Consider the following 55,758-nt stretch of genomic DNA (forward strand, 5'->3'; position numbering starts at 1 on the left):
ACAACTCGCCGATCACCCCGACCGGCACCGGGCGCAACCACCCATCGAGCACCAAAAGCGCCGCCCCGGCCACCGGCACCCCAATCGGCGGTGTCCCCGACCCCGCCTTTAACGGCGCGCTCAAGCTCACCCACATCGTGGTCTCGGTGGGCCCATAAGCGTTGAGCATCACCCGCCCCGGCGCCCACCGATCCACCAGAGTGGCCGGGCAGGCCTCCCCACCCACCACCAGCGTCACCGACTCCAACCCCGCCGCGGGCAGCATCGCCGCCGCCGACGGGGTCTGACACACCACGTCGACCTGTTCAGAGATCAGCAGCTCACGCAGCTCGTGCGGGGAGCGGGTCACCGGTTCGGGCACCACCACCAGCCGCCCACCACCCAGCAGGGCCCCGAAAATCTCCCACACCGCGAAGTCGAAGCTCAACGAGTGGCACTGCGACCACACCCGCCCCGCCGGCAGCTGAGCGGGCAGCGCCCCCAGCAGCGCGGTGATGTTGTGGTGGGTGATGGCCACCCCCTTCGGGGTGCCGGTGGTGCCCGAGGTGTAGATCAGATACGCGATGTCGGCGGGCGCGGGCACCGGCAGCGCGCCGCCCGGCTGGGCACCGACCGTGGGGGTGTGGAGGTCGTCGATGTCGAAGACGGTCAGATCCCGGTGGCCGGCCAGCCGGTCGGTGTGCCTACTGCTGGTGATGACCGCGGCCGGGTTGGCGTCGGTGAGCATGAAGGTGATCCGGCCCTCCGGCAGGGCGGGGTCGATCGGCAGGTAGGCGGCCCCGGTTTTGAGCACCCCGAGCATCGCGGTGATCGCCTGGCCCGAGCGGCCCAGCAGCAGCGCCACACACCCGCCCGGGCCCACCCCCCGCCCGGCCAGCATGCGCGCGATGCCGGTGGCGGCCGCATCCAACTCCGCGTACGTCATCGACTGGTCCAGGTAGGTCAGGGCCGGCGCGGTCGGGGTGGCCGCGACTTGGGCGGCGAATAACACCGGCACCGACACCCCGGCATCCGAAGCCGGCGCGGGTGCGCTGGCCACCGCGGTGTGGTTGCCCCACCCGGCCAGCCGGGTGTGCTCGACGACATCACACACGTCGATCGCCGACACCGGCCGGGCAAGGTCGCCGGCCATCGCCACGAGTACGCGCTGCAACCGCTTGACCAAATCGTGGACGTCAGAATTGGAAAATAATTGCCCGGCACCCGGCGTGCTGAGAAACAGCCGGTCACCGTCCCTAAAGAAAACCAGCCTGAACCGATCCCCGAGGCCATCATGGGTCACGGTCGCCGATACCGCAGAACCACCGAGATCCGCCATGTGTGTGGTCGGGATGAAATTAACGACTACTCGATTCGACGCCTGGTCGAAGCCGCGGAAAGACGCCTCGTTTGCAATGGTGCGCACCGGGAACCGCTGATGCTGCAACGCTTTTCGGATTTGGGCATCGACATGCTCACAAAAACCGGCAACGGTAGCACGCGGCGAAGCTTTCAACACCAGCGGAACCATCCCGGAAATCATTCCGGGCACCAGCTTTGACTCCGGACGCACACGCTTGCTTACCGGGAAATCGAACACGACATCCGAACTCCCGCCGTCACACCCGCGCACCAGCAGCGCACATGCCGCGGTAATCACCGAAGATCGGCGTATCCCCAGCGCTTGCGCCAACTCGTCGATTCCGGAAACCGCCAAAGGGTCCACCTGGACCGGTGCGGACGATTCATCCGGATCACGCCCGCCCGCGTCGTGCGTCAACCGAAAAAACGGTTCACTTTCCGGCGGGAGGTTGCTAGTCCAATAGGCCTTGTCATCGAGATAATCGGCGGACGCTTCGTAGTCCAATTCGCACTCAATAAGATCACGGAGCGACCCGAAAAAATTAGGAGGGAGCGACGCGCCGGAGGCAAGTGCGTTGTAAACAGTTGCGATTCGATGAAGAACAAAGGCGAGGCCGATGCCATCTACCACAATATGATGGCAGCACGCAAACCAATAAAATTCGTCCGCGCGCGTTTGCAACAACGCAAATTTGAACAGCGGGCCACTAAGCGGCATCACCGTGCGTTGGATCGACGACGCCAACCGATAAGCCGCGTCCGCAGGATCCGTCGAACCTCTGAGGTCGTGGCGAGCAAGCTCGACCTCCGGGTTATCGACCAACTGCTGGAAAACTCGGCCGTCCACCTCGAAAAACACAGCTCGCAGCGGTTCGGCTTCGCGCAGCACATGACGGATCGCCGACTCCAGCAGAGCAGGGTCGACCGGGCCCGCGATTCGCATGAGCACGCCGAGCTGCGAACCGGCATCGAAGCGACCCGTTTGCTCCGCAAGCCATATATCCAGCTGTGCGCGCGTAAGCGGAAGCGCCCGTTCGTCGAGTTTCATCCGGCGTCTGCCCCCCACACGCTCAGGCCCTCATGGCCCTGCCCACCGCGGCTCTGCCTCGCGCGCCGCTGATGGAGTTGTGTCGAGCTGGCGCCGCGCCTCCGGGCGCGCTTCTCGAGCGCGTCAGGGCGCTATGCATCGCGACGGTGTTCGGCCGTCGTTGACCAGCGGGAGTTTCCACACCCTGGGCGCAGCCAAGAGTGCAGGTCAAAGCGCAGTGCAGCCGAAACCACACGTCGAGGACACGCCGAGATCCAACCCATATCGATAGATCCGCCCCATGTCGATAGGTCCGCCCCATGCCGATAGATCCACGGTTTATATATCAAAATGCGCAGCCCCGCGGGCCTCTTCGGACCAGACTCTTTGTCCGCAATCTCGATCGCCGGTGGGCCTGCGCCGCGCAAGTCCGTGCTCCAGGGGGTTTCGATGCGGTTTTGCGGCCGCACACCTGGGGCGATGTGCCCTTGGGCGGTCCTTCGTACCATGCGACGACGATCCGACGATGCGTTTGCTGCACGCGGATGGGCTTGGCGAAGGCATCCAGCGGCGAATCGCGGTTCACGATCAGGCTTTGTCACGCGAAGAAGGCCCCTGGACTCCACCGTGTACACGACCTTCGACTTATTGGCCCAGATGTGTCCCGCGTGTGACCGCACCGCGACGATGACGAAGGACGCTCGATCATCGTGACGGTGCTCGCCGGACTCGCCGCTCTCGCCGCGGCAGCATGGGTCGGCTACTACTTCGGCCGGCGTATGGGTTCGACGCCGTCAACCTGGAAGAAGCGAACGAGCCGGATCGCGCTGGGGAGGCTCGCGATCACCCTGCTCGTGTTGATGACGGCACGGCGCATCCGCCGAGGCGTCCGGGTCGCGCCACTTGGATTGGCGCGGGGTTCCGGCGCGCGAATGCGGTGGTATTGAGATGCCCCGGCCGACGACGAGCGCAGCGAATCTTACTTGGCGCCAGGTGATTTCGTCGTCTCCACGTATCCGCGGGGTAACACCGAAAAGTCGACGCACGCAGCGGCCAATACGTCGCCCAACGCTGGAGCGACCGGCGCGTCGAGTTTGAGCCGCGCCCCGGCCGACGGCGCCTTCAAGGCGGCGACGTTGCGGTTGGTCAGCAATTGAATGGCTTCGGCTTCGATATCGCTCCACCCGGTGTGAACCGTCATCAGGGTGAGGACGCCGATGTCGTGACCGGCCGGGGACAGTATCCGATGATGCCAGGCGCTGTCGGCCTTTGATCCGGCGTGCGCCAATACCGTTGCCAGCATGTTGCCGCTGCCGTCTTCGAACCGTGCGGCTCCGTCGGCGGGCAGAATTCTTCCGACGGGCATGTCCCGCCTTGTGATGGTCGTGGTTCCTGCCACCGCGATCCGGAGTTCATCGCCCGAGGCGCCGGACAACGTGTGGTCGCCATTTCCACCGTTCTTCAAACCCAACAACACCGCGGCGCCGCCCTTTTGTCGGGCGTGCGCCAATTCCGCGCCGTCGGGCGTGGCGAGCTGGACCCGCAGGGCATTGGACATCGACCTCGTCACGCGCGCGACAACGACGGTGGCGTCTCCAAGTATCGGCATGCCGAAATCGTAGGCCGGATGGACGGATTCGTCTGGCGATGCCTCTCTGCCTATGCGGTGACGGTCATTTCGTCGTCGCTGCTGGCCCACGATCGGATGAAGATGTCGATCGGCACCCGGGCGTCTCGCCCGTCCTCGCTGCCGCTGTCGTTGAGGTGCACGACGCCGTCCGCGGTGTCGACACCGGTCACCACCACGGCGTGGTTGGCCTCGGGCTTGCCGTCGGGGGTCTTGTCCTCGACGGGTTCGCCCCAGATGAGTTCGGCGTTGACGGCGACGATCACCTTGCGGCCCTGGGCCAGATCCTGCTCGAGGGCCGGCATGCCCGTGGGCACACCGGTTTTGGCCGCGCTTTGCGTGTCGGTTTCGACGGCGTGGACGCCGTAGTGCGCCAGCAGCGCCGGTTCATCCGCAAACGAGGTGCCGCTGCCCGGCTTGCGCTTCTTCGGCGTGGTGTAGATCGGCCCGGGGTGGACGGTGCTGGGCGTCGATTGGGCCACCCTGATGATGGCCTCCTCGGAGGGCTGGCCGCCGGTCAGTTCACCGACCACGTCGGCGACCGCCATGGGCACGCAGTCGTCGTCGTATTGCTGGTAACGCCAGAACGGGGCGGCGGCCGCGGGGTCACCGTAGAGCGTGCCCGGGGCGCCTTGCGCCTCGCCCGTCGCCGATCCCAGCACGGCGACACCGGCCAGCGCGACGGCGCCGGCGATCCGGGCCGCGGTCGCGATGCCGATCATGCGGTGTCCTGTTCGACGTGACAAGGTGGGTGTCCGCAGAAATGCTCTCGCCGGTGCCTCCACGAATTCTTGGAAGATTCTCTGCAGTGACCACCCGGCGCGATCGGGCTGTTAAATAGGCACACCGTTACCCATCGGAGGCACAGTGAGCGAACACGAAGTAAAGATGGTCGTCTTGTCCACCGACGACCTGGACGAATCGATCCGGTTTTACAGCGAGACCCTGGGGATGCCGCTGAAGTTCCGCGACGGAGCTCATTTCGCGGCGCTCGACGGCGGACCGATCACCCTGGCACTGGCGACCGCGGTGGACCATCCGATACCCGGGCAGGTCGTCGTCGGCATCAAGACGGCCGACGTCGATGGCGCGGCGAAGGCCGTCGAGGCCAGCGGAGGCGGCATTGTGAAGGGCCCGTACGACGACGCACACGAACGTCGCGCCGTCGTCTACGACAACAAGGGCAACGGCCTGGTCTTCTACAAGCCACTGGCCCGGTAGCCCACGCCCGGGGCTGACCTCAGTCGCCCCACCGGCCGTGCGACGCGGCGAGCTCGAGCAGGGTGACGCCGTCGGTGTTGCGTTCACGCAGCAGGTAGGCCGGGAATGAATAGGGCGGCGCCGCCCCGGGGCTGCGCTTTGCGTGCGTGGCGATCGCGTCTATCAGCGTGCGCGCCATGGCCAGCCGCGGGTAGCGCGCGTGGATCGCGGCGGCGGTCTGCTCGTCGACGAAGTCGGCGTTGACGCCGAAGTCCACGCCCACCCCGGTGCGGACCAGGTAGCACAGCGTTCCCCGCCGCTCGGCGAGGCCGCCGGAGGTGTGCAGCGCGATGGCCTCCCACACGGCGTCGACGACGCCGCGGTCGCAGCCGTGTTCGGTCAGCAGGTTCGCGGCGAGGTCCGCGCCCTCCACCTCGAACCGCTCCTTGCCCGCGGCGGCCGCGCCGACACCAAGATCGTGGAGCACACAGCCCAGGAACAAGGCCTCGCTGGAGTAGTCGGCGCCCGGGCGCATCCCCTCGGGCGCGGCGAGCAGTTCGGCGAACAAATAGCTGCGCACGCTGTGGTTGAACACCGATGGCGACTCGGTGGATCGCGCCAACTCGATAGCGGCCTGCCCGACGGGGGTGTCGACGAGATCGGGGACTTGCTGCATGAGCAATCACGTTAGGGCCGCCGCGCGGACGGGGGGAGTGGCCACAACGCCATGCCGCCCACGATTTAGGCCACGACGGACACGCCGCGGCCACAGACGGCCGCACTTCCGATCGCGCGACGATAATGACATTCTCTGTTCAGGAGAAGCCATTTCCAGACGGTGAGGAGGTCGAGGATGGGCGCTGGCCGACGGTGCGACGGGATGGTCGCCCTGGTCACCGGGAGCAGCCGGGGGTTGGGCAAGGCGATCGCGGCGCGCCTCGCGGCGGAGGGGGCCACCGTGGCGCTCACCGCGCGCACGATGGACCCCGACCCCAAGTACCAAGGCTCGCTGAGCCAGACCCGCGACGAGATCACGGCCGCGGGCGGCCGGGCCGTCGCGGTGCAGGCGGACCTGTCCCAATCCGACGAGCGGGCAAGGCTTTTCGCCGAGGTGGTGCAGGCCGTCGGCGCGCCCGACATCCTGGTCAACAACGCCGCGGTGACCTTCCTGCGGCCCCTGGACGGCTTTCCCGAGCGGCGCGCCCGGCTGATGATGGAGATGCATGTGCTCGGGCCGCTGCACTTGTGCCAGTTGGCAATCCCCGCAATGCGCGACCGCGGGCGGGGCTGGATCCTGAACCTCACGTCGGTGGGCGGGGACCTGCCGCCCGGGCCGCCGTTCTCCGAGTTCGACCGGACCGCGGGCTTCGGCGTCTACGGTACGGCCAAGGCCGCGCTCAACCGGCTGACCAAAAGCCTTGCCGCCGAGCTCTACGACGACGGGATCGCCGTCAACGCCGCCGCGCCGTCCAATCCCGTCGCGACGCCCGGGGCCGGCACCCTCGATCTGGCCAAGACCGACACCGAGGACATCGAGCTGATCACCGAGACCGCCTTCCGCCTGTGCACGGGCGATCCGAAGACCCTCACCGGTCGCATCGCGCACACCCAGGCCTTCCTCGCCGAGGTCGGCTGGACAAAGCCGGCCCCCCCTGAATGACCGAGCTCGACCTGCAGGACTTGCGACGGCGGCTCGGTGGTGCGGGGGTCACCGGCGTCGAACCGCTGGCCGGGGGAGCGTCCAGCCTCACCTTTCGCGGGGCGCGGGACGGCAGGGCGGTGGTGATCAAGGTCGCGCAGCCCGGCGTCGAGCCCGTCGCGCATCGCGACGTGCTGCGCCAGGCGCGGATCATGAAAGTTCTTGCGGCCACACGGGTTCCGGTCCCCGAGGTGTTGTGGGAGGACGACGGTGACCCGCCGCTCACGCCGCCGCTGTTCGTGATGTCCCATGTCGAAGGCGACTGCGTGGAGCCGCTGTTCGACGGTTGCGCACCGACGGCCGATCTGCCCGACCGCTATCGCAACGCAAGCCGGGTCATGGCCGCCCTGCACGGCCTGTCGCCGCCCGAGCTTGGCCTGGGCGGCGAACCGGTCGTCGATCCGGTCGCGGAGGTCCGGCGGTGGTGCGACACGCTGCAAACCGTCGACGAAGCGTTGGTGTCCGGCTGGCAGGGTGTCCGCGAGGCGTTATTAGCCAGTGCGCCAACGGGTGTCGGGCCGAGCGTGGTGCACGGCGACTTCCGGGTCGGGAATCTCATCGCCGTCGGGGACCGCATCGACGCCGTGGTCGACTGGGAGATCTGGTCGATCGGCGATCCACGCGTCGACGTCGGGTGGTTCTTGATCAACTGCGACCCGGACACCTACCAACGCGTTCCGGCCGCGGCCGGCATGGCACCGCCGATCACCGAACTCGCCGAGATCTATCAACGCGAGCTGGGTCGCGAGGTCACCGACCTGCCCTGGTTCGCCGCGTTGGCCTGCTTCAAGTCGGCCGCGACGTGGTCACTCATCGTCAAGCACAACCGCCGAAGGCGCTCTCCGCGAGCCGATTTGGAAGCGATGGCGACCGGCCTGCCCAGATTGTTGGCGCGCGCCGAGTCGATCGTGAACTGACCCGCCGTTTACCGGCACCGCACGAATAGATTTTCGCAATACATGCCGACGCCACCCCAATTCTGCCCCGGACCGCCTTCGTCTTGCGTATCCACTCGCAGCGCCGGGGCCGCCCCCGAGATCATCTGGTTGATGACGATGTTGGCGCCGCCGGACCCATCGGTTTGTGGGTCCGCGTTGGCCACGCCGGTGGCGCCGAAGAGGTTCGCGACACACACCGCGCCGGCAAATAGTCCGGCAGCGCACGCGTGAAGTTTCATCGCCGCCCTCTCGGATCGTCTGCCCGAACCACTGATTACCAGAGACGCCATTCTACCCCTCGGCGAATGAGGAGGGTACACGTTCTGGCGCGGCAACATCGCATATCGATCACGAGCGTGCAACAACTTTGTCCGGCTAGCCAGCAAATTTCGCAACTCGAATCTCACGCTGCGTACGGTGTCGCCCGTGAGGCCGGTCGCTGTGGTTGTCCGCCGCGTTGCGGTTGTCGCCGTCTGCTTCGTCATGTCGGTGACCATGGCGCCCCCGGGAACCGCGGATCCTGACGTCGAGCCTGCCGCCGCCGAGGCGCAACCGGCCGACGGGCAGGTCCCCTCGGCCGAGCCGGCAACCCTCAACACCCCCGACGGCTGGGTCTTGACCCTCGGGGCGAAGGACGAGTCGCAAGTTCCCGTGGCGCCGTTGACCACCGCGGTCTCGTCACGCGAATACCTCGCCAGCGGGACATTCGTTGCTTCGCTGAGAGGACCGGAACCAGCTCGAGGCGTCCTCGAGGTGGGTTACGAGATCGGCTGCGGAATCGACATGAGCACGTCCAACGGCGTCACGATGGCGGGTAGCCAGGGCCTCAGCCCGGGCCTCGGCTTTACGGGACTGTTCACCGGTGTGCCCGGTGTTGTGCCGCTGGTTACCGCGCCGATGAACGGCGTGCTCAGCGTGGGGCTCAAGCCCGGGCTGATAATCGTGGTGCCGGTGGCCAAGAAGGAGTTCAGGGGTTCCGATCCCTGGGTCATGGTCAGCAACTTCCACGTCAAGATCGACGGGTGCGTGGGCCAGTCGTTCATCCGCTCCTACTCGACCCTGACCCGCGTGACCGATGAATCCGACGTGGTGCTGTCCTACGTCGGCGTCACCAAAGCGGTCTAACCGCGCGGGATACCGGCCAGCTTGTCCGCAAACTTGGCCTCGGCGGCCGCCCGCAACCGCAGCAGGTGCTCGGAGGGGAACAGGTCGGGCGCCGGGCGACGGTCCTTCAGCAACAGGCGCGCCAGCGTCACCTTGTGCACTTCGGTGGGGCCGTCGGCAAGGCCGAGCACGAAAGACTCCACCAGGTAATGCACGAACGGCATCTCATGGGTGGTACCCAACGACCCGTGTAGCTGAAGCGCCCGCGACGACACGTCGTGCAGCACCTTCTGCATCATCGCCTTGACGGCCGAGATGTCGGCGCGCACCGCGTGATAGTCGTTGAATTGGTCGATCTTCCAAGCGGTTTGGAGGGTGAGCAGCCGGAACGCCTCGATCTCCATCCAAGAGTCGGCAACCATCTCCTGGACGAGCTGCTTGTTGGCCAGCACCTCGCCCTGGGTGTAGCGCGACACCGCCCGCTCGCAGATCATGTCGAAGATCCGCCGGACCAGCCCCACCGTGCGCATCGCGTGGTGAATGCGCCCGCCGCCCAACCGGGTTTGCGCGACGACGAAGGCGCCGCCGCGCGGGCCCAGCATGTGATCGGCGGGCACCCGCACGTTTTCGTAGCGCACGTAGCCCTCGCGGCCGCCGCCCGGCGGCTGGTATCCCAGCCCGACGTCGCGCATCACGTTGATGCCCTCGGTGTCGCCGGGGACGACGAACATCGAGTAGCGCTGATACGGCGGCGCATCGGGGTCGGTCATCGCCATCACGATGATGAACGACGCCATCGACGCGAACGACGAAAACCACTTCTCCCCGTTGATGATCCAGTGATCGCCGTCGGCCACCGCGGTGGTGCGGAAGACCTTCGGGTCGGCCCCGCCCTGGGGTTCGGTCATCGAGAAGCAGGACACGATGCGGTTGTCCAGCAGCGGCTCGAGGTAGCGCGCCTTGAGCTCGGGTGTCCCGTAGTGCGCAAGGATCTCGCTGTTGCCGGAATCGGGTGCCTGCGAGCCGAAGACTATCGGCGCGCACTCCGATCGGCCCAGGATCTCGTTGAGCAGAGCCAGTTTCACCTGACCGTAGCCGGGTCCGCCCAGGTGCGGGCCGAGATGGGTGGCCCACAGGCCGCGCTGCTTGACGATCTGCTGCAGGGGCGGGATCAGCGCCTGCCGCACCGGGTCGCCCAGGTCATGAGACTCCTTGACGATCAAGTCGATCGGCTCGCACTCGGTGCGGACGAAGTCGTCGACCCATTCGAGTTGCTGCGCCCACTCCGGGTCGGTGGAAAAGTCCCACGACATCTGGCGTCCTCTCTGGGTTGCGGTTCACCGGGACCACTTTCGGCGGCGCGCCGCCGCCTCGTCGGTCGCATGCGCGATCACCTGGTTGCGATTCTCCAGCTCCAGCGCCGACGAGAAACCGGCCGCGTCGGTGTTGACTTGCAGCGCACGCTTTGTCAGTTCCACACCCAGCGGGGCGAGGTCGGCGATCAGCGACGCCAACTCCACAGCGCGGTCGCCCAGCCGGTCCGGCTCGACGACTTCGCTGACCAGACCGCGCCGGTCGGCCTCGGCGGCCGGCACGGTGCGGCCCGTGAGCATCCAGTCGGCCGCGACGCTGGTCCCGACGATGCGGGGCAGGTGGTAGCTCATGCCCATCTCCGCGCCCGACAGCCCGAGCAGGATGGCCCCGTTGCCGAATGATGCTGTCGCCGAACCGATCCGGATGTCGCAGGCAAGGCACAACGCGAATCCCGCGCCGACGCACGGGCCGTTGACCGCGGCGATGACGGGCTGCGGCAGCCGACGGACGGCCTCGGCCAATCCGGCCATGCCCTCCTGGAACCGCATTCGGTCCGCGGCCGGCGCGGTGGCCTCCGGCACGCCGGGCCCGAAGTCGCGGACGTCGATCCCCGCGCAGAAGCCCCGGCCCGCGCCGGTCAGCACGACCGCGCGCACGGATCGGTCGACGGCCACATCCGCCAGCGTCCGATGCAATGCGGCCCGCATGGCCGCGTTGATCGCGTTGAGGGAATCGGGGCGGTTCAGGCGCAGAACCGCGACACCGTCGCGCGGCCGTTCGAGTTCCAGCGTGCCTGACAACCGGTAATCCCCTTCGATCACCACCGATCGTAATGTGTCTCTCGGCTTGGGAGAATAACCTTCTCCGCCAAACGCCAGGCTGTTCTCGCGGGGCTATGAGGCTATGCCGACGAGTGACCGGCCCGCGCGGCGGCGCGGCGCTCGGCCTCCGAGTGCTCGGCGGCGCTCACCACCACCGCGTCGGAGCCCGGGTAGACCGTCGCCTCGTGACCGTTCACCAGCCAGCGCACGACGTACGGCGGCGAGCCGTCGTCGGCGCGCACCCCGATGATCTCCGCGTGTTGATCGTGCTGTTCGGTGGTCGTGCCCTTGACCACAAGGAAGTCGCCGACCTTGGCCTTCATCGCCCACTCCCTTCTGTCGGTGTTGTGAAATTGCGCGGACTCTTCCCATCGTGCGCGCTTTGTGCACTCGACGGAAGCGTGGGACGGACACGATCCCCGGGGCATTCAGGAATCGAAGTTCGTGCCGCTCGTCAGCCCCTCCCATTTCGCGATCTCGGCCGCCCGTGCGTCGGCGACGTGGCGATAAAACGCCAGGGCGTCGGGCCCGAGCAGCAGGAATCCCGGGGGCTCGGCCGACTCGACCGCCGCGATGATCGCCGAGGCCGCCTTGGCCGGGTCGCCGGCCTGGTTGCCGTGCATGGTGTCGTTTTCCTTGCGCCGCCGCCCAGCCGTATCGGCGTAGTCGTCGATGACCGCGGCCGACTGCACCAGCGAGCGCCCGGCGAAGTCGGTCCGGAACGCCCCGGGCTCGACGACGATCACCGAGACGCCCAGCGGCGCGAGCTCGCCGCGAAGCGCGCCGCTCATCCCCTCGATGGCGGCCTTGGCGGCCGCGTAGTAGCCGGATCCGACCGGGGTCACGGTGGCGCCGATCGAGGAGATGTTCACGATCGCGCCGCTGCGGCGGGCCCGCATGCCGGGCAGCACGGCCTTGATCATCGCGACGGTGCCGAAGAAGTGCGTCTCGAACAGCGTGCGCACTTCGGCGTCGTCGCCCTCTTCGACCGCGGCCCGATAGCCGTAGCCGGCGTTGTTGACCAGGACGTCGACGCCGCCGAACCGCTCATCGGCCTGCCGGACGGCCGCGGCGACCTGATCGGGGTCGGTGACGTCGAGGGCGACGGGCAGCGCGCGGGCGGGCGCGGCGTCGGCCAGGTCGGCGACCTTCGCGACATCGCGCGCGGTGACGACGGCATTGTGGCCGGCCGCGACGACGGCCTCGGCGAGCGCGCGACCGAGCCCGCTCGAGCAGCCGGTGATGAGCCAGGTGGGCATGGGATTCGTTCCTTCCGATGGGCGCACCCGACGTTTGCCAGGCCGTTGTGCCGCGAACACAACCGGATTAGATTCTGCCGACATGGAGCCCCGGTGGCCACCCCTGCAGGAGCCGACCGCCCGCAAGGCGTGGAACGGGGTGCTGAAGCCGGTCGCCGCCCAGTTACAAACGTGCGCACCGCAATTGGCGGCTCGCATCGTCGAGCGGTTGCGGGCCGACCTGCCGACGATAGTTCCCGACGCCACCGCTGTGGCGGAACAGCTGGCCAGCGTCGAAGCCATTCTTCGCCAACTTGCTCAGTGCATCGAGATCGGCGACGATCCGCGCGGATTCGACATCGCGCCGCCAACCGCCGTCGTCGCCCGCTCCGGCGTGCAACGAAACATTGCGCTGAACGAACTCGTTCGTTCCGTGCGCCTGGGGCAACAGCAAACCTGGCAGTGGTTGTTCGAGCGGGTGACCGCCGCGCAGGCGGGCGAACGTGACAGGGCGCTCGGCCTGGCGACCGACTTGCTGTTCGCCTATTGCGACGCACTCCTGGTTCAGGCTGAACATCTCTATGAAGTCGAACGCGAGGCGTGGCTGCGGGGTGCCGCCGCCGCCCGTGCCGCCGCGGTCGACGACATCCTCGCCGACCGCGAAGACGATCCCCAGCGGGCGTCGAAACGGCTGCGCTACGACATCAATCGCCATCATGTCGGCGTCAGCATGTGGCTGGACGCGACCCACGACGCCGCCGACACACAAACGGTCCTCACTGAGGCGCTGACGCAACTCGCCGGCGCCGTCTCGGCACAGAGCAACTTGATCCACCCGGCAGGTTCCATGGCGCTCGTGGCCTGGCTCAGTCGGCCGCAGCCGTTCGCCGCCGCCGGGCTGGAGGGAGCGCACATTTGCGGCAAGGCCCGCTTGCCGCAGGGTGTTTGGGTGGCGATCGGTGAGCCGGGATGGGGGATCGGCGGTTTTCGCCGCACTCACACCGAGGCCGCGCACGCCCATCGATTCGCGTCGTTGCTCGGGGATCGCGCCGACGTGGTAACCCGCTACCGCGACGTTGCGGTCGCGGCACTGGCCAGCACGGACGGCGTGCACGCGATGGCCTTCGCCAAACGCGTCCTCGGCCCGCTGGCCGCCGACGACGAGGCGACGTATCGGGTGGCGACAACGCTCGCGGTGTATTTGGAAGAGAACCGGAGCCCCGCCAAGGCCGCGCAGCGACTTACGGTGCATCCCAACACCGTCAGCTATCGGGTCCACCGGGCCGAGGAACTGCTGGGCCGCCCGATCGACACCAACATCCTCGACCTCTCGGTCGCGCTTGCGCTGCTGCCCGCGCTTCGCGGGCTACGCCCCGCAACGGCGTCGAACTGTGACGACAGCACAACCCCGTCGCCGAACTCTGTTGCCGCGCCCCGAGCGGACATGCCGCGCAATCTTCTAGCGTCTCGAACCAACCCGCCGCAGGCGGCCAAGCCAAGGAGGATTCCGTGAAAACCCTGCAAGAACTCGACGTCAACTACATGGCCGGCGCGGACAACCCCTGGGTGCCGTTCACCCCGCTGAGCGACCGGGTCTTCCTGAAGTACTGGAAGGTCGACCCGGTGCGCGCGGAGATCGTCGTGTCGATGAAAATCCCCGCCAACGTCGAGCTCGGCACGCATTACCACACCGGTATCGTTGTGGCGCATACGGTTAGCGGAGCCTGGCGCTACAAGGAAAGCGATTGGGTCGCGCGCGCCGGCGACACCCTCTACGAGGTTGCCGGGTCCTCGCACACTCCCGAAGCTTTCGAGGACTCGGAGATCTTCTTCTACATGATCGGTGAACTGCTCTTCCTCGACCGGGACAACAAGCTCCTCTGGCAGGAGAACCACAAGACATCCATCGACCGCTACACCCGGCACTGCGCCGACAACGGCATCCGCGCGCGGGACCTGACGCGGTGGGATGACTGAGGACGGCAAGCGGTCAATTCTCGAAATGGCGTTGATAGTCGCTACGCTCGAGCCACGACTGCAGGTTGTAGATGCCCGCTGCGACGATCACCATCAGCACCGCGCACGCGACTGCGGTAATCACGTTCATAGTCGGTCCATTTCGCGTGCCATGAGGGCGTTCTCGAGGAATTGGTAACGCCTCGGACAGAACTGCGACCGCGGGTGCGACGCATCCGTCGAGGCAGCCGAGGCAGCGAACATCCGCCGCACGGTGGCGACGAGCCGCGCGCCGACGTTCTCGCGGTGCGGGCGCAGAGCGGCTGCGGTGCTGAAAGCCACCTGCTGGGTGGTGATCAGAACCCGGGTGGGCGGCGCCTCGACCGGGGGCGCGGCCGGTGGCGTTTGAGGCTTGGTCTTCTCGACGGGCTCGGTTGTTCTCGTGAGCCTCGTTGGTGAAGCGAGCATCGCGTTCGCCCCCTTTACTTGCATCGTTGACCGGGTAGTCGGTCGTTCGCTGCAACCGTAGGGCCGGCATTCATCCGCAGTCACGAGTAGTTGACTACCTGTTCGTACGCCTGAAGTTACCTAGCTCGGCAAAGCCGAGGCCGGCAGGGCGTCCCACTGCTTCTGAACTTTCCGTTCGGTGGCCGTCGCAATCAGACCCGACGGCGCGAACAACCTCGACGGCATCGGCTCGTGCTCGGTCAGTGGCCTGCCACCGCCGCGAATCGCCCTGAGCGCGACGATGATTCCGGTGACGACGACGATGACGACAACCAGCGCGAAGAGGATCGACAGGGTGCCCTGGACGAAGGTGTTCCTGATGACCTCGTCGAGCTGATGCGCGTCCTTCGCCGAACCGAACACGGTCTTGCCCGCGTTCTTCGCCGCCGCATACCGGGCGTGCTGGGTCCAGTAGCCGACGGCGGGGTCGCCGGAGAAGATCTTCTGCCACGACGCGGTGAGCGTGACCGTCAAGTCCCACAGCAGCGGAACTCCCGGGATCCACGCCCACTTCAGCAGACCCTTCTTGACGACGATCACGGTGATGACGGTCAGCGCGATCGCCGCGAGCAGCTGGTTGGCGATGCCGAATAGCGGGAACAGGGTGTTGATGCCGCCCAGCGGATCGGTCACCCCCATCAGCAGGATGCTGCCCCATGCCGCGGCCACGGCCAGGCTGCAGATCCATACGCCCGGGCGCCAGCTCGGGTTTCGCATCCGGGCCAGCGGGCCACCCAGATTGCCCAGGGCGTCGGACAGCATGAACCGCGCGACGCGGGTGCCCGCATCGACGGCGGTCAGGATGAACAGCGCCTCGAACATGATCGCGAAGTGGTACCAGAACGCCCTGAGGCCCGCGCCGCCGAAGACCCGCTCCAGCACTTCCGACATGCCGACCGCCAGCGTGGGAGCTCCGCCGGTGCGCGACACGATCGACTTCTCGCCCACGCTCGCGGCGGCCTGGGTGAGCTGGTCCGCGGTGGCCGGGGCGCCCGACAGCCCGAGCCCGTTGACGTAGTGGGCGGCGGTGCCCGCGGTTCCGCCGGTCTGGGCGGCCGGGGCGTTGAGGGCGAAGTAGAGGTGCTGGTCGAGGATCGCCGCGCTGATCAGCGCCATGACCGCGACGAACGATTCGGTGAGCATGCCGCCGTAGCCGATCAACCGCATCTGGCTTTCCTTTTCCAGCATCTTCGGCGTCGTCCCGGAGGAGATCAGCGCGTGAAACCCGGACAGCGCGCCGCACGCGATGGTGATGAACAGGAACGGGAACAGCGAGCCGGGGAACACCGGTCCGTCGCCGCGGCCGGCGAACCCCGACACGGCGGGCGCCCGCATGAGCGGGTGCGCGACGCAGATGCCGATCGCCAGCAGGGCGATGGCGCCGACCTTCATGAACGTCGACAGGTAGTCGCGCGGCGCGAGCAGCAACCACACCGGCAGCACCGACGCGACGAAGCCGTAGATGACGATCAACCACGACACGGTCACCGGTGACAGGCTCAACCATGCTGCGCCCCAAGGCGTTTCGGCGACCCAGTTGCCGGCGGCCACCGCGAGCATGAGTAGCACAAAGCCGACGATCGACACCTCCGCCACCCGGCCCGGGCGCAGGAACCGCAGGTAGCAGCCCATGCACAGGGCGATGGGGATGGTCATGGCGATGGAGAACACGCCCCAGGGGCTCTGCGCCAGGCCGCGCACTACCACGAGCGCCAGCACCGCGATGATGATCACCATGATGGCGAAGGCGCCGATCAGCGCGGCGGCACCGCCGGTGGCGCCGAGCTCGTCGCGGGCCATCTGGCCCAGGGAGCGGCCGCGGCGCCGGGTGGAGATCCACAGCACCAGGTAGTCCTGCACGGCGCCGGCGAACACCGCGCCGACGATGATCCAGATGCTGCAGGGCAGATAGCCCATCTGGGTCGCCAGCACCGGACCGACCAGTGGCCCGGCCCCCGCGATGGCCGCGAAATGGTGGCCGAACAGCACGCGCCGGTCGGTGGGGACGAAATCCGTTCCGTCGTCCAGGATCTCGGCCGGCGTGGCGTGGTCGTCACGCGGGCGAACGATCTTCATCTCGATCAGACGCGCATAGAACCGGAACCCGATGATGTAGGTGCAGATCGCCGCCACCACGAACCAGACCGCGTTCACCGTCTCGCCGCGGGCGAACGCGATGACGGCCCAGGCGACGGCGCCGAGCACGGCGATCACCGCGAAGACGACCCGATGCCGGACGGTGATGGGGGAGCGGTCGACGATCGCGACGGCCGGCAGGTCGTCGTCGGTGCGGACGTAGCGGATACGGCCCGGGTCGGTTTCCCGTTCCGCGATGCGCTCCGCCACGGTCAAACCCTACGACGGCCGGGCGCCCGCCGCCCGGCGAGAATCAGTACAGCGCGCGCAGGGCGTCGATGGTGTCGGCCTCGGCCGGGCCCTTGTCGTCGCGGTAGCGCACCACCCGGGCGAACCGCAGCGCCAGCCCGCCGGGGTAGCGTGACGACGCCTGCACCCCGTCGAAGGCGATCTCCACCACCTGCTCGGGCCTCACCGCGACGACGTGGCCGTCCGTTCCGCCGACGGCGAGTTCGCCGAACCGGGCGGTCTGCCACTCCAGCATGGCGTCGGTCATGCCCTTGAAAGTCTTTCCCACCATGACGAATTCGCCGGTGGCCGGATCACGCGCGCCCAGATGGATATTGGAGAGCTTGCCGCGGCGGCGCCCCGAGCCCCACTCGACGGCGAGCACGACCAGGTCGAGCGTGTGCACCGGCTTCACCTTCAGCCAGCCCGCGCCGCGGCGGCCGGCCTGGTACGACGCCGCCGGCGCCTTGGCCATGACGCCCTCGTGGCCGGCGGACAGCGTCGCGTCCAGGAACCCGGCGGCCGCCGCGGGGTCCGACGTCACCAGCCGGTCCACCCGCTGGCCGGGCGGCACCAGCGCGTCCAGGGCCGCGAGCCGTTCGGTGGTCGGCGCGTCGAGCAGGTCGACGCCGTCGCAATGCAGGATGTCGAAGAAGAACACCGAAAGCCGTTGCGTGGCAAGGGCCGCCGCCACGTCGACGGATCGGCCGAACCGGGACGCGGTGACCTGGAAGCGGTGCGGCCGGTTGTCCGAACGCAGCGCGATCGCCTCGCCGTCGGCGATCAGGTCGCGCACCGGCAGCGCCAGCGTGGCGTCGACCACCTCGGGCAGCCGGGCCGTGACGTCGTCGAGGCTTCGGGTGTACACCGTGACCTGGTCACCGGCGCGGTGGATCTGCACCCGCGCGCCGTCCAGCTTCGCCTCGAAAACGGCTGTGCCGCCAAGGCGTTCGAGCGCATCGGCAACATCGGTCGCGGTCTGCGCCAGCATCGGCCCGACGGGCCGGCCCACGCGCAGGGTGAACGCCTCCACGGCGGCCGCCCCGCCGGATGGCCCCGCCCTCAAACAAGCCGCAGCCACCGCGGGCAGGTCCCCGCCCAGCATCGCGGCGCGTTGCATCGCGGCGGCGGGGACGCCGGCCGCCTTGGCCACGGCGTCGGCCATGATCCCGACCAGCGCGCCCTGGCGCAGTTCGCCGCTCATCAGCCGCAGCAGAAAGGTCTGTTCGGTTTCGGTGGCGGCGGCGAACAGGCCCGCGACGAGTTCGGCGCGGCGCGCCTGGGATCCCTTGCCCGCCACCGCGCCGATCTCGGAGAACGCGGCGTCGACACCGCTCACGGTCAGCGTCGGGTGCGCCGCGGGCGGCGGGCGCGACCGCAGCGACGCCCAACCCACGCCGATCTGGCGTTGCCGCAGCTCGCCCGAGAGCCACGCCACGACGATGGCGACCAGTTCGGGGTCGGGCGCGGCGCGGCGGAGCAGGTCGGCGATGCGGGCGACCTTGGCGAGGCGCGACGGCGTGGCGCCGACGTCAACGGACGTGGCGGCCACGTCGAGAAGGAGCACGGTGGTCAGCTTGGCACGGCTGGGTGACAAGCCGTTCAGGGCCGATCGTGCCGCGGGACCGGGACGACGATGGCCTGGTCGATCACGTCGGCTTCGTTGGCGTCCCGATCACCCAGTGCCTCGACGTGAGTGGTGTCCAGCCCCCCGATTTCATCCTCGGCGTCGACGACGAGGCGCTGGTGGATCGCGTCCGCCTCGGGTGCGTCGTACGGCAGGACGATGTCGTTCATGATCGGAACCCCTCCCTTCGTTTGCGGTCGGCCTTGAGCTTGGCGTTCAGCAGCTCCAGCCGCGTGTAGTCCGATTGCAGCTGGGTGTTCTTGCTCTCCAAGTCGAGGATCTGGGCGATGCCGGCCAGGTTGATGCCCTGATCGACCAGTTCGGAGATCCGCTGCAGGCGCGCCAGGTCGTCGTCGCTGTAGCGACGGGTGCCGCCCTCGGTGCGTGACGGCGCCAGCAGTCCGCGGCGCTCGTAGAGCCGCAACGTCTGCGGCGCGATCCCGGAAAGCTCGGAGGTCACCGAGATGCCGTACACACCGCGGCCGGAGGGAGCTGCTGTCACATCGTCGGTCAACGTTTCCCCTTCGGAAAAACCTCAAGGTGCCACTTGCGAAGTTATACATCGAATGGTATCAAAAATCTATGCCTGCAGACGCAGATAGTCTGCCTGGATCGGAGGTGAAATCATGGTGTTGATGCGTACAGATCCGTTCCGTGACCTCGACCGCTGGACCCAGCAGGTTCTCGGCACCGCGGCCCGCCCCGCGGTGATGCCGATGGACGCGTGGCGGGACGGCGACAAGTTCATCGTCGAATTCGACCTGCCCGGGGTGAAGGCGGATTCGCTGGACCTCGACGTTGAGCGCAACGTGCTCACGGTCCGCGCCGAACGCCCGAATCTGGACGAAAGCCGCGAGATGGTTTCCGCCGAACGGCCGCGCGGCGTGTTCAGCCGCCAGCTGTTCCTCGGGGAGAACCTCGACACCGACAAGATCGACGCCGGCTACCACGACGGCGTGCTGCGGCTGACGATCCCGATCGCCGAAAAGGCCAAGCCGCGCCGCATCGAGGTCAGCCACGACGGCCGGAAATCGGCGATCAACGCCTAGCAGCCGGAGGGCCGTTCCCGCCGACCGCCGGCAGTCGACATCCGCGGGTGACGCGGGGGTTGCGCGCCGCCCGACGACTGGCGGCGCGGGTGAAAGCATGGGTGCGCCACGATGACAGACCCCTACAACCCGTACACGGTGCTGGGTGTCTCGCCGACCGCAACCCAGGCCGAAATCACGCACGCCTACCGGCGCCACCTGCGCGACTACCACCCGGACACCCGTCGCAAGGCGCCGAATCCGGGCGCCGACGAACGGCTGCGCCAGATCCTTGCCGCTTACGCCCTGCTGCGCGACCCCTCCCGCCGCGCCGAGTACGACCGCGCTCACCCCGCCCGCGCTCACCCCGCCCGCGACGAAACCGGCCCGGTCCGGATCACCGTCACCCGCGCCGACCCCGGTGACACCCAGTCCAGAGACGGGCGGCCTCCGCTTTGGGTTGGACCGGTCCGCTGGCACCGCTGAACCCGGCCGCGAGGGCCATCCGGGGCGAACTTGGCATGGCTCGGTGACAAGCCCGCGGAGCCGACACGCTAGCGTGCCTAGATAACGTTACAGATCGCGCGGATTCTGACACGCCTACGAAAGCCTAGAAAGGGAGGTCCGGATGGAGATCAACGGGAAGAAAGCCGTCGTCATCGGCGGCGCGTCGGGGATGGGCCGGGCCACGGCCGAGCTGTTCGCCGAGCGCGGCGCGGACGTCGCCGTGCTCGACCGGGAGGGGTCCGACGGCAAGCAGGTTGCCGAGGGCATCAACGGCTCGTTCTACCCGGTCGACGTCACCGACTTCACCGGCACCGAGGAAACGTTGCAGGCCGCGGTCGACAAGCTCGGCGGCCTGCACGTCGTGGTGACCACCGCCGGCGGCGGCATCGCCAAGCGGACGCTGACCAAGTCCGGCCCGCACGACCTCGAATCCTTCCAGTCCGTGATCGACCTCAACCTGATCGCCACCTTCAACATCAGCCGGCTGGCCGCCGCGCACATGGCCAAGAACGAGCCCGAGGACGAGGAGCGCGGCGTCATCATCAACACCGCGTCGATCGCGGCCTTCGAGGGCCAGATCGGGCAGGTCGCCTACACCGCAGCCAAGGCGGCGATCGCCGGCATGTGCCTGACGATGGCGCGCGACCTCGGGTCGATGGGCATCCGGGTGCTGGCGATCGCCCCGAGCCTGTTCCTGACGGGGCTCACCGCGATGGTTCCCGACGAGATGGCCGCCACCCTGACCCGCGACGCCGCGTTCCCCAAGCGGATGGGCCGGCCCATCGAGTACGCGAAGCTGGCCGCCGCCATCGTCGACAACCCGATGCTCAACGGCCAGTGCCTGCGGCTGGACGCGGGACAGCGGTTCGCGCCCAAGTAGATCCCCCGGGCGGCGCCCTGCCCGCAATCAGTACACTCTTTAGGCAGCCGCCCCGTTCCCCCTCGGAACGGGGCAGGCAGTCAGCCCGCTAGCGAGGAGGGCCCCCATGGGTATCGCACTGACCGACGACCATCGCGAACTCGCCGAGGTGGCCCGCGCGTTCCTCACTTCGCAGAAGGCGCGCTGGGCGGCGCGCTCGCTGCTCGATTCGCCGGACGAGAACCGGCCCGGGTTCTGGCAGGACATGGTCGAGCTGGGCTGGCTGGGCCTGCACGTCGACGAGGAACACGGCGGCTCGGGCTACGGGCTGCCCGAACTCGTGGTGGTGATCGAGGAACTCGGTCGCGCGGTCGCGCCGGGACCATTCGTCCCGACCGTGATCGCGTCGGCGGTGATCGCCAAAGACGGTGGCGCCAAGCAGAAGTCGCGGCTGCTGCCCGGGCTGATCGACGGTACCCGCACGGCCGGCATCGGCCTGGACGGCCGGGTGCGGGTCAACGACGGGGTGGCTAACGGTGAGGCCGGAATTGTGTTGGGCGCCGGGCTGGCCGACCTGTTGTTGATCGCCGCGGGTGACGACGTGCTGCTGCTGGACCGCGGCCGCGACGGCGTCTCGGTGGACGTGCCCGACAACCTGGATCCGACGCGGCGTTCCGGGCGGGTGCGCCTGAAGAACGTGAGCGTCGCCGCCGCGGACATCTTGCCGGGGGCGCGGGGGTCCGCGCTGGCCCGGGCGCGCACCCTGCTGGCCGCCGAGGCGGTGGGTGGGGCGTCGGACTGCGTCGACGCCGCCGTCGACTACGCCAAGGTCCGCCAGCAATTCGGGCGCACCATCGCGACTTTCCAAGCGGTGAAGCATCATTGCGCGAACATGTTGGTGGCCGTCGAATCGGCGACCGCGGCGGTGTGGGACGCCTCGCGCGCGGCGGCGGAGGACTCATCGAAGGACGAAGCGCAGTTCCGCCTCATCGCCGCGGTGGCCGCGGCGTTGGCCTTCCCGGCCTACGCGCGCAACGCCGAACTCAACATCCAGGTGCACGGCGGCATCGGCTTCACCTGGGAACACGATGCGCATCTGCATCTGCGCCGGGCGCTGGTGAACTCGGCGTTGTTCGGCGGCAGTGGCCCTCAGGCCCCGGCCGGCGACGTCTTCGATCGCACCGCGGCCGGCGCCGTCCGGGAAAACAGCCTGGACCTGCCGCCCGAGGCCGAGGAACTGCGCAAGCGCATCCGCGCCGACGCCGCCGAGATCGCCGCCCTGGACAAGGAGGCGCAGCGCGACAAGCTGATCGAGACCGGCTACGTGATGCCGCACTGGCCCAGGCCGTGGGGTCGCGCGGCCGACGCCGTGGAACAGTTGGTGATCGAGGAAGAGTTCCGCGCGGCGGGCATCAAGCGCCCCGACTACTCGATCACCGGGTGGGTGATCCTGACCCTGATCCAGCACGGAACCGATTGGCAGATCGAAAGATTCGTGGAGAAGGCGCTGCGTCAGGAAGAGGTCTGGTGCCAGCTGTTCTCCGAGCCCGAGGCCGGGTCGGACGCGGCCTCGGTGAAGACCCGCGCCACCCGGACCGACGGCGGCTGGAAGATCAACGGGCAGAAGGTGTGGACCAGCGGGGCGCAGCACTGCGCGCGCGGCCTGGCCACCGTGCGCACCGACCCCGACGCGCCCAAGCACGCCGGCATCACCACGGTGATCGTCGACATGAAGGCCCCGGGGGTCGAGGTGCGGCCGCTGCGGCAGATCACCGGCGGCTCGGAATTCAACGAGGTGTTCTTCAACGACGTGTTCGTCCCCGACGAGGACGTCGTCGGGGCGCCCAATTCCGGGTGGACGGTCGCGCGGGCGACCCTGGGCAACGAACGGGTCAGCATCGGCGGGAGCGGGTCGTACTACGAGGGCCTGGCGGCCAAGCTGGTGCAGCTGGCTCAGGCGTCGGATCGGTTGGCGGGCGCGCGAATCCGGGTCGGAAACTTCCTGGCCGACGATCACGCGCTGCGGCTGCTGAACCTGCGCCGCGCCGCCCGCAGCGTCGAGGGCGCGGGCCCGGGCCCGGAGGGCAACGTCACCAAGCTCAAGCTGGCCGAGCACATGATCGAGGGCGGCGCGATCTCGGCGGCGCTGCTGGGGCCCGAGGTCGCGCTGCTCGACGGGCCCGGCGCGGTGGTGGGCCGCATGATGATGGGCGCCCGCGGCATGGCGATCGCCGGCGGCACCTCGGAGGTGACCCGCAACCAGATCGCCGAGCGGATTCTCGGCATGCCGCGCGACCCCCTGATCAACTAGTTTTCGTCCGGCGAGCAGACGCAAAAGCCCCCATTTCGGCCCGGAAATTGGGGGCTTTTGCGTCTGCTCGCGCCACCTAGGCGGGCGCGAACAACGGCGCGCCGCCGGCGCCCTTCTCCGGCCGCACCTGGACCGGCATCCCGCATTCGACCGAATCCGGTTCGCAGCCAACGATATTGGCTGCCACACGCAGACCGCTCTGCTCGGCGAGCTCGACGATGGCGATCACGTAGGGAACCGGGATCTCCGGGTTGTACGGGTGGTAGTTGACCGTGTAGGTGAAAACCGTGCCGCGTCCGGAAACCGGCCGCGCCACCAGCGCGCCGCCGCATTGGCGGCATCGGCCGGCCGCGGGATGCACCCAGCGCGCGCAATTGTCGCAATGCTCGATAAGCAGCTGGGACGGGGACTCGGCTGGCACGCGCAATACAGTACACTCTATTGGTCCATTGCGAGCGGTGGGGTTTGGTCTGGCGGGCGGTGCAAATGTATTTCGAAAAAGACGCGATCTTGTCCGGTATCGGCATCTCGCGAATCGGCCGTCGCACCGGGATTCCGGGTTTCGACCTGACCATGGAGGCGGTGCGTGCGGCCATCGAGGACGCGGGGCTGCGGCCCGCCGACATCGACGGGATCGCGACCCTCGGTGACACCCCGGCTGCGGAGGTCAACGCCGCGCTGGGTATCGAGGCGGCCGACTGCGGTTCCGGATTCGGCACCGGCGGCCTGCTGAGCCCGGTGATGTCGGCGTGCCGGGCGGTCGCAGAGCGTCGCGCCCACCACGTGGTGGTGTACCGGACCATCCAGATGCTGGGTGGCACGGTCCCGGTGAACAAGGAAGAAAACGCGCCCGCCCCGCCGCTCGCGCGCATGTTCGAGACCCCCGAGGGCGCCGAGCGCCCGGCGGTCGGCGCGATGGACGACGTCAACGATCTCGTTGCGGCCCAGGCCTATTCCGCGGCGAACTGGCTGGCGTTGAACTGCCGCCGACACATGGAGCTGTACGGAACCACCAAGGAGCAGCTGGGCTGGCTGGCGCTCAACGGCAGGCGCAACGCCGCGCTGAATCCCCTTGCGGTGTACCGCGAACCGATGACGATGGCCGACTACCTGGGCGCGCGTCCGGTGTCGACGCCGTTCGGGCTGCTGGATTGCGATGTCCCCATCGACGGCTCGATCGCGGTGGTGGTGTCGAACGCGGAGTATGCCGGCGACTGCCCGCACCGCGCGGTGCGGGTGGAGGCGATCGGCGGATCCGACGGCGCCGGGGGGTGGTTCCACCGCGACGACTACCCCAAGATGGCGATGTCGGATGCCGCGGCGCAGATGTGGTCGCGCACCGAGCTGAGGCCCACCGACGTCAAACTCGCCGAATTGTACGACGGCTTCACGTATCTCACCCTGGCGTGGCTGGAAGCCCTCGGGATATGCGGTGACGGGGAGGCCGGCACGTTCGTCGAGGGCGGCGCGCGGATCGCCCTCGACGGTGCGCTGCCGCTGAACACCTACGGCGGCCAACTCTCGGCCGGGCGCATGCACGGCTACTGGGCGCTGCACGAGGGCTGTCTGCAATTGCGCGGCGAGGCGAAGGAGCGGCAGGTGTCGCGGCGCCCGGAGGTCGGCGTGGTTTCGGTGGGCGGTGGCCCGGTCGCGGGATGCATGCTGCTCACCTGTTGAGCCGCGGATGAGCAGCGCCCGGCCGCAAACAGCGGACAAGTTGGCCTCGATGATCGCCCGCGACATCGAGGCGGAGATCGTTCGCCGCGGCTGGCCCGTCGGCGAGTCGCTGGGCTCTGAACACGCTCTGCGGCAACGCTTTTGCGTGAGCCGGTCGGTGCTGCGGGAGGCTGCCCGGCTGGTGGAGCATCATCAGGTCGCTCGGATGCGGCGTGGGCCCAACGGCGGGCTGCTCGTGTGCGAGCCGGATGCGGGCCCGGCGACCCGCGCCGTCGTCATCTATCTCGAGTACCTGGGCACGACGCTGACCGACCTGCTCAACGCGCGCCTGGTGCTCGAGCCCTTGGCCGCCTCGCTTGCCGCGGAGCGGATCGACGAAGCCGGCATCGACCGGCTTCGGGCGGTTCTGCGCGCGGAGGAACAGTGGAGGCCGGGTCTGCCCACGCCGCGCGACGAATTCCACATCGCGCTCGCCGAACGGTCGAAAAACCCTGTCCTGCAACTGTTTATCGATGTCCTGATGAGGCTCACCACCCGCTACGCGCTGCAGTCGCGGGCCGACTCGGCGAGCGAGGCCGTCGAGGCGGTCGACCACATGCACAACGATCATTCCGAGATCGTCGCCGCCGTCACCGCCGGTGATTCCGCGCGGGCCAAGACGCTGTCCGAGCGGCACGTGGAAGCGGTGACCGCCTGGCTGCAGCGGCACCACCCCGGCGGAGGGCTCAGCGGAAACGACCGGCACGCGAGTAGGGCGCGCAGGCGACTCGACCCCGAGGCGCCGCGCGGCAAGATGGCCGAGGTGCTTGCGGCCAACATCGGCGACGACATCGCCGCCGCCGGCTGGCGGATCGGTTCGGTCTTCGGGACCGAGACGGCGCTGCTGCAGCGCTACCGGGTGAGCCGCGCGGTGCTGCGCGAGGCGGTGCGGCTGCTCGAATTTCACTCGGTGGCCCGGATGCGCCGCGGGCCGGGGGGCGGGCTCGTCGTCACCCAACCGCACGCGCAGGCCAGCGTCGACACCATCGCGCTCTACCTGCAATACCGGCAGCCGAGCCGCGAGGACCTGCGTTGCGTCCGCGACGCCATCGAGATCGACAACGTCGCCAAAGTCGTCAAGCGCCGCGGCGAATCCGCGGTCGCGGCCTTCCTCGGCACCCGGCCGACGCTCGGCGAAAACCTGCACACCGCCGACGAGGTGCGCAAGGCCACCGTCGAGGAATTCCGGTTCCACGTCGGGCTCGCGCAATTGGCCGGCAACGCGCTGCTGGACCTGTTCCTGCGGATCATCGTCGAGTTGTTCCGCCGGCACTGGTCCACCACCGGGCAGTCGCTGCCGACCGGGGCCGACGTCATCGCCGTCGACCGCGCGCACGTCCGGATTCTCGAGGCGATTTCCGCCGGGGACGACAGCCTGGCCCGCCATCGCATCCGGCGTCATCTCGATGCCGCCGCCTCCTGGTGGCTGTGATGGGGCCGCGTTCGGGCTGAACCCGCTTTGTGATCGATTAACTGCATAGCCGAGGCGGCTCCGGGGTACTGGGGTAGGTAGCGCGGCAGGACGGCCGGTCCAGCAGGGGGTTGGCATTGTGATGGAAAGCGGGAGCGCCGAGAAATTGAGCACGGGCACGGAATCCGAACATCAGGGCTTCGTTCACTCCGCGCTCCTCTATCACTCTCAGCGGGAGTACCTGGATTTCGTGGTGCGCTTCGTCATCGAGGGGTTGGCGATGGGGGAACCGGTGCTCGTCGCTGTCCCCGGCGACACGATGGCGCTCGTGCATGACGAGCTGTGTGCCGGCGAGCGGGCGCCGGACGGATTGCACCTGGCCGACATCACCGCGGTCGCCCGCAATCCGAGTCGGTTCATGACGATGGCGGGCTCCTTCGTCGAGGAACACCCCGGCCGGCGGGTGCGCATTGTCAGCGAGGTTCTCTGGCCCGGCCGCACCGCGCACGAGCGGTTGGCCTGCGTGCAGCATGAGGCGCTGGTCAACGAGGCGTTCGACGGTCAGCAGGTGACGGGGTTGTGCCTCTACGACGCGAGCCGGCTGGACGACGACGTGCTGGCCGACGCCCGCGCAACCCACCCGATGCTGTGGAGCTGCGGTTCGCTGCGTCCCAGCGCCGAATACGCGCCCGATGACGTGCTCGCCCGTTGCAACCAGCCCCTGCCGGTCAACCCGGGGGCCGTCACCTACATGGTCCGCAAGTCAGCGGATCTGCGGCTGGCGCGGGCCTTCGCCGTCGATTACGCCGACTGGGTCGGGCTGTCCCGGGACGGCACCGAGGACCTGCAATTGATCGCCACCGAACTGGCCAGCAACAGCTTGATGTACACCGACGGCGCGTGCCGGCTGGCCTTCTGGAAACACGACGAGCATCTGGTCTGTGAGGCGCGCGACAGCGGACGCCTCGATGACCCGATGGTCGGCCGGCTGAACCCGGGGCCCAGCGGCCCCGCCAGCAGGGGGCTGTTTCTGGTGAACGCGATATCGGATCTGGTGCGCACGCACAGCACGACGACCGGCACCACGATTCAGGCGTATCTGCGATTCAACCCATCCCCGCGGCCGGCGGGATGAAGCGTGCGGCGGCCGTCAGCCGCCCAGCACCGTTGTGACCGGCGGTGCGAGCGTCGTCGTGCATCCCGTCGGTAGCAATACCGCGGCGACCACCCCAACGGTCAGGGCGGCGACTTTCAGAGTTTTCTTGCCCTTCGCCTTCATAGGTCGTGCCTTTCACCCGGGGTGCTAGTTCCCTTAGGCGGCTAGCACCTGAGCAAGATGTTACGGCCTGTATTTGACGCAAGTAAACTAGCAATTCGGGCGTTTGGCCTGGCAGCGCGCGAATCCGCGAGCGCAAGAAATTTTTCGTCCCCTCGCAGATGGAAGGACCGTGTCGATGAGGACCATGAAAGTCAGGAATCAAGACTGCCGCCGCGACCATGGCGCTGGGGGCAGCTTTGTCCGGCTTGACGGGATGTTCGGCGGCCACCGCCGGCGGCGGCACGGGCATCGGCACGGGCACCTGCGTGGGCACCATCTGCATCTGACGCGACGGACTCCGCACTCGGCGACACGCTGAAACGAAGTTGCACTATCGCTGCGCGAGATCTAATCTCGCGCTCGTGCGTCGTCTTCAGCGTGCCGTAGTAGCCGGCACCCGCAGCGGGGTCTGATTCCAGACCGACCCCCCGCTGTGGGTCGGAAGCTACTACGTCGGTCGCTCCTGCTGATCAGAGAAGACCGACCCAATGCCTGTTTCCGATTCAACTCGTTTGTCGGCGCGCCGATCTGGCGCCGACGCATGGTTCAGATGCCACTTCGGCGCGGCGCTGCCGCGGGGGCTGCGGGACCAGGCGGAGGGCATGCCGTGGGAGGACTTCGTCGCGACCTACTGTCATGCGGCCGGCCCGGTGCGATTCGGGCACTGGGCGTGCACAGACGCCGAGCGGCCCGCCGGGCGGCTGGGCCCACAGGCACGCAACTTCCGGGCGATGATCGCCGTCGGCGACCGCATCGGCACCTCGACCGCGTCCGCCAGCGGGCCGATCGCCGCCCTCACCGCGATGCTGCACGAGCGCGGGATCACCATCGAGACGCTGAAGTTCCATCAGCTGCGGTCCGGCGTACACACCGCCACCTTCGTCTACGGCAGCAATGGGATCCGTTCCGAGTGGGCGATGGGCTGGGCCGAGCATCCGACGCAGTCGGCGCTGCGCGCGGTAATCGCTTGCGCCAACCGGTTATTCACCTAAACCCGCCGAGCAGACACAGAAGCTCCCGTTTCACACCGAAATTGGGGGCTTTTGTGTCTGCTCGCGCAACCAAACGCAATTACAGCGGGCGCAGCATGATCGGCATGCCGTCCTTCGGTATCGGCATGCCGCCGTAGTCCCAGGACGGCTGGTAGCCGGGCCGGGGCAGTTCCAGCCGGTAGCGGCGCAGCAGCCGGTGCAGGATCGTCTTGACCTCCAACCGTCCGAAGGTCATCCCGATGCACTTGTGCGCGCCGCCGCCGAAAGGCGTGAACGCGTAGCGGTGGCGCTTGTGCTCGCTGCGCGGCTCGCAGAACCGCTCCGGGTCGAACTTCAACGGGTCGGTCCACAGCTCCGGCAGCCGGTGATTCATCCCGGGGTACGCAATCACGTTGGTGCCCTTGGGAATGTAGTAGCCGAGCAGGTCGGTGTCGCGCACGGTCTGGCGCATCGCCCATTGCACCGGAGTCACGATCCGAATCGACTCGTCCATCACCAGGTCCAGTGACTCCAGCTTCTCCAGCGACTCGATGTCGAGCGGCCCGTCGCCGAGGCGGTCGGATTCGTCGCGGCAGCGCTGCTGCCATTCCGGGTGCGCGGCCAGGTGGTAGGCCATCGTCGTCGCGGTCGACGTCGACGTGTCGTGCGCGGCCATCATCAGGAAGATCATGTGGTTGACGACGTCCTCGTCGGAGAACTTGTTGCCGTCCTCGTCCTCGGTCTCGCACAACACCGACAGCAGGTCGGTGCCGTTCTTCCCGCGTTGTTCGGCGACCCGCTCGCGGAAGTAGTTCTCCAGCAGTTCGCGCGCCTTGAGGCCGCGCCACCAGGTAAACGGCGGCACGCTGGTGCGGATGATCGCGTTGCCCGCGCGGGTGGTGACGGTGAACGCCCGGTTCACCTTGGTGACCAGCTCGCGGTCGGTGCCGGGCTCGTGGCCCATGAACACCATCGACGCGATGTCGAGGGTCAGCTCCTTCATGGCCGGGTAGAGCAGGAAGCGGGCGTCGTTGACCACCCAGTCGTCGGCCACCACCTGCGACACGACCCGGTCCATCTGCTCGACATAGCTGACCAGCCGGGGCCGGACGAACGCCTCCTGCATGATCCGCCGGTGGAACATGTGCTCGTCGAAGTCGAGCAGCATGAGCCCGCGGTGGAAGAACGGCCCGATCACCGGGACCCAACCCTGCTGCGAGTAGTCCTTGTTGCGGTTGGAGTAGATGACCTGCGCCGCGTCCGGGCCGAGCGCGGCCACCCCCGGCAGCACCGGCGAGTCGCCGAACACCACCGGGCCCTTGGTCCGGTAGAGGAACAACAGGTAGTCCGGCCCGCCGCGCAGCATCTCGATGATGTGCCCGATGACCGGCAGCCCGGCATCACCGAGCACCGGTTTCAGCCCGCTGCGCGGCGGCGGATCGGCGAGCTTGTGCTCGGGGAACTGCGTGTTCAGCAGGCGGCGCTCCACCAGGCCCATGCCGGGAAAGTTGTTGATCGACGGGGTAAATCGGCGCCGCGCCTGGTCGAGCAGATAGTGCGGGGTGCTGATGGTGGCGGGCATGGACGCTCCTTTGCGACCCGGGACTGTGTAAGAAATATCCTTCGCGACAAACTTGACGGCTGTCAAGTTTTGGTCTTCCCTTGACGGGATGACAAGGTCAGACGATGGCAGCCGACCCCACACCCACCGCCCGGCGTAGCCGCGGCGACCTTCAGCGGGAGGCGATCGTCGGCGCGGTGCGACAGTTGCTGCAAGAGGGTTCGTTCGCGGACCTGTCCGTCAGCACCATCAGCGAGCGGGCCCGCATCGCACGCTCCGGCTTCTACTTCTACTTCGACTCCAAGTACGACGTGCTCGCCTTCATCCTGGCCGAGGCGACCCACGAACTCGAGGAGCTCACGCAGTACTTTGCGCCGCGCGCACCCGGCGAGACGCCGGCGGCGTTCGCGAGGCGCATGGTCGGCAGCGCCGCCACGGTGTTCGCCCACAACGACCCGATCATGACCGCGTGCAACGACGCGCGGAACACCGACGCGAAGATCCGGGAGATCCTGGACCGCCAGATCGACATCGTGATCGGGCAGATCGTCAGCGTGGTCGACGACGAAATCGCCGCCGGCACAGCGCATCCGATCAGCGACGACGTGCCCGCCCTGGTCCGCATGCTCGGCGCGACCACGGCGATGATGCTGTCCGGCGACGTCACCTTCCTCGGACCCGACCGTGACCGGGAGCGCGGCGTGCGGGTGCTCGAGCAGCTGTGGCTGAACTCGCTGTGGGGCGGGGACCCCGCGACGGCCTAGGTATCGTCACGGCCATGGCACAGAGGGCGTATTACGCGGGGAAGCGGTGTCTGGTCACCGGCGCGGCGAGCGGCATCGGCCGCGCCACCGCGTTACGGCTGGCCGCGCAGGGCGCCGAACTGTATCTGACCGACCGCAACGCCGAGGGCCTGGAGCTCACCGCGGCCGACGCCCGCGCGCTGGGCGCGCGGGTGCCCGAGCACCGGGCGCTGGACATCGCCGACTACGACCAGGTGGCGGCGTTCGCCGCCGGCATCCACGCCGCGCACCCGAGCATGGACGTCGTGATGAACATCGCCGGGGTGTCGGCGTGGGGGACCGTCGACCGGCTGACCCACGAGCAGTGGAGCAAGATGGTCGCGATCAACCTGATGGGCCCGATCCACGTCATCGAGACGTTCGTCCCGCCGATGGTGGCCGCCGGCCGGGGCGGGCACCTGGTCAACGTGTCGTCGGCGGCCGGGCTGGTGGCGCTGCCCTGGCACGCTGCCTACAGCGCCAGCAAGTACGGGCTGCGCGGCCTGTCCGAGGTGCTGCGCTTCGACCTGGCCCGGCACCGCATCGGGGTGTCGGTCGTGGTGCCCGGCGCGGTGAAGACCCCGCTGGTCAACACCGTCGAGATCGCCGGCGTCGACCGCGAGGACCCCAATGTCAGCCGGTGGATCGACCGCTTCAGCGGCCACGCCGTGTCGCCGGAGAGGGCGGCCGAGAAGATCCTGGCCGGGGTCGCAAGGAACAGATACCTGATCTACACCTCGGCCGACATCCGGGCGCTGTACGCGTTCAAGCGGCTGGCGTGGTGGCCCTACAGCGTGGCGATGCGCCGGGTCAACGCGATCTTCACGCGCGCGCTGCGGCCCGCCCCGGTGCCCTCACGCCGGCATGACCAGCTCGAGGCGCACCCCGAGTAGCCGCACCGGCCGGTCGAGCTCGAACAGGTCAAGGACGCGCAGGGCGGCGGCGACGACGACGTCGGCGTCGGTGGTGGGCGCCGCCAGCTTGCGGATCTTGGTGCGGGTGTAGAACGTCGCGGTGCGCACCGTGACCGCCACGCGGGTGACGATCCGGCCCGCCGCCACCACCTCGCCGAGCGCTCGGCGCGCCAGTTCGGTTACCGCCGAATCCATTTCGGCGCGATCGGTGAGGTCGCGCGGGAACGTCACGACGTGGCTGCGGGAGCGCGGCACCCATGGCTCGGCGCTGACGTCGGCGTCGCCGCCGCCCTTGGCGAGCAGCAGCAGCCACAGGCCGGTGCGCGGGCCGAAGGTGGACGTCAGCAGCTCCGCGTCGCCGTGGGCGAGTTCGCGTACCGTCGTTATCCCCAGGGCCGCAAGCTTTTTCGCGGTCTTGGGCCCCACGCCCCACAGCGCGTCCACCGGGCGGTCGGCCATCACGTCCATCCAGTTCGCGTCGGTGAGCACGAAGATGCCGGCCGGCTTCGCGAAGCCGGTGGCGACCTTGGCCCGCTGCTTGTTGTCGCTGATGCCCACCGAGCACGACAGCCCGGTCTCGGAACCGATGACGGCCTGGATCTGCTCGGCGACCTCGGTGGGATCGGCGCCGTCGTCCGCCAGCCCGATGTACGCCTCGTCCCAGCCCCACACCTCGACCGGGTGTCCCAGGTCGCGCAGCAATCCCATCACCCGGTCGGACGCGGCGTCGTAGGCGGCGGGATCCGACGGCAGGAACGTGGCGCCGGGACAGCGGCGGGCCGCGGTGCGCAGCGGCATGCCCGCGTGCACACCGAACTCGCGGGCCTCATACGACGCGCAGGTGACGACCTTGCGCGGTTCGGTCGGGTCGCCGCTGCCGCCGACGATGACCGGCAGCCCGGCCAGCTCGGGGTGCCGGCCCAGTTCCACCGACGCCAGGAACTGGTCGAGGTCGACGTGCAGGACCCAGTTTGTCATCGCCCACAGAGCTTGCGCGCCAGGCTCTCCCACGCGTCGCCCATCGTCTCCAGGGTGTGGCCGCCGTCGCGCAGTTGATGCTCCACGTAATCCGCGTCCAGCAGGGCCAGCAGGGCGTCGGTCTGGGCGTCGAGGTCGCCGGTGGTCTGCGCTGCGGCCAGCAGCAGCCGCACGTGCGTGCGCAGCACCGCGGCCGGCGGGCCGTAGCGGGTGCGCGGGTCGCGGTTGGCGGCCGACAACAGCGCGTGGTGGGTGTGCACGAAGCGGATGCGCTCGCGGCCGAACGCCACCAGCCGATCCATCGGCAGAGCGTCGGGGCCCAGCGGCGGCGGGCCGAACAGGAACGCCTGCTGGCTGGCCCGCTCGTCCTCGTCGAGCAGCACCATCATCAGGCCCGCCCGGCTGCCGAAGCGGCGGAAGACGGTGCCCTTGCCGACCCCGGCGGCGGCGGCGACGTCGTCCATGGTGACCGCGTCGGCGCCGCGTTCGGTGACCAGGCTGCGCGCCGCGTCCAGCAACAGCGCGCGATTGCGCGCCGCGTCGCCCCGCTCCGGCGGGGGCTGTCGGGGAGCGGACACCGGCAACTCGCGCAACCGCTCGCTCATAGCTGCACTTTAATGCCTCAGGAATAAACCGGACCAGAGTCCGGTTCGGTCGTGCAAAGATGTAGACCAACGACCGAAGGGGAACGGTACATGTCCGACATCAAAGTCTTGGCGCTCGTGGGCAGCCTGCGCTCGGCGTCGATCAACCGGCAGATCGCGGAGCTGGCGGCGGCGGTGGCGCCCGACGGAGTCGCGGTCGCGGTGTTCGAGGGGCTGGCGGAGCTGCCGTTCTACAACGAGGAGATCGACGACGCGATGACGCCCGGCGCCCCGGCGCTGGATCCGGTGGCCGCGCTGCGTGCCGCGGCGGCCGGTGCGGACGCCGCGCTGGTGGTCACCCCGGAGTACAACGGCAGCATCCCGGCGGTCATCAAGAACGCGATCGACTGGCTCTCGCGCCCGTTCGGCGACGGCGCGCTGAAGGGCAAGCCGCTGGCGGTGATCGGCGGCTCGTTCGGCCGCTACGGCGGGGTGTGGGCGCACGACGAAACCCGGAAGTCGTTCGGCATCGCCGGCGCCCGGGTGATCGAGGGGCTCAAACTGTCCGTCCCGTTCAAAACCCTGGAGGGCAGGGCCCCCGCGGACGACGCCGAGCTGTCGGCGAACGTGCGCGACGTCGTCGGCAAGCTGGCCGCCGAAGTCGGCTGAATTCGGCGGTATCCGACAGGCCGGTCTCCGGTGACCAGCGACGTTGGTCAACGGCTTTGCTGGCGGCGCGCTGGCGCGACGACCGCGCCCGCCGAAAACCAGGCGATGTCGGTGGCCGGTGCTATACCGATGCCCATGGGTGTCCGGGCGCGATTTGTGATCTGCGACACGCCGGGCGCGGGCCCGGGACAGGCCGCACGACCAGGGAATTTCAAAATTGTTATTCAGAACATCTTGTATCTCGACATCTTGTCAGCCACTAGGTGTAGTGTTTCGAGCACCGGCAGATCCCAGAATCCCCAAGCTGGCCGGGCTTGGGGCGCCTCCCGGAATCGGTACCGCCAGGTCGTTCGGCCTGACATCCGCAGAACGGGAATCTGGGGCCCTGGCGGGCCGCTGAAACACAGCGCAGATGTAGTACCCCCAGCAGTTGCCAGTCCGTAATAAGTTCCCGACCTTCCGCAAAGGAGCGGCATCCATGAGCGTCACCGTGTACACCAAGCCGGCATGCGTCCAGTGCAGCGCCACCTTCAAGGCGCTGGACAAGCAGGGCATCGCCTACGAGAAGGTCGACATCACCCTGGACGCCGAGTCCCGGGACTACGTGATGGCGCTGGGCTACCTGCAGGCCCCCGTGGTGGTGGCGGGCAACGACCACTGGTCGGGCTTCCGGCCGGACCGCATCAAGGCGCTCGCCGGTGCCGCGCTGAGCGCCTAGCGCAGCAGACGATCGGGCAAGTGAGGAGGTTGCGGTGCCATGGATAGCACGCAGCGCAACCTGGTGTATTTCTCGTCCGTGTCGGAGAACACCCACCGCTTCGTGCAGAAGCTGGGTGTTCCCGCCACGCGGATACCGCTGCATGGCCGCATCGAGGTCGACCAGCCTTACGTGCTGATACTGCCCACGTACGGCGGCGGCCGGGCCACGCCGAACATCAACGACGGCGGCTACGTGCCCAAACAGGTCATCGCCTTTTTGAACAACGAGCGCAACCGATCGTTGATCCGCGGCGTCATCGCGGCGGGCAACAACAACTTCGGTGCCGAATTCGCCTACGCGGGCAACGTGGTCTCGCGCAAGTGCGGCGTTCCGTACCTCTACCGCTTCGAACTGATGGGAACCCCGGACGACGTGGATGCCGTCCGCGCCGGTCTCGCTGACTTCTGGAAGGAACAGACGTGCCACCAACCGTCGCTGCAGAGCCTGTAACCGCCGCCGGCGCTCACGCGTTGCCGGGCGAAACGGACTATCATGCGCTGAACGCGATGCTGAATCTGTATGACGCGGACGGCAAGATCCAGTTCGACAAGGACGTTCTCGCGGCGCGGCAGTACTTCCTGCAGCACGTCAACCAGAACACGGTGTTCTTCCACAACCAGGACGAGAAGCTCGACTACCTGATCCGCGAAAACTATTACGAGCGTGAGGTTCTCGACCAGTACTCACGCAACTTCGTCAAGTCGCTGCTGGACCGCGCCTACGCCAAGAAGTTCCGCTTCCCGACGTTTCTCGGCGCATTCAAGTACTACACCTCCTACACGCTGAAGACGTTCGACGGCAAGCGCTACCTAGAGCGCTTCGAGGACCGCGTCGTGATGGTCGCGCTCACACTGGCCGCCGGCGACACCGGCCTGGCCGAAAAGCTGGTCGACGAGATCATCGACGGCCGGTTCCAGCCGGCCACCCCGACGTTTTTGAACTCGGGCAAGAAGCAGCGCGGTGAGCCGGTCTCGTGCTTCCTCCTTCGCATCGAGGACAACATGGAGTCGATCGGGCGATCGATCAACTCCGCGCTGCAGCTGTCCAAGCGCGGTGGGGGAGTTGCGTTGCTGCTGAGCAACATTCGCGAGCACGGCGCGCCGATCAAGAACATCGAGAACCAGTCCTCGGGCGTCATCCCCATCATGAAGCTGCTCGAGGACTCCTTCTCCTACGCCAACCAGCTGGGGGCGCGCCAGGGCGCGGGCGCGGTGTACTTGCACGCGCACCACCCCGACATCTACCGCTTCCTGGACACCAAGCGGGAGAACGCCGACGAGAAGATCCGGATCAAGACGCTCTCGCTCGGTGTGGTGATCCCCGACATCACCTTCGAGCTGGCCAAGAAGAACGAGGACATGTACCTGTTCTCGCCGTACGACGTCGAGCGGGTCTACGGGCTGCCGTTCGCCGACATCTCGGTGACCGAGAAGTACTACGAGATGGTCGACGACGCGCGCATCCGCAAGACCAAGATCAAGGCGCGCGAGTTCTTCCAGACGCTGGCCGAGCTGCAGTTCGAGTCGGGCTATCCGTACATCATGTTCGAGGACACCGTCAACCGGGCCAACCCGATCGACGGCAAGATCACCCACAGCAACCTGTGCTCGGAGATCCTGCAGGTGTCCACGCCGTCGGTGTTCAACGACGATTTGTCGTATGCCAAAGTGGGCAAGGACATTTCGTGCAACCTCGGGTCGCTCAACATCGCCAAGACAATGGACTCGCCCGACTTCGCCCAGACGATCGAGGTCGCGATCCGCGCGCTGACCGCCGTCAGCGACCAGACGCACATCACCTCGGTTCCCTCGATCGAGCAGGGCAACAACGATTCCCACGCGATCGGGCTCGGGCAGATGAACCTGCACGGCTACCTGGCCCGCGAGGGCATCTTCTACGGCTCCGAAGAGGGTGTCGACTTCACCAACATCTACTTCTACGCGGTGCTCTATCACGCGCTGCGCGCGTCGAACCGGATCGCGATCGAACGCGGCACGCGCTTCAAGGGTTTCGAGAAGTCCAAGTACGCCTCGGGGGAGTTCTTCGACAAGTACATCGACCAGGTGTGGGAGCCGGCGACCGAGAAGGTGCGTCAGCTGTTCGCCGATGCCGGCATCCGCATCCCCACCCAGGACGACTGGAAGCGGCTGAAGGAGTCGGTGCAGGCGCACGGCATCTACAACCAGAATCTGCAGGCGGTGCCGCCGACCGGGTCGATCTCCTACATCAACCACTCGACGTCGTCGATCCACCCGATCGTGTCGAAGGTCGAGATCCGCAAGGAGGGCAAGATCGGCCGGGTCTACTATCCGGCGCCCTACATGACCAACGACAACCTGGAGTACTACCAGGACGCCTACGAGATCGGTTACGAGAAGATCATCGACACCTATGCCGCGGCCACCCAGCACGTGGACCAGGGTCTGAGCCTGACGTTGTTCTTCAAGGACACCGCCACCACCCGCGACGTGAACAAGGCGCAGATCTACGCCTGGCGCAAGGGAATCAAGACGCTCTACTACATCCGGCTGCGCCAGCTGGCACTGGAGGGCACAGAAGTTGAAGGGTGTGTCAGCTGCATGCTGTAACCCGTTGCGCCCAGCGTGAAGCTGCTGCGAATTCTCGGCGCGGTTTTCGCAACCACTTCACGTTCGGTGAAGTGAGGAACGCCAGGTCAACGGCCGCAGCGGGGTATGGTGCTTGACGTGGTCAGAATTCCCCGACCTGCTAGGCCCCACCCCGGCGTGAAGCCCGGGGTGAAGGTCGACGCGCGCAGCGAACGCTGGCGCGAGCACCGCAAGAAGGTGCGCGGCGAGATCGTCGAGGCGGCGTTCCGCGCCATCGACCGCCTGGGGCCCGAGCTGAGCGTGCGGGAGATCGCCGAGGAGGCCGGCACCGCCAAGCCGAAGATCTACCGCCACTTCCACGACAAGTCCGACCTGTTCCAGGCGATCGGGGAGCGGCTGCGCGACATGCTGTGGGCGGCGATCTTCCCGTCGATCGACCTGAAGACCGATTCGGCCCGCGAGGTGATCCGGCGCGCCGTCGAGGAGTACGTCACCCTCGTCGACCAGCACCCGAACGTGCTGCGGGTGTTCATCCAGGGCCGGTCCGCCGCCAGCCCGAAGATCCTCGAGGAGGGCCGGGGTATCACGCTGGCGATGGCCGACATGTTCGACCACGAGCTCCGCGAGATGGAGCTGGACCACGCCGCGATCGAGCTGGCCGCGCACGCGGCCTTTGGATCGGCCGCGTCGGCCACCGAGTGGTGGCTGGGCCCCGACCCGGACAGCCCGCGACGCATGCCGCGGGAGCGGTTCGTCGCGCACCTGACCACCATCATGATGGGCGTCATCGTCGGCACCGCCGACACGCTCGGCATCAGGATGGATCCCGACCAGCCGATTCACAGCGCGCTGCCCAGCAACCCCGCCGCCAGCTGACCACCCGCGGCGTTTGACATCGCCGCGGCCGTCGCTAACATTCGCCCTATCCGATACCCTGGGTACCGGGTACTTGCGTTGAGCCAACAGAAAGACCGATCCGCCGTGACCGATGCCATGACACAAGCCGAGCCGACACAACAAGCGCGCGAGCCGGTCCACACCCGCGTCGTCATCATCGGGACCGGGTTCTCCGGCCTGGGGATGGCCATCGAGCTGCAAAAGCAAAGCGTGGACTTCGTCATCCTGGAGAAGGCCGACGACATCGGCGGCACCTGGCGCGACAACACCTACCCCGGCTGCGCGTGCGACATCCCGTCGCACCTGTACTCGTTCTCCTTCGAACCCAAGCCGGACTGGAAGAACCCGTTCTCCTATCAGCCCGAGATCCAGGATTACCTCCAAGGGGTGACCGACAAGTACGGGCTGCGCCGCTTCATCGAGTTCAACTCCCTGGTCGATCGCGGCTACTGGGACGACGACGAGTACCGCTGGCACGTGTTCACCGCCGACGGGCGCGAATACGTCGCCCAGTTCCTGGTCTCGGGCGCCGGCGCGCTGCACATCCCGTCGTTCCCCGAGATCGAGGGCCGCGACGAATTCGCCGGTCCCGCTTTCCATTCCGCGGAGTGGGACCACAGCGTCGACCTGACCGGCAAGCGGGTGGCGATCATCGGGACGGGCGCCAGCGCGATCCAGATCGTGCCCGAGATCGTCGGTCAGGTCGCCGAACTGCAGCTCTACCAGCGCACCCCGCCGTGGGTGGTGCCGCGCTCCAACCCCGAGCTCCCGTCGGCGCTGCGGGCGGCCATGGAAACCGTCCCCGGGCTGCGGGCGGTGGTGCGCCTGGGGATCTACTGGGCGCAGGAGGCGCTGGCGTTCGGCATGACCAAGCGTCCCAACGCGCTGAAATTCATTGAGGCGTACTGCAAGTGGAACATCTGGCGCTCGGTGCGAGACCGCGAGCTGCGCCGCAAGCTGACCCCCAAGTACCGCATCGGGTGCAAGCGAATCCTGAACTCCTCCACCTACTATGGGGCGGTCGCGAACCCGAAGACCAAGCTGATCACCGACGGCATCACCCGCATCACGCGCGACGGGATCGTCACCGCCGACGGCACCGAACACCCGGTCGACGTGATCGTGTACGCCACCGGCTTCCACGTCACCGACTCCTACACCTACGTCCAGATCAAGGGGCAGCACGGCGAGGACCTGGTCGACCGCTGGAACCGCGAGGGCATCGGCGCGCACCGCGGGATCACCGTCGCCGACGTGCCCAACCTGTTCTTCCTGCTGGGCCCGAACACCGGGCTGGGCCACAACTCCGTGGTGTTCATGATCGAGTCGCAGATCCGCTACGTCGCCGACGCGATCGCGAAGTGCGACAAGATGGGCGCGCAGGCGCTGGCCCCGACCCGCGAGGCCCAGGACCGCTTCAACGACGAGCTGCAACGCAAGCTGGCCGGCTCGGTGTGGAACACCGGCGGCTGCAGCAGCTGGTACCTCGACGAGCACGGCAAGAATACGGTGCTCTGGGGCGGCTACACCTGGCAGTACTGGATGGCGACCCGTTCGGTCAAGCCCGAGGAATACCAGTTCTTCGGGGTGGGCAAGGGCTCACGCCGTCAGAAAGACCTGAGCCCCGCTGGGCAGGCATAACCCCAGTTCAGGGTCCCTAAAATGGGCCGCACAGGCCGCATCAGCCACGCCGAGGCGAGGTACAGGCGCGAATTGATCCGCACGGGGGACAGATTGCATATGCTCCGGCCATGGGCCTCTACCACCGCATACTTACGTGGTTTATCCGCACCCGAGCCGGTGTCTGGATGGTACTGCATGTGGTCAATCCGATCGATAAACGATTGATGCGGTGGTCGAACGGCTCGCTGAATATGACCGTCGGCACTGGCTATGCGGATAGCTCGATGCTGCTGCGTTGCACTGGCGCCCAGAGCGGGAAGACCCGTGACGTTCCGGTGTTCGCGTTTGACCATGACGGCGGTTGGGTTTTGATCGCGTCGCAGGGCGGCCTGGAAAGCAACCCGGCCTGGTACCACAATCTAAAAGCACACCCACGGTGCGCTCTGCTTGTTCCGCACCGTGGCGAGGTTTCGTGCGTAGCTCACGAGGCCGAAGGCGAGGAGCGCGAACGGGCCTGGAACGCAGCCAACACCGGGTATTCCGGGTACGCGGCGTATCAGCAACGGACTGAGCGGCCCTTTCCGGTAATGGTTTTGCGCCCCGAGAACAATTCCTCCTAAAGCCAGTTCTTCGGGGTGGGCAAGGGCTCACGCCCCAAGCGTCAAGCGGTGCCCGCGTAGCAGGCCGGCGAACACGCTCGCGGCCGCGTCCACGCCGGCTTCGTCGTCGGTGGCGACGAGATCCAGCAGCAGGCCGCGGATGACGGCGAGTCCAAGCCTCGCCGCGGCGAGATCGATTGGGCCGTCGGCGGCGTGCTCGGCTTCGGCGAGCCAGTCGTCGACCGCGCCGGGCACCATGCGGGCGAACGGCTTCTCGCCCTGGGCGGCGCGTGCGTAGCACTCGTAGAAGAGGCGTTCCAGGTTCCGCAGCTCCGGCCGGCGAACGTCGGCCCACATGGCGGCGAAGCTGTCGGCCGGATCGGCGGGCAGATCGGGCAGCAGGCCCATCTGCCGGCGCTCCACCTCCGCGACGATCGCCAGGAGCAGGTCCTCCCGAGAACCGAAGTGGTGCAACAGCATTCGGTGGCTGGTGCCCACCGCGGCGGCCACGTCGCGCAGGGACCGGTCGCCGATGCCGTTCGCGGCGAACTCCTCGATCAGGGCGTCGAGCAGCTGGCGGCGCCGTGACGAGTCAGGAGTGCGCGCCATCGGCGCGGCTGAGCCGCTCGGACCGGCCCTTGAGGCCCTGCGCCTCCAGCTCGAGGAAGCACTTGGTCTTCCTGGTCATCAGCCGCCCCACGAGCGCGCCGATCGGGCCGCGCTGGTCGATTTGCTGGCGCACCCGGGTGCCGCCGCCCGGCCGGGCCTCGACGTAGTGGCGCGCCGTCACCACCGCGGCGGGGGCGCGCTGCACCCACGTCCAGGACGAGCCCGGGTCGACCTCGGTGACCTTCCAGACCAGCTTCGGCATGCCGGGCTGCTTGATCGCGAACCGCCTGCCGACCGCGAGGGCGGGCCCGTCGAGCCCGGCCAGGGAGGTGACCGAGGCGGTCCAGTCGGGCCAGTGCTCGACGTCGCTGAACACGTCCCACACCAGCTGCGGTGGGGCGTCGATCTCGATGGAATCTTCGGTAAACATGTACCAAATGGTACATCAGCTGCGTGGTTTTGCCTACGACACGACGAACACAAGTTGTTGTGTTGCGGCGCCTTGTCGTACCCCAGGGGTAGTGTTTGAAGCCTGGGTACCGCAGGCAAACCGTCCGGTGAAGTGGGGTTCTGGTGAGCGACAAAATCAAGCTGATTGACCGCGTCTCCGCGATCAACTGGAACCGGCTGCAAGACGAAAAAGACGCCGAGGTGTGGGATCGGCTGACCGGTAATTTCTGGCTGCCCGAGAAGGTGCCGGTGTCCAACGACATCCCGTCCTGGGGCACGCTGACGGCCCACGAAAAGCAGATGACCATGCGGGTGTTCACCGGCCTGACGCTGCTGGACACCATCCAGGGCACGGTCGGGGCGGTCAGCCTGATTCCCGACGCGCTGACCCCGCACGAGGAGGCCGTCTACACCAACATCGCGTTCATGGAGTCGGTGCACGCGCGCAGCTACAGCAACATCTTCTCGACGCTGTGCTCGACGGCCGAGATCGACGACGCGTTTCGCTGGTCGGAGGAGAACCCCAACCTGCAGCGCAAGGCCGAGATCGTCATGCAGTACTACAAGGGCGACGAGCCGCTCAAGCGCAAGGTGGCCTCCACGCTGCTGGAAAGCTTCCTGTTCTACTCCGGGTTTTATCTGCCGATGTACTGGTCGAGCCGGGCCAAGCTGACCAACACCGCGGACATGATCCGGCTGATCATCCGCGACGAGGCGGTGCACGGCTACTACATCGGCTACAAGTTCCAGCGTGGCCTGGCGCTGGCCGACGAGGTCAAGCGCGCCGAAATCAAGGACTACACCTACGAATTGCTCTTCGAGCTCTACGACAACGAGGTGGAATACACCCAGGATCTCTACGACGAGGTCGGGCTGACCGAGGACGTCAAGAAGTTCTTGCGCTACAACGCCAACAAGGCGTTGATGAACCTCGGCTACGAGGCGCTGTTCCCCCGCGACGAGACCGACGTGAACCCGGCGATCCTGTCCGCGCTGTCACCCAACGCCGACGAGAACCACGACTTCTTCTCCGGCTCGGGTTCGTCGTACGTGATCGGAAAGGCCGTCGTCACCGAGGACGAGGACTGGGACTTCTAAGGTCTCAGTGCTCGTGCTCGGCGCGGTCGAGATGCTGTGCCCGCGTGGGCGAGTAGAACCTCGGCGTCATTGTCGCCATCACCGGTAGGCGCAGCGTGACCCCGTCGCCGATCGGCACGCGGAGCTTGAAGTACACGATCTGCATGTCGAGGCCCACCTGGAGACGCATCTCCCGCAGGGACTCGGTTTGCACGCGCAGGCCTATCTCCCTCAACCGGGCGGCCAGGCCGCGTTCCAGGGCCCGGACCGGCTTCAGGTCGGCCGGATTCTGAACGTTTATGGTCGCGATTGGCGTTGGCTTCTTCGCAATCGGTCTAGCCATGGCTCGACTGTACTCGTCACCGGCGGCGGAGACCGGCGTGCTGATCGGATCGTGAACGCGGCATGAATTGTCGGGATGCGGCGGCGCCCCGGTGGCGCCGGCCACCGCGAACCCGTGACACTGATGCGGTGACCACACTCAATCACCACCATTTCCTGCGGTCGGTAATCCGTTGGCTGCAGGCCGGCTACCCCGATGGCGTGCCCGGGCCCGATCGGGTGCCGCTGCTGGCTCTGCTGCGCAGCACGCCGCTGTCCGCCGAGCAGGTCGAAGAGGTGGTGAGCAACCTGACCGCCAAGGGTTCGCCCGCGGTGGCCGACGGCGTGATCGACGGCAACGAGATCGCCGAGACGATCTCGGGGCTGACCCACCGCGACCCCGGCCCCGAGAACGTCCGGCGGGTGGCCGCCACCCTGGCCGCCGCCGGTTGGCCGCTGGCCGGCATCGACGTCAGCGAGGTGATTCCCGGCGACGAGGACGGCGAGGCCGCCGAGGAGATCGCGAGCGGGCGCGGGGTGGCCGAGGGCGCCCCCGCCTCACAACCGTGAGATGTCGATGACGAAGCGGTAGCGCACGTCGCTGGCCAGCACGCGCTCGTAGGCCTCGTTGATGTAGGCCGGCTCGATGAGCTCGATCTCGGGTGTCACGCCGTGCTCGGCGCAGAAATCCAGCATCTCCTGCGTCTCGGCGATGCCGCCGATCAGCGAACCGGACAGGCTGCGCCGCCAGCCCGCCAGCGGGAACGCCGGCACCTCCATCGCGTGCTCGGGGATACCCAGCTCGACCATGGTCCCATCGACGTCGAGCAGCTTCAGGTACTGGCCGAGGTCCAGGTTCGCCGACACGGTGTTGATGATCAGGTCGAAGTTGTCGCGCAGCACCGTGAAGGTGTTGGGGTCAGAGGTCGCGTAGTAATGGCTGGCGCCCAGGCGCAGCCCGTCCTCCATCTTCTTCAGCGACTGCGACAGCACCGACACCTCGGCGCCCATCGCCGTACCCAGCTTGACGCCCATGTGCCCGAGCCCGCCCAGGCCGATGATCGCCAGCCGGGTGGTCTTGCCCGCTTTCCAGTGCCGCAGCGGGGAGTAGAGCGTCACGCCCGCGCAGAGCAGCGGCGCGGCCTTGTCCAGCGGCAGCGCGTCGGGGATGCGCAGCACGTAGTTCTCGTCGACGACGATCGCGGTGCTGTACCCGCCCTGGGTCGGCTGACCGTCCTTGCCGACGCCGTTGTACGTGGGCGTCGACCCGCGCTTGCAGTACTGCTCCAGGCCGGCCAGACAGCTGCTGCACTCGCGGCACGAGTCGACGAAACAGCCGACGCCGACGCGGTCACCCACCTTGTGCCTGGTGACCTCGGAACCGACCGCGGACACCACGCCCGCGATCTCGTGGCCCGGAACCAGCGGGTAAGTGGGCTCGCCCCACTCGGCCTTGACGGTGTGGATGTCCGAGTGGCAAATGCCGGCGAACTTGATGTCGATCGCCACGTCGTGCGGGCCAGGGTCGCGCCGGGTGATGGTGGTCTTGGTCAGCGGTTCGGTCGCCGACGTCGCGGCATAGGCCGTAACAGTGCTCATGTATATCCCTCTTCGAAGTCGTCCTGAAAAAGTTTAGCTAAGGTAACGGTTTTCGAACAACCCGGGCGGGTGTGATGTGCCTTTCAACGGTGTCGCGGTGTTGAGTGTGCACTCACGGCTTTCGGTGTGTACGTACGGCGGGATTCCGGCCGGATCGACGCCCAGGTTTCACACGCGAAGCCCAGGATTCACACTCAACGCCCTGGCCCGACGCCGGGGCCAACGCCGGGGCCCGCGGCCGGGCGGGCGCTCAGTTGATCGGGGCGTTGACCATGCGGAGGTCGTCGACGATGCCCCGGGCCGCGAGCACACCCTCACCGGTCTGCCATACCTCGTCGTTGACGACGTAAACGCGGTTGTCGCGGTTGGCGGACAGCCGGCGCCACGGGTCGCTGTCGAGGACGGTTCCGGCGCGGTCCGCGGCGGCGGGTGTGGCGCATGACACGTAGACGACGTCGGCGTCGGCAGCGGAGAAATCCGGAGCCTTCGCGAGATCGGCGTCGGTGGCGCCGATCTCGATGTAGGGCTTGTCGGTGAACCGCTGGGCGGCGGGCCGGTCCACCCCGACCGCGGCGAGCACGCTGGCCGGGAAATTGGCGGACCCGTAGACCCGGACGCTGGTGGTGGTCAGCTGGACGATCGACGCCTGGAAGTGGGCCGCGTCGTGGCTGCCGCCGATCTGCGTGGCCCGCTGGGTGAACCCGTTGATCAGCCCGTCCGCGGCGACGCCGCGCGCCGTGGCGGCGCCGACGCCGCGCACGTTGTCCTGCCAGGCGGCGCCGGGTGCCGCGGTGAACACCGTCGGGGCGATCGCCGCCAGCTGCGGGTACAGCTTCGGCGTCAACCCCTGCGACCCCAGGATCAGGTCCGGGTGGGCCGCGGCGATGCCCTTCAGGTCGGGGTTGCTGCGCGTCCCGACGCCGGGCAGGCCGTGCACCGCGTTGCCCAGGTAGGACGGCTGGCCCGGGGAGCCGTCCGGCAAGGCGGCGGCGACGAGGCGGGATTGCAGGCCGAGCGCGCACAGGGTGTCGAGCTGATCGCCGGAGAGCACCACGATGCGCTGCGCCTCGGCGGGCACCGTGACGACGTCCGGGGTGACCCCGGCCGCGTTGTGGGCCTCCCGGGTCGGCGGCCCCGGGTCGGCGGGGGCCGGGTCCCGCGCGCACGACTCGTCGGGCCGGCGGTCGTTTCCCAGCACCCCGGCCCCGGCGATCTGGGTGGTGGGCGTGACCAGCGATCGCGTCGACGCCTTGCGGCCCGATCCGGACCCGCAGGCGCCGCACGCCACCACCAGCATCGCCGCCGCGGCGGCGGCCAGGATCGCTCGCGTCGGCCCCGATTGCACGCGTCCGACGCTAACATTCGGCGAGTTCGGAGCCGATTACGACAGTTTGTAGGACCAGGCCTCCCACCGACCTGATCGGCGGCTAAGATTCCAACCATTGGTCCTGGGCCCCGGTCCGAGATGTTTGGAGGAGCTGTTGACAGCTGAAGCGCCCCCGTTGGGAGAACTCGAGGCCGTCCGCCCGTACCCGGCCAGAACGGGTCCCAAAGGGAACCTCATCTACAAACTGATCACCACCACCGATCACAAGCTGATCGGCATCATGTACTGCGTCGCCTGCTTCATCTTCTTCTTCATCGGCGGGCTGCTGGCGCTGTTGATGCGGACCGAGCTGGCCGCGCCGGGCCTGCAATTCCTGTCGAACGAGCAGTTCAACCAGCTGTTCACCATGCACGGCACGATCATGCTGCTGTTCTATGCGACCCCGATCGTGTTCGGCTTCGCCAACCTGGTGCTGCCGCTGCAGATCGGCGCGCCCGACGTCGCGTTCCCGCGGCTGAACGCGTTCTCGTTCTGGCTGTTCGTGTTCGGCGCCACCATCGCCATGGCGGGCTTCGTGGTCCCGGGCGGGGCGGCCGACTTCGGCTGGACCGCGTACACGCCGCTGAGCGACGCCGTCCACTCGCCCGGCGCGGGCGGCGACCTGTGGATCATGGGCCTGGCGGTCGCCGGCCTGGGCACCATCCTGGGCGGGGTCAACATGATCACCACGGTGGTCTGCATGCGCGCGCCCGGGATGACGATGTTCCGGATGCCGATCTTCACCTGGAACATCCTGGTGACGTCGATCCTGGTGCTGATCGTCTTCCCGCTGCTGACCGCCGCGCTGTTCGGACTGGCCGCCGACCGGCACCTGGGGGCGCACGTCTACGACGCGGCCAACGGCGGAGTCCTGTTGTGGCAGCACCTGTTCTGGTTCTTCGGCCACCCCGAGGTGTACATCATCGCGCTGCCGTTCTTCGGCATCATCACCGAGGTCGTGCCGGTGTTCTCGCGCAAGCCGATCTTCGGTTACACCACGCTGGTGTACGCGACGCTGTCGATCGCCGCGCTGTCGGTCGCGGTGTGGGCGCACCACATGTTCGCCACCGGAGCCGTTCTGCTGCCGTTCTTTTCGTTCATGACGTATCTGATCGCGGTGCCGACCGGGATCAAGTTCTTCAACTGGATCGGCACGATGTGGAAGGGCCAGTTGACGTTCGAGACGCCGATGCTGTTCTCGGTGGGCTTCATGGTGACGTTCCTGCTGGGCGGCCTGACCGGTGTGCTGCTGGCCAGCCCGCCGCTGGACTTCCACGTGACCGACACCTATTTCGTCGTCGCGCACTTCCACTACGTGCTGTTCGGCACCATCGTGTTCTCCACGTTCGCGGGCATCTACTTCTGGTTCCCCAAGATGACCGGCCGGCTGCTCGACGAGCGGCTGGGCAAGCTGCACTTCTGGCTGACGTTCATCGGTTTCCACACCACGTTCCTGGTGCAGCACTGGCTGGGTGATCAGGGCATGCCGCGCCGGTACGCCGACTACCTGCCCACCGACGGCTTCCAGGGCCTCAACGTCGTCTCGACGATCGGGGCGTTCATCCTGGGCGCGTCGATGTTCCCGTTCGTGTGGAACGTCTTCAAGAGCTGGCGCTACGGCGAGGTCGTCACGGTGGACGACCCGTGGGGCTATGGCAACTCGCTGGAGTGGGCGACCAGCTGCCCGCCGCCGCGGCACAACTTCACCGAGCTGCCCCGAATCCGTTCGGAGCGGCCGGCATTCGAGCTGCACTACCCGCACATGGTGGAGCGGCTGCGCGCCGAGGCGCATGTGGGACGCGCCCACGGTCCTTCCGACAAGGACGTCACCCGGATGGACGACGTCAACGTGCGAAGCTGACGGGCTCCATGGGCGGCTGCCGCGAGTGAACTCACCACCCAAGGTGTCGGTGCTGATCACCGTCACCGGCGTGGATCAGCCAGGTGTGACGTCGGCGCTGTTCGAGGTGCTGTCGCGGCACGGGGTCGAGCTCCTCAACGTCGAACAGGTGGTGATCCGCGGCCGGCTGACGCTGGGTGTGCTGCTGTGCTGTGCGCCCGAGGTCGCCGACGGCGCCGTGTTGCGTGACGACGTCGAATCCGCCGTCCGCGCAAAGGGTCTCGACGTCAGCATCGAACGCAGCGACGACGTGCCGATCATCCGGGAACCGTCGACCCACACCATTTTCGTTCTGGGCCGCCCGATCACGGCCCGGGCGTTCGGCGCGGTGGCCCGCGAGGTGGCGGAGCTGGGCGTCAACATCGACCTCATCCGCGGCGTCTCCGACTACCCCGTGACGGGTCTGGAGCTGCGCGTGTCGGTGCCACCGGGAGCCGACGCGCCGTTGCGCAACGCGCTGACGCGGGTCGCCGTCGACGAGCGGGTCGACGTGGCGGTCGAGGACTACAGCCTGGAACGGCGCGCCAAGCGGCTCATCGTCTTCGACGTCGACTCGACGCTGGTGCAGGGCGAGGTCATCGAGATGCTGGCCGCCCGGGCGGGCGCCGAGGGGACGGTCGCCGCGATCACCGAGGCCGCGATGCGCGGCGAGCTGGACTTCGCGCAGTCGCTGCAGCAGCGGGTGGCGACCCTGGCGGGCCTGCCCGCGAGCGTGATCGACGAGGTCGCCGCCCAGCTGGAGCTGATGCCGGGGGCCCGGACCACGCTGCGGACGTTGCGGCGCTTGGGTTTTCACTGCGGCGTGGTCTCCGGGGGATTCCGTCGGATCATCGACCCGCTGGCCGACGAGCTGATGCTGGACTTCGTCGCCGCCAACGAGCTCGAGATCGTCGACGGCACGCTGACCGGACGGGTCGTGGGTCCGATCATCGACCGGGCCGGCAAGGCCAAGGCGCTGCGGGACTTCGCGCAGCAGGCGGGCGTGCCGATGGCGCAGACCGTCGCCGTCGGCGACGGCGCCAACGACATCGACATGCTGGCGGAGGCCGGCCTGGGGGTGGCGTTCAACGCCAAGCCGGCGCTGCGCGAGGTCGCCGACGCGTCGCTGAGCCACCCGTATCTGGACACGGTGCTGTTCCTGCTCGGCGTGACCCGCGGCGAGATCGAGGCCGCCGACGCCGGCGATCTCGGGGTGCGACGTGTGGAGATCCCCTCGGAATAACGGCGAGCGCGGCGAGCAACCCGGCAGCCTCGGCGGCGCCGCGGTACGGCACGATGATCGGGTGCCCGTCGACACCGGTGCTGCCCCAGCCGATCCCGATCTGCTGATCGACCTGCGCGACGTGGCGCTGCGCCGCGCCGGGCGCACCCTGGTCGGGCCGCTGGACTGGGCGGTCGAACTCGACGAACGCTGGGTGATCATCGGCCCCAACGGGGCCGGCAAGACGTCGCTGCTGCGCATCGCGGCGGCCGCCGAGCACCCGTCGTCGGGCGTCGCCTTCGTGCTCGGTGAGCGGCTGGGCCGGGTCGACGTTTCGGAACTGCGCGCCCGGATTGGCCTGAGTTCCTCGGCCCTGGCGCAGCGGGTGCCCGACGACGAGGTGGTGCGCGACCTCGTCGTCTCGGCCGGCTACGCGGTGCTGGGCCGCTGGCGGGAGCGCTACGAGGACGTCGACTACCGGCGGGCGATCGACATGCTGGAGAGCCTGGGCGCCGAGCACCTCGCGGACCGCAGCTACGGCACCCTGTCGGAGGGCGAGCGCAAGCGGGTGCAGATCGCGCGCGCCCTGATGACCGACCCGGAGCTGCTGCTGCTCGACGAGCCCGCCGCGGGCCTGGACCTGGGCGGCCGCGAGGAGTTGGTGGCCAGGCTCACCGACCTGGCCGCCGACCCCGACGCACCCGCGCTGGTGCTGGTCACCCACCACGTCGAGGAGGTTCCCCCCGGCTTCAGCCACTGCATGCTGCTGTCGGAGGGCCGGGTGGTCGCCGCCGGGCTGCTGCCCGACGTGCTGACCGCCGAAAACCTGTCGGCCGCGTTCGGCCAGTCGATCGCGCTGGAGGTCGTCGACGGGCGCTACTTCGCCCGGCGCGTTCGCACCCGTGCGGCCCACCGGAGGCCGTTATGACCGCACCGCAAGAGCCGCCGCTGGTTCCGCGGCCGGCCGCGACCGTGATGCTGATCCGCGACACCGCCGCCGACATGGCGGTGTTCCTGATGCGCCGGCACGCGCGGATGGAATTCGCCGCGGGGACGATGGTGTTTCCGGGCGGCGGCGTCGACGACCGCGACCGCAACGCGGACATAGCGTGGGCCGGGCCGCCGCCGCAGTGGTGGGCGCAGCGGTTCGGCATCGAGCCTGACCTGGCCGAGGCGCTGGTCTGCGCGGCCGCCCGGGAGACGTTCGAGGAGTCGGGGGTGCTCTTCGCGGGACCCGCAGGAGACCCGGACGGCATCGTCGGCGATGCCTCGGTGTACCGCGACGCCCGCCGCGAGCTGGCCTCCGGCACCCTGTCCTTCGCCGACTTCCTGCGCCGGGAAAACCTGGAGCTGCGGTCCGACCTGCTGCGGCCGTGGGCCAACTGGGTCACACCGGAGGCCGAGCGCACCCGCCGCTACGACACCTACTTCTTCGTGGCCGCGCTGCCGCGGGGCCAGCGCGCCGACGGCGAGAACACCGAATCCGACCGGGCAGGCTGGACGACGCCGCAGGCCGCCCTCGACGACTTCGCCGCCGGCCGCTGCTTCCTGCTGCCGCCGACCTGGACGCAGCTGGACTCGCTGGCCGGCCGCACGGTGGCCGACGTGCTCGCCGTCGAGCGCCAGATCGTCCCGGTGCAGCCGCACCTCGAAATACACGGCGACAACTGGGTTTTCGAGTTCTTCGACTCCGACCGCTACCACCGGGCCCGCGAGGCCGGCGGGATGGGGTGGAGGCATTGAGCGAGTTCGTCAGCGTCGTGGTCAGCGACGGCTCCCGCGACGCCGGGCTGGCCATGCTGCTGCTGTCCCGGCCGCCCACCAACGCGATGACCCGGCAGGTCTACCGCGAGATCGTGGCCGCCGCCGACGAGCTGGGGCGCCGCGACGACGTCGCCGCCGTCATCCTGTTCGGCGGCCACGAGATCTTCTCCGCGGGCGACGACATGCCCGAGCTGGGGACGCTGACCCCGGCGGAGGCCGACACCGCGGACCGGGTGCGCCGGCGGGCCGTCGACGCCGTGGCGGCCATCCCCAAGCCGACCGTCGCCGCGATCACCGGATACGCGCTGGGCGCCGGCCTCACGCTGGCGCTGGCCGCCGACTGGCGGGTGGCCGGGGACAACGTCAAGTTCGGCGCCACCGAGATCCTGGCCGGCCTGGTCCCCGGCGGCGGCGGAATGGCCCGCCTGACCCGGGTCGCGGGGGCGAGCAGGGCCAAGGACCTGGTGTTCAGCGGCCGGTTCTTCGACGCCGAGGAGGCCCTGGCGCTGGGCCTGATCGACGAGATGGTCGCCCCCGACGACGTCTACGATGCCGCCGCGGCGTGGGCGCGCCGCTTCCTCGACGGTCCGCCGCGCGCGCTGGCCGCCGCCAAGGCCCAAATCAACGCCGTCTTCGAACCGCCACCGAGGGCCGATTAGGCTGCCCTGCATGACCAGGAGTTCGACCGACGCCGTTCCCAACCCTCGCGCCACCGCCGAGCAGGTCGAAGCCGCCCGCCACGACAGCAAGCTCGCCCAGGTGCTCTACCACGACTGGGAAGCCGAGACGTACGACGAGAAATGGTCGATCTCGTATGACCAGCGCTGCATCGACTACGCCCGGGACTGCTTCGACGCCGCCGTGCCCGAGGAGGTCCTGCGCGAGCTGCCCTACGACCGCGCCCTCGAATTGGGTTGCGGGACGGGGTTTTTCCTGCTGAACCTGATCCAGGCCGGCGTTGCCCGCCGCGGGTCGGTCACCGATCTGTCGCCCGGCATGGTCAAGGTCGCCACCCGCAACGGGCAATCGCTCGGGCTGGACATCGACGGCCGGGTGGCCGACGCCGAGCGCATCCCGTACGACGACGACACGTTCGACCTGGTCGTCGGGCACGCCGTGCTGCACCACATTCCCGACGTCGAGCTGTCGCTGCGCGAGGCGATCCGGGTGCTGCGCCCGGGCGGCCGGTTCGTGTTCGCCGGCGAGCCCAGCAACGCCGGCGAAGTCTATGCCCGCACCCTGTCCACGCTGACCTGGCGGGTCGTCACCAACGCCACCAAGCTGCCCGGCCTGACCGGGTGGCGGCGCCCGCAGGCCGAGCTCGACGAGTCCTCGCGCGCCGCGGCGCTGGAGGCGCTCGTCGACCTGCACACCTTCGCGCCCGAAGACCTGGAGCGGATGGCCGCCAGCGCCGGCGCGGTCGACGTCGCGACCGCCACCGTCGAGTTCACCGCCGCGATGCTGGGCTGGCCGCTGCGCACCTTCGAGTGCGCGGTGCCGCCGGGGAAGCTGGGCTGGGGCTGGGCGAAATTCGCGTTCACCAGCTGGAAGACCCTGAGCTGGGTGGACGCCAACGTGATGCGGCGCGTGGTGCCGAAGGGCTGGTTCTACAACGTGATGATCACCGGGGTCAAACCGTCCTGAGGTGGTGCGCTTCAGCACCGACGACGTCGACTACCTGCGGTCGGAACCGGGCGCCGAGGCGCTTGCCGCCGTCGCCGGCCTCGAGCTGACCGACCGCACCCGGGTCGCCGACGTCGCCGCGGTGCGCGCCCGGTTCGGCGACCGGGCGCCGGTACTGGTGGAGACGACGCTGCTGCGTCGGCGCGCCGTGGAGAAGCTGGGGGAGTTGGGCGTCTCCGGCTGGCTGTTCACCGACGAGGCGCTGCAGCAGGCCACCGCGGCGCCGGTGGCCCTGCACCGGACCCGGCGGCTAGCAGGCCGTCTGGTGCACGACGCGACCTGTTCGATCGGCACCGAACTGGTCGCGCTGCGCGCCGCGGGGGCCGAGGCGGTGGGCAGCGACATCGACCCGGTCCGGCTGGCGATGGCGCGCCACAACCTGGGACCCGGCGCCGCCCTGTGCCGGGCCGACGCGCTGCGCCCGGTGACCCGGGATGCGGTGGTCCTCGCCGACCCGGCGCGGCGCGTTGGCGAGCGGCGTCGCTGGCACCCCGACGACTACCGGCCGGGCCTGGGGCCGTTGCTGGACGCCTACCGCGGCCGCGATCTCGTCGTAAAGTGTGCTCCCGGAATAGATTTCGATGCCGTGCGGCGCCTCGGGTTCGACGGGGAGATCGAGGTTTCGTCGTACCGCGGTTCGGTGCGGGAGGCGTGCCTCTGGCCGGCCGGACTGGCCGAACCGGGCGTGCGCCGCCGCGCCAGCGTCCTGGATCGCGGCGAGCAGATCAACGATGCCGAGCCCGGCGACTGCGCGGTGCGGCCCGCCGGACGATTCATCGTCGACCCCGACGGCGCCGTCGTCCGGGCCGGGCTGGTGCGCCACTACGCCGCGCGGCACGGGCTGTGGCAGCTCGATCCCGACATCGCCTACCTGTCCGGCGACCGGTTGCCGCCGGGGGTGCGGGGCTTCGAGGTGCTCGAGCAGCTGGGGTTCGACGAGCGCCGGCTGCGGTGGGCACTGGCCGCGCTGGACTGCGGCGCGCTGGAGATCCTGGTCCGCGGCGTGCGGGTGGACCCCGACGCGCTGCGGCGCCGGCTGCGCCCGCGCGGCGCCCGGCCCCTGTCCGTGATCATCACCCGCGTCGGTTCCGGGTCCGCCGGTCGGGCGACGGCCTTCGTGTGCACTGCCTCCCGATAGCGCCCGGTACGCTGGCTGCGTCGGTTTGCCAGGCGCCCGTAGTTTGCGAGGACGAAACGATGCGTTACCTGATAGCGAGTACGGCGCTGGCCGCCGTGGCCTTGCTGGGCGGGCCGGCGGCCGCCGCGCCGTCGTCGTGCGCCGGCCTGGGCGGCACCGTCGACAGCGCCCAGATGTGCCACGTGAGCGCCACCGGCCCCACCTACGCGATCACCATGACGTTTCCCGCCGACTACCCCGACGAGCAGGCGCTGACCGACTACATCTCCCAGAACCGCGACGGTTTCGTCAACGTCGCGCAGACGTCCGGGGCGCGCGACCACCCCTATCAAATGGAGGCCAGCACCGACCAGCGCACCTCCGGCCAGCCGCCCCACAACACGCGCAGCGTGGTGCTCAAGTTCTTTCAGGACCTCGGCGGGTCGCACCCGTCCATCTGGTACAAGGCGTTCAACTACAACCTGGGGACCAAGCAGCCCATCACCTTCGACAACCTGTTCGCGCCAGGGACGACGCCGCTGGACACCATCTTCCCGCTGGTGCAGCGGGACCTGGAACACCAGAGCGCGTTGGGTGCCGCCATCCTGCCGTCGACCGGGCTGGATCCTTCGCACTACCAGAACTTCGCGATCACCGACGACCAGCTGATCTTCTACTTCGCCCCGGGCGAGATGCTGCCCGCGGTCGCCGGGCCCGCGCAGGCTCAGGTGCCGCGCAACGCGATCCCGCCGCTGGCGATCTAGTGCACCGGGCCGGCTGCGGGCGCTCATGCCCGCCCGAAGCCGTAGACCTGGCCGTCGCTGGTGGCCGCCACCACGCGGCGGTCGACGCCGATCGCGACCCCGACGGGATATCCGGTGGCCGCGGGCAGCGGATAGCTGTTGAGGGTGTGGCCGTTGCCAGGATCGAAGGCCAGCAACGACATGCCGGGCGCGCCCTGCGCGGGCGGGCCGCTGACCACCGCGTAGCCGACGCCGGCGCCGGCCAGGCTCGACGACGACAGCGGCGCGACGTCGTCGCGCCGCCAGGCCTGCTCGGCGTGATCACCGGCATCCTTGAAGGCCGCCAGCTTTGTGTCGGGTCCGCCGCCGGACACGATCAGCCCCTGCGGGTTCACCGCGGGCGGCGTCTGCGCCAGAAAGCCCAGCGGCACCGACCATTTCACCTTCCCGTCGGCGGCGTGCAGCGCCCACAGGCGTTGGTCGCGGCCGTTGACGTAGACGGTCGATCCGTCGGCGGACAGCGCCGGGCTGGCGATCACGCCGGCGCCGACGGCGTCGCTGGCCCACTCGCGGGTGAGCAGCGGCGTCTGGCCCGGGTGGTATTTCAGCCCGACCAGACCGGCGGCGGCGGCGCCGGGCTGCCAGACGCCGATCACCGCCGTCTGGCTGGCCGGCGAGAAGGCGGGCGCCGCCGCGACCGGACACCCCGGCCGGGCCGGTGCGCAGTCGGCCAGCCCGCGCGTGGCATCGGTCGGGTCGACGCCGTCGACCAGGTCCAGCGGAGCGCCCACCACGGCGCCGCGGTGGGCGTCGAACGCCAGCACCTGTCCCAGGTGCGTGGCTACCAGCAGCTGACCCCCGCCCAGGAACCGCGGCGTGGTGGGCATCCCGATCACCGGCTGGCGCCACCGCGTCCACTGCGTCACCGGAAAGGACAGGAACGCCCCCGGCTGGCCCACGTAGAGGTTGTCGAAGCCGTCGAACAGCGGACCCGCGAAGCCGCCGCCCTGGACCACACGCACGCACCAGCGTTGCCGTCCGTTGTCGTTGTTCTCCCATTCCATGAGCGAACACCCGCCCGGGGTCTGCGCATTGAGCGCGAGATAGCCG

The 55,758-nt window shown here is 68.4% G+C and carries 57 protein-coding genes and 1 pseudogene (1 of these 58 only partly in view); 34 read left to right on the forward strand and 24 right to left on the reverse strand.

What is annotated here, in order from left to right; genetic code table 11:
* The coding region (locus OQ968_RS20750; RefSeq protein ID WP_324681155.1) for an AMP-binding protein at positions 1-2,389 on the reverse strand (2,389 nt) is incomplete at its 3' end.
* A 689-nt stretch (positions 2,390-3,078) separates the two neighbouring features.
* On the opposite strand from OQ968_RS20750, the gene OQ968_RS20755 reads away from it, so the two are divergent.
* Positions 3,079-3,315, forward strand: coding sequence for a hypothetical protein (locus OQ968_RS20755; protein WP_324681156.1), 237 nt, complete (start codon positions 3,079-3,081; stop codon positions 3,313-3,315).
* A gap of 32 nt (positions 3,316-3,347) precedes the next feature.
* Here the strand turns inward: OQ968_RS20755 and OQ968_RS20760 are convergent, their stop codons facing one another.
* Together OQ968_RS20760 and OQ968_RS20765 are read right to left on the reverse strand one after the other, a co-directional pair.
* On the reverse strand, positions 3,348-4,067 hold the full coding sequence (locus tag OQ968_RS20760; protein ID WP_324681157.1) for a hypothetical protein: 720 nt from the start codon (positions 4,065-4,067) through the stop codon (positions 3,348-3,350).
* Positions 4,028-4,717: a hypothetical protein gene (locus tag OQ968_RS20765; protein WP_324681158.1), complete on the reverse strand. Its 690-nt coding sequence runs from the start codon at positions 4,715-4,717 to the stop codon at positions 4,028-4,030. The genes OQ968_RS20760 and OQ968_RS20765 overlap by 40 nt, the downstream gene beginning before the upstream one ends.
* Before the next feature lie 145 nt (positions 4,718-4,862).
* On the opposite strand from OQ968_RS20765, the gene OQ968_RS20770 reads away from it, so the two are divergent.
* A complete protein-coding gene (locus OQ968_RS20770) occupies positions 4,863-5,216 on the forward strand; it encodes a VOC family protein (RefSeq protein ID WP_324681159.1) in 354 nt (117 codons plus the stop codon).
* Positions 5,217-5,235: 19 nt separating this feature from the next.
* Here the strand turns inward: OQ968_RS20770 and OQ968_RS20775 are convergent, their stop codons facing one another.
* Positions 5,236-5,871: an HD domain-containing protein gene (locus OQ968_RS20775; protein WP_324681160.1), complete on the reverse strand. Its 636-nt coding sequence runs from the start codon at positions 5,869-5,871 to the stop codon at positions 5,236-5,238.
* A gap of 177 nt (positions 5,872-6,048) precedes the next feature.
* Between OQ968_RS20775 and OQ968_RS20780 the strand changes: the two genes are divergently transcribed.
* On the forward strand, positions 6,049-6,855 hold the full coding sequence (locus tag OQ968_RS20780) for an SDR family NAD(P)-dependent oxidoreductase (RefSeq protein WP_324681161.1): 807 nt from the start codon (positions 6,049-6,051) through the stop codon (positions 6,853-6,855).
* Entirely contained in the window at positions 6,852-7,811 is a 960-nt protein-coding gene (locus OQ968_RS20785) for a phosphotransferase family protein (protein WP_324681162.1), read from the forward strand. Before OQ968_RS20780 ends, OQ968_RS20785 begins: the two co-directional genes overlap by 4 nt.
* 8 nt (positions 7,812-7,819) lie before the next feature.
* On the opposite strand, the gene OQ968_RS20790 is transcribed toward OQ968_RS20785, so the two are convergent.
* Positions 7,820-8,071, reverse strand: a complete 252-nt coding sequence (locus tag OQ968_RS20790; protein WP_324681163.1) for a hypothetical protein — start codon at positions 8,069-8,071, stop codon at positions 7,820-7,822.
* Positions 8,072-8,273: 202 nt separating this feature from the next.
* Between OQ968_RS20790 and OQ968_RS20795 the strand changes: the two genes are divergently transcribed.
* Positions 8,274-8,957, forward strand: a complete 684-nt coding sequence (locus OQ968_RS20795; RefSeq protein ID WP_324681294.1) for an MspA family porin — start codon at positions 8,274-8,276, stop codon at positions 8,955-8,957.
* On the opposite strand, the gene OQ968_RS20800 is transcribed toward OQ968_RS20795, so the two are convergent.
* The 4 genes from OQ968_RS20800 to OQ968_RS20815 all read right to left on the reverse strand — a co-directional run bounded on the left by OQ968_RS20800 (position 8,954) and on the right by OQ968_RS20815 (position 12,330).
* Positions 8,954-10,249, reverse strand: coding sequence for an acyl-CoA dehydrogenase family protein (locus OQ968_RS20800; RefSeq protein ID WP_324681164.1), 1,296 nt, complete (start codon positions 10,247-10,249; stop codon positions 8,954-8,956). The two genes, OQ968_RS20795 and OQ968_RS20800, sit on opposite strands and share 4 nt — an antisense overlap.
* Positions 10,250-10,273: 24 nt before the next feature.
* On the reverse strand, positions 10,274-11,050 hold the full coding sequence (locus OQ968_RS20805) for an enoyl-CoA hydratase/isomerase family protein (protein WP_324681295.1): 777 nt from the start codon (positions 11,048-11,050) through the stop codon (positions 10,274-10,276).
* 101 nt (positions 11,051-11,151) lie between these two features.
* Positions 11,152-11,394: a DUF1918 domain-containing protein gene (locus OQ968_RS20810; RefSeq protein WP_324681165.1), complete on the reverse strand. Its 243-nt coding sequence runs from the start codon at positions 11,392-11,394 to the stop codon at positions 11,152-11,154.
* 105 nt (positions 11,395-11,499) lie between these two features.
* Positions 11,500-12,330 (reverse strand): oxidoreductase, encoded by an 831-nt coding sequence (locus OQ968_RS20815; RefSeq protein WP_324681166.1) that lies wholly within the window; start codon positions 12,328-12,330, stop codon positions 11,500-11,502.
* Between OQ968_RS20815 and OQ968_RS20820 the strand changes: the two genes are divergently transcribed.
* Together OQ968_RS20820 and OQ968_RS20825 are read left to right on the forward strand one after the other, a co-directional pair.
* Positions 12,251-13,822: a helix-turn-helix domain-containing protein gene (locus OQ968_RS20820; protein WP_324681167.1), complete on the forward strand. Its 1,572-nt coding sequence runs from the start codon at positions 12,251-12,253 to the stop codon at positions 13,820-13,822. The two genes, OQ968_RS20815 and OQ968_RS20820, sit on opposite strands and share 80 nt — an antisense overlap.
* Positions 13,819-14,286, forward strand: coding sequence for a 2,4'-dihydroxyacetophenone dioxygenase family protein (locus OQ968_RS20825; RefSeq protein ID WP_324681168.1), 468 nt, complete (start codon positions 13,819-13,821; stop codon positions 14,284-14,286). Before OQ968_RS20820 ends, OQ968_RS20825 begins: the two co-directional genes overlap by 4 nt.
* Positions 14,287-14,853: 567 nt before the next feature.
* On the opposite strand, the gene OQ968_RS20830 is transcribed toward OQ968_RS20825, so the two are convergent.
* Genes OQ968_RS20830 through OQ968_RS20845 form a run of 4 tightly spaced genes read right to left on the reverse strand, consistent with a single transcriptional unit; the run spans position 14,854 to position 19,277 of the window.
* Positions 14,854-17,124 carry a carbon starvation CstA family protein gene (locus OQ968_RS20830; protein ID WP_420715970.1) on the reverse strand — a complete coding sequence of 757 codons (2,271 nt, stop codon included), beginning with the start codon at positions 17,122-17,124 and terminating at the stop codon, positions 14,854-14,856.
* A 37-nt stretch (positions 17,125-17,161) separates the two neighbouring features.
* Positions 17,162-18,703 (reverse strand): ATP-dependent DNA ligase, encoded by a 1,542-nt coding sequence (locus tag OQ968_RS20835; RefSeq protein ID WP_324681169.1) that lies wholly within the window; start codon positions 18,701-18,703, stop codon positions 17,162-17,164.
* A gap of 35 nt (positions 18,704-18,738) precedes the next feature.
* Complete coding sequence (locus tag OQ968_RS20840) at positions 18,739-18,933, reverse strand: hypothetical protein (RefSeq protein WP_324681170.1); 195 nt, start codon at positions 18,931-18,933, stop codon at positions 18,739-18,741.
* Positions 18,930-19,277, reverse strand: a complete 348-nt coding sequence (locus tag OQ968_RS20845) for a MerR family transcriptional regulator (protein ID WP_324681171.1) — start codon at positions 19,275-19,277, stop codon at positions 18,930-18,932. Before OQ968_RS20845 ends, OQ968_RS20840 begins: the two co-directional genes overlap by 4 nt.
* A gap of 112 nt (positions 19,278-19,389) precedes the next feature.
* Here OQ968_RS20845 and OQ968_RS20850 point away from each other — a divergent pair, with 112 nt between their 5' ends.
* From OQ968_RS20850 to OQ968_RS20865, 4 genes are all read left to right on the forward strand, one after another.
* Positions 19,390-19,812: an HSP20 family small heat-shock protein gene (locus OQ968_RS20850; protein ID WP_324681172.1), complete on the forward strand. Its 423-nt coding sequence runs from the start codon at positions 19,390-19,392 to the stop codon at positions 19,810-19,812.
* Between the two features lie 111 nt (positions 19,813-19,923).
* Entirely contained in the window at positions 19,924-20,277 is a 354-nt protein-coding gene (locus OQ968_RS20855; RefSeq protein WP_324681173.1) for a J domain-containing protein, read from the forward strand.
* Positions 20,278-20,419: 142 nt separating this feature from the next.
* Positions 20,420-21,178, forward strand: coding sequence for an SDR family NAD(P)-dependent oxidoreductase (locus OQ968_RS20860; RefSeq protein ID WP_324681174.1), 759 nt, complete (start codon positions 20,420-20,422; stop codon positions 21,176-21,178).
* A 106-nt stretch (positions 21,179-21,284) separates the two neighbouring features.
* Positions 21,285-23,468, forward strand: coding sequence for an acyl-CoA dehydrogenase (locus OQ968_RS20865; protein WP_324681175.1), 2,184 nt, complete (start codon positions 21,285-21,287; stop codon positions 23,466-23,468).
* A gap of 76 nt (positions 23,469-23,544) precedes the next feature.
* Here the strand turns inward: OQ968_RS20865 and OQ968_RS20870 are convergent, their stop codons facing one another.
* Positions 23,545-23,889, reverse strand: coding sequence for a Zn-ribbon domain-containing OB-fold protein (locus OQ968_RS20870; protein WP_324681176.1), 345 nt, complete (start codon positions 23,887-23,889; stop codon positions 23,545-23,547).
* A 65-nt stretch (positions 23,890-23,954) separates the two neighbouring features.
* On the opposite strand from OQ968_RS20870, the gene OQ968_RS20875 reads away from it, so the two are divergent.
* From OQ968_RS20875 to OQ968_RS20885, 3 genes are all read left to right on the forward strand, one after another.
* Positions 23,955-25,145 (forward strand): thiolase family protein, encoded by a 1,191-nt coding sequence (locus OQ968_RS20875; RefSeq protein ID WP_324681177.1) that lies wholly within the window; start codon positions 23,955-23,957, stop codon positions 25,143-25,145.
* A 7-nt stretch (positions 25,146-25,152) separates the two neighbouring features.
* Positions 25,153-26,616, forward strand: coding sequence for a FadR/GntR family transcriptional regulator (locus OQ968_RS20880; RefSeq protein WP_324681178.1), 1,464 nt, complete (start codon positions 25,153-25,155; stop codon positions 26,614-26,616).
* Positions 26,617-26,734: 118 nt separating this feature from the next.
* Entirely contained in the window at positions 26,735-27,730 is a 996-nt protein-coding gene (locus OQ968_RS20885) for a sensor histidine kinase (protein ID WP_324681179.1), read from the forward strand.
* 15 nt (positions 27,731-27,745) lie between these two features.
* On the opposite strand, the gene OQ968_RS20890 is transcribed toward OQ968_RS20885, so the two are convergent.
* Positions 27,746-27,874, reverse strand: a complete 129-nt coding sequence (locus OQ968_RS20890; protein WP_324681180.1) for a hypothetical protein — start codon at positions 27,872-27,874, stop codon at positions 27,746-27,748.
* Between the two features lie 527 nt (positions 27,875-28,401).
* Here OQ968_RS20890 and OQ968_RS20895 point away from each other — a divergent pair.
* Positions 28,402-28,905, forward strand: a complete 504-nt coding sequence (locus tag OQ968_RS20895) for a homocitrate synthase (RefSeq protein WP_324681181.1) — start codon at positions 28,402-28,404, stop codon at positions 28,903-28,905.
* Between the two features lie 79 nt (positions 28,906-28,984).
* On the opposite strand, the gene OQ968_RS20900 is transcribed toward OQ968_RS20895, so the two are convergent.
* Entirely contained in the window at positions 28,985-30,466 is a 1,482-nt protein-coding gene (locus tag OQ968_RS20900) for a cytochrome P450 (protein ID WP_324681182.1), read from the reverse strand.
* 104 nt (positions 30,467-30,570) lie between these two features.
* Between OQ968_RS20900 and OQ968_RS20905 the strand changes: the two genes are divergently transcribed.
* Positions 30,571-31,209 (forward strand): TetR/AcrR family transcriptional regulator, encoded by a 639-nt coding sequence (locus OQ968_RS20905; RefSeq protein WP_324681183.1) that lies wholly within the window; start codon positions 30,571-30,573, stop codon positions 31,207-31,209.
* 14 nt (positions 31,210-31,223) lie between these two features.
* A complete protein-coding gene (locus OQ968_RS20910) occupies positions 31,224-32,120 on the forward strand; it encodes an SDR family oxidoreductase (RefSeq protein WP_324681184.1) in 897 nt (298 codons plus the stop codon).
* Here OQ968_RS20910 and OQ968_RS20915 read toward each other — a convergent pair.
* Positions 32,082-33,119, reverse strand: a complete 1,038-nt coding sequence (locus OQ968_RS20915) for a DNA polymerase IV (protein ID WP_324681185.1) — start codon at positions 33,117-33,119, stop codon at positions 32,082-32,084. The genes OQ968_RS20910 and OQ968_RS20915 overlap by 39 nt on opposite strands.
* Positions 33,116-33,724: a helix-turn-helix domain-containing protein gene (locus OQ968_RS20920; RefSeq protein WP_324681186.1), complete on the reverse strand. Its 609-nt coding sequence runs from the start codon at positions 33,722-33,724 to the stop codon at positions 33,116-33,118. Before OQ968_RS20920 ends, OQ968_RS20915 begins: the two co-directional genes overlap by 4 nt.
* 90 nt (positions 33,725-33,814) lie before the next feature.
* Between OQ968_RS20920 and OQ968_RS20925 the strand changes: the two genes are divergently transcribed.
* The 7 genes from OQ968_RS20925 (at position 33,815) to OQ968_RS20955 (ending at position 40,839) form a co-directional block, all read left to right on the forward strand.
* Positions 33,815-34,372 (forward strand): NADPH-dependent FMN reductase, encoded by a 558-nt coding sequence (locus tag OQ968_RS20925; RefSeq protein WP_324681187.1) that lies wholly within the window; start codon positions 33,815-33,817, stop codon positions 34,370-34,372.
* Between the two features lie 478 nt (positions 34,373-34,850).
* Complete coding sequence (locus OQ968_RS20930) at positions 34,851-35,090, forward strand: redoxin NrdH (RefSeq protein WP_324681188.1); 240 nt, start codon at positions 34,851-34,853, stop codon at positions 35,088-35,090.
* A 39-nt stretch (positions 35,091-35,129) separates the two neighbouring features.
* A complete protein-coding gene (gene nrdI, locus OQ968_RS20935) occupies positions 35,130-35,582 on the forward strand; it encodes a class Ib ribonucleoside-diphosphate reductase assembly flavoprotein NrdI (protein ID WP_324681189.1) in 453 nt (150 codons plus the stop codon).
* On the forward strand, positions 35,552-37,720 hold the full coding sequence (nrdE, locus tag OQ968_RS20940) for a class 1b ribonucleoside-diphosphate reductase subunit alpha (RefSeq protein ID WP_324681190.1): 2,169 nt from the start codon (positions 35,552-35,554) through the stop codon (positions 37,718-37,720). The genes nrdI and nrdE overlap by 31 nt, the downstream gene beginning before the upstream one ends.
* 117 nt (positions 37,721-37,837) lie before the next feature.
* On the forward strand, positions 37,838-38,575 hold the full coding sequence (locus OQ968_RS20945) for a TetR/AcrR family transcriptional regulator (RefSeq protein WP_324681191.1): 738 nt from the start codon (positions 37,838-37,840) through the stop codon (positions 38,573-38,575).
* Between the two features lie 117 nt (positions 38,576-38,692).
* On the forward strand, positions 38,693-40,237 hold the full coding sequence (locus tag OQ968_RS20950; protein ID WP_324681297.1) for an NAD(P)/FAD-dependent oxidoreductase: 1,545 nt from the start codon (positions 38,693-38,695) through the stop codon (positions 40,235-40,237).
* Between the two features lie 110 nt (positions 40,238-40,347).
* Positions 40,348-40,839: a nitroreductase/quinone reductase family protein gene (locus OQ968_RS20955; RefSeq protein WP_324681192.1), complete on the forward strand. Its 492-nt coding sequence runs from the start codon at positions 40,348-40,350 to the stop codon at positions 40,837-40,839.
* Positions 40,840-40,866: 27 nt separating this feature from the next.
* On the opposite strand, the gene OQ968_RS20960 is transcribed toward OQ968_RS20955, so the two are convergent.
* Together OQ968_RS20960 and OQ968_RS20965 are read right to left on the reverse strand one after the other, a co-directional pair.
* Positions 40,867-41,427: a helix-turn-helix domain-containing protein gene (locus OQ968_RS20960; RefSeq protein WP_324681193.1), complete on the reverse strand. Its 561-nt coding sequence runs from the start codon at positions 41,425-41,427 to the stop codon at positions 40,867-40,869.
* Entirely contained in the window at positions 41,411-41,857 is a 447-nt protein-coding gene (locus OQ968_RS20965) for an SRPBCC family protein (protein WP_324681194.1), read from the reverse strand. Before OQ968_RS20965 ends, OQ968_RS20960 begins: the two co-directional genes overlap by 17 nt.
* 143 nt (positions 41,858-42,000) lie before the next feature.
* Here OQ968_RS20965 and nrdF point away from each other — a divergent pair, with 143 nt between their 5' ends.
* Positions 42,001-42,975 carry a class 1b ribonucleoside-diphosphate reductase subunit beta gene (nrdF, locus tag OQ968_RS20970; protein ID WP_324681195.1) on the forward strand — a complete coding sequence of 325 codons (975 nt, stop codon included), beginning with the start codon at positions 42,001-42,003 and terminating at the stop codon, positions 42,973-42,975.
* 4 nt (positions 42,976-42,979) lie between these two features.
* On the opposite strand, the gene OQ968_RS20975 is transcribed toward nrdF, so the two are convergent.
* On the reverse strand, positions 42,980-43,402 hold the full coding sequence (locus tag OQ968_RS20975) for a hypothetical protein (RefSeq protein ID WP_324681308.1): 423 nt from the start codon (positions 43,400-43,402) through the stop codon (positions 42,980-42,982).
* Here OQ968_RS20975 and OQ968_RS20980 point away from each other — a divergent pair.
* Entirely contained in the window at positions 43,360-43,845 is a 486-nt protein-coding gene (locus OQ968_RS20980) for a DUF3349 domain-containing protein (protein WP_324681196.1), read from the forward strand. The two genes, OQ968_RS20975 and OQ968_RS20980, sit on opposite strands and share 43 nt — an antisense overlap.
* On the opposite strand, the gene OQ968_RS20985 is transcribed toward OQ968_RS20980, so the two are convergent.
* Both OQ968_RS20985 and OQ968_RS20990 read right to left on the reverse strand, forming a co-directional pair.
* The gene (locus tag OQ968_RS20985; RefSeq protein WP_324681197.1) at positions 43,834-44,874 is read right to left on the reverse strand and encodes an NAD(P)-dependent alcohol dehydrogenase; all 1,041 of its coding nucleotides are present in this window, start codon (positions 44,872-44,874) and stop codon (positions 43,834-43,836) included. The genes OQ968_RS20980 and OQ968_RS20985 overlap by 12 nt on opposite strands.
* A gap of 250 nt (positions 44,875-45,124) precedes the next feature.
* Positions 45,125-46,171, reverse strand: coding sequence for an iron-siderophore ABC transporter substrate-binding protein (locus tag OQ968_RS20990; RefSeq protein WP_324681298.1), 1,047 nt, complete (start codon positions 46,169-46,171; stop codon positions 45,125-45,127).
* A gap of 184 nt (positions 46,172-46,355) precedes the next feature.
* On the opposite strand from OQ968_RS20990, the gene ctaD reads away from it, so the two are divergent.
* From ctaD to OQ968_RS21030, 8 genes and pseudogenes are all read left to right on the forward strand, one after another.
* Positions 46,356-48,101, forward strand: a complete 1,746-nt coding sequence (ctaD, locus tag OQ968_RS20995) for a cytochrome c oxidase subunit I (RefSeq protein WP_324681198.1) — start codon at positions 46,356-46,358, stop codon at positions 48,099-48,101.
* A 25-nt stretch (positions 48,102-48,126) separates the two neighbouring features.
* Positions 48,127-49,362, forward strand: coding sequence for a phosphoserine phosphatase SerB (serB, locus tag OQ968_RS21000; RefSeq protein ID WP_324681200.1), 1,236 nt, complete (start codon positions 48,127-48,129; stop codon positions 49,360-49,362).
* A gap of 61 nt (positions 49,363-49,423) precedes the next feature.
* On the forward strand, positions 49,424-50,269 hold the full coding sequence (locus OQ968_RS21005) for an ABC transporter ATP-binding protein (protein WP_324681201.1): 846 nt from the start codon (positions 49,424-49,426) through the stop codon (positions 50,267-50,269).
* A complete protein-coding gene (locus OQ968_RS21010) occupies positions 50,266-51,084 on the forward strand; it encodes an NUDIX hydrolase (protein ID WP_324681202.1) in 819 nt (272 codons plus the stop codon). The genes OQ968_RS21005 and OQ968_RS21010 overlap by 4 nt, the downstream gene beginning before the upstream one ends.
* A pseudogene (locus OQ968_RS21015) lies at positions 51,081-51,752 on the forward strand (enoyl-CoA hydratase); the annotation flags it as partial. The gene OQ968_RS21010 and the pseudogene OQ968_RS21015, both read left to right, overlap by 4 nt.
* 22 nt (positions 51,753-51,774) lie before the next feature.
* Entirely contained in the window at positions 51,775-52,749 is a 975-nt protein-coding gene (locus tag OQ968_RS21020; protein WP_324681203.1) for a class I SAM-dependent methyltransferase, read from the forward strand.
* Positions 52,750-52,753: 4 nt separating this feature from the next.
* Positions 52,754-53,926: a THUMP-like domain-containing protein gene (locus OQ968_RS21025; protein ID WP_324681299.1), complete on the forward strand. Its 1,173-nt coding sequence runs from the start codon at positions 52,754-52,756 to the stop codon at positions 53,924-53,926.
* Between the two features lie 59 nt (positions 53,927-53,985).
* Entirely contained in the window at positions 53,986-54,669 is a 684-nt protein-coding gene (locus OQ968_RS21030; RefSeq protein WP_324681204.1) for an esterase, read from the forward strand.
* A gap of 23 nt (positions 54,670-54,692) precedes the next feature.
* On the opposite strand, the gene OQ968_RS21035 is transcribed toward OQ968_RS21030, so the two are convergent.
* Positions 54,693-55,758: the 3' portion of a PQQ-binding-like beta-propeller repeat protein gene (locus OQ968_RS21035; RefSeq protein WP_324681205.1), read on the reverse strand. Its footprint extends 212 nt past the window's final position; only the last 1,066 of its 1,278 coding nucleotides appear in the window; the start codon falls outside the window, past its right edge; it ends in the stop codon at positions 54,693-54,695.

The sequence above is a fragment of the Mycobacterium sp. 663a-19 genome (assembly GCF_035616495.1).
Taxonomy (GTDB): domain Bacteria; phylum Actinomycetota; class Actinomycetes; order Mycobacteriales; family Mycobacteriaceae; genus Mycobacterium.

Excerpts from the sequence above, each read along its gene's own strand:
- OQ968_RS20860 (WP_324681174.1), top strand. The coding sequence starts at position 20,420 with ATGGAGATCAACGGGAAGAAAGCCGTCGTCATCGGCGGCGCGTCGGGG.
- OQ968_RS20875 (WP_324681177.1), top strand. The coding sequence starts at position 23,955 with ATGTATTTCGAAAAAGACGCGATCTTGTCCGGTATCGGCATCTCGCGA.
- OQ968_RS20910 (WP_324681184.1), top strand. The coding sequence starts at position 31,224 with ATGGCACAGAGGGCGTATTACGCGGGGAAGCGGTGTCTGGTCACCGGC.
- OQ968_RS20785 (WP_324681162.1), top strand. The coding sequence starts at position 6,852 with ATGACCGAGCTCGACCTGCAGGACTTGCGACGGCGGCTCGGTGGTGCG.
- OQ968_RS21030 (WP_324681204.1), top strand. The coding sequence starts at position 53,986 with ATGCGTTACCTGATAGCGAGTACGGCGCTGGCCGCCGTGGCCTTGCTG.
- OQ968_RS20840 (WP_324681170.1), bottom strand. The coding sequence starts at position 18,933 with ATGAACGACATCGTCCTGCCGTACGACGCACCCGAGGCGGACGCGATC.
- OQ968_RS20775 (WP_324681160.1), bottom strand. The coding sequence starts at position 5,871 with ATGCAGCAAGTCCCCGATCTCGTCGACACCCCCGTCGGGCAGGCCGCT.
- OQ968_RS20895 (WP_324681181.1), top strand. The coding sequence starts at position 28,402 with ATGCCTGTTTCCGATTCAACTCGTTTGTCGGCGCGCCGATCTGGCGCC.
- OQ968_RS20800 (WP_324681164.1), bottom strand. The coding sequence starts at position 10,249 with ATGTCGTGGGACTTTTCCACCGACCCGGAGTGGGCGCAGCAACTCGAA.
- OQ968_RS20925 (WP_324681187.1), top strand. The coding sequence starts at position 33,815 with ATGTCCGACATCAAAGTCTTGGCGCTCGTGGGCAGCCTGCGCTCGGCG.
- OQ968_RS20815 (WP_324681166.1), bottom strand. The coding sequence starts at position 12,330 with ATGCCCACCTGGCTCATCACCGGCTGCTCGAGCGGGCTCGGTCGCGCG.
- OQ968_RS20865 (WP_324681175.1), top strand. The coding sequence starts at position 21,285 with ATGGGTATCGCACTGACCGACGACCATCGCGAACTCGCCGAGGTGGCC.
- OQ968_RS20855 (WP_324681173.1), top strand. The coding sequence starts at position 19,924 with ATGACAGACCCCTACAACCCGTACACGGTGCTGGGTGTCTCGCCGACC.
- OQ968_RS20960 (WP_324681193.1), bottom strand. The coding sequence starts at position 41,427 with ATGGCGCGCACTCCTGACTCGTCACGGCGCCGCCAGCTGCTCGACGCC.
- OQ968_RS21020 (WP_324681203.1), top strand. The coding sequence starts at position 51,775 with ATGACCAGGAGTTCGACCGACGCCGTTCCCAACCCTCGCGCCACCGCC.
- OQ968_RS20780 (WP_324681161.1), top strand. The coding sequence starts at position 6,049 with ATGGGCGCTGGCCGACGGTGCGACGGGATGGTCGCCCTGGTCACCGGG.
- OQ968_RS20990 (WP_324681298.1), bottom strand. The coding sequence starts at position 46,171 with ATGCTGGTGGTGGCGTGCGGCGCCTGCGGGTCCGGATCGGGCCGCAAG.
- OQ968_RS20900 (WP_324681182.1), bottom strand. The coding sequence starts at position 30,466 with ATGCCCGCCACCATCAGCACCCCGCACTATCTGCTCGACCAGGCGCGG.
- OQ968_RS20790 (WP_324681163.1), bottom strand. The coding sequence starts at position 8,071 with ATGAAACTTCACGCGTGCGCTGCCGGACTATTTGCCGGCGCGGTGTGT.
- OQ968_RS20890 (WP_324681180.1), bottom strand. The coding sequence starts at position 27,874 with ATGAAGGCGAAGGGCAAGAAAACTCTGAAAGTCGCCGCCCTGACCGTT.
- OQ968_RS21010 (WP_324681202.1), top strand. The coding sequence starts at position 50,266 with ATGACCGCACCGCAAGAGCCGCCGCTGGTTCCGCGGCCGGCCGCGACC.
- OQ968_RS20965 (WP_324681194.1), bottom strand. The coding sequence starts at position 41,857 with ATGTTTACCGAAGATTCCATCGAGATCGACGCCCCACCGCAGCTGGTG.
- nrdI (WP_324681189.1), top strand. The coding sequence starts at position 35,130 with ATGGATAGCACGCAGCGCAACCTGGTGTATTTCTCGTCCGTGTCGGAG.
- OQ968_RS20810 (WP_324681165.1), bottom strand. The coding sequence starts at position 11,394 with ATGAAGGCCAAGGTCGGCGACTTCCTTGTGGTCAAGGGCACGACCACC.
- OQ968_RS20955 (WP_324681192.1), top strand. The coding sequence starts at position 40,348 with ATGGGCCTCTACCACCGCATACTTACGTGGTTTATCCGCACCCGAGCC.
- OQ968_RS20880 (WP_324681178.1), top strand. The coding sequence starts at position 25,153 with ATGAGCAGCGCCCGGCCGCAAACAGCGGACAAGTTGGCCTCGATGATC.
- OQ968_RS20765 (WP_324681158.1), bottom strand. The coding sequence starts at position 4,717 with ATGATCGGCATCGCGACCGCGGCCCGGATCGCCGGCGCCGTCGCGCTG.
- OQ968_RS20850 (WP_324681172.1), top strand. The coding sequence starts at position 19,390 with ATGGTGTTGATGCGTACAGATCCGTTCCGTGACCTCGACCGCTGGACC.
- OQ968_RS20930 (WP_324681188.1), top strand. The coding sequence starts at position 34,851 with ATGAGCGTCACCGTGTACACCAAGCCGGCATGCGTCCAGTGCAGCGCC.
- OQ968_RS20915 (WP_324681185.1), bottom strand. The coding sequence starts at position 33,119 with ATGACAAACTGGGTCCTGCACGTCGACCTCGACCAGTTCCTGGCGTCG.
- OQ968_RS20950 (WP_324681297.1), top strand. The coding sequence starts at position 38,693 with ATGACACAAGCCGAGCCGACACAACAAGCGCGCGAGCCGGTCCACACC.
- OQ968_RS20920 (WP_324681186.1), bottom strand. The coding sequence starts at position 33,724 with ATGAGCGAGCGGTTGCGCGAGTTGCCGGTGTCCGCTCCCCGACAGCCC.
- OQ968_RS20985 (WP_324681197.1), bottom strand. The coding sequence starts at position 44,874 with ATGAGCACTGTTACGGCCTATGCCGCGACGTCGGCGACCGAACCGCTG.
- OQ968_RS20980 (WP_324681196.1), top strand. The coding sequence starts at position 43,360 with ATGAATTGTCGGGATGCGGCGGCGCCCCGGTGGCGCCGGCCACCGCGA.
- OQ968_RS20905 (WP_324681183.1), top strand. The coding sequence starts at position 30,571 with ATGGCAGCCGACCCCACACCCACCGCCCGGCGTAGCCGCGGCGACCTT.